General features: G+C 46.4%; 54 protein-coding genes (2 of these 54 only partly in view). 14 read left to right on the forward strand and 40 right to left on the reverse strand.

The features are described from left to right. Together ppc and ABMY42_RS22550 are read left to right on the forward strand one after the other, a co-directional pair. Positions 1–2,606: the 3' portion of a phosphoenolpyruvate carboxylase gene (gene ppc, locus ABMY42_RS22545; protein ID WP_269989311.1), read on the forward strand. The gene continues 28 nt to the left of window position 1, outside the view; 2,606 of the gene's 2,634 nt are visible here — the last part of the coding sequence; the start codon falls outside the window, past its left edge; its stop codon occupies positions 2,604–2,606. 438 nt (positions 2,607–3,044) lie between these two features. After that, complete coding sequence (locus ABMY42_RS22550; RefSeq protein ID WP_005451477.1) at positions 3,045–3,584, forward strand: PadR family transcriptional regulator; 540 nt, start codon at positions 3,045–3,047, stop codon at positions 3,582–3,584. 70 nt (positions 3,585–3,654) lie between these two features. Here the strand turns inward: ABMY42_RS22550 and metF are convergent, their stop codons facing one another. From metF to ABMY42_RS22565, 3 genes are all read right to left on the reverse strand, one after another. After that, positions 3,655–4,557 carry a methylenetetrahydrofolate reductase gene (gene metF, locus ABMY42_RS22555; RefSeq protein ID WP_005432740.1) on the reverse strand — a complete coding sequence of 301 codons (903 nt, stop codon included), beginning with the start codon at positions 4,555–4,557 and terminating at the stop codon, positions 3,655–3,657. A gap of 272 nt (positions 4,558–4,829) precedes the next feature. After that, positions 4,830–7,238, reverse strand: coding sequence for a bifunctional aspartate kinase/homoserine dehydrogenase II (locus tag ABMY42_RS22560; protein WP_005451476.1), 2,409 nt, complete (start codon positions 7,236–7,238; stop codon positions 4,830–4,832). Positions 7,239–7,255: 17 nt separating this feature from the next. Next, a complete protein-coding gene (locus ABMY42_RS22565) occupies positions 7,256–8,416 on the reverse strand; it encodes an O-succinylhomoserine (thiol)-lyase (protein WP_005451475.1) in 1,161 nt (386 codons plus the stop codon). Between the two features lie 229 nt (positions 8,417–8,645). Between ABMY42_RS22565 and metJ the strand changes: the two genes are divergently transcribed. Then, positions 8,646–8,966 (forward strand): met regulon transcriptional regulator MetJ, encoded by a 321-nt coding sequence (gene metJ, locus ABMY42_RS22570; RefSeq protein WP_005432736.1) that lies wholly within the window; start codon positions 8,646–8,648, stop codon positions 8,964–8,966. Positions 8,967–9,076: 110 nt separating this feature from the next. On the opposite strand, the gene ABMY42_RS22575 is transcribed toward metJ, so the two are convergent. The 12 genes from ABMY42_RS22575 to fkpA all read right to left on the reverse strand — a co-directional run bounded on the left by ABMY42_RS22575 (position 9,077) and on the right by fkpA (position 19,019). After that, positions 9,077–10,354, reverse strand: coding sequence for a malic enzyme-like NAD(P)-binding protein (locus ABMY42_RS22575; RefSeq protein WP_009697553.1), 1,278 nt, complete (start codon positions 10,352–10,354; stop codon positions 9,077–9,079). A 209-nt stretch (positions 10,355–10,563) separates the two neighbouring features. Next, positions 10,564–11,040 carry a bacterioferritin gene (gene bfr / locus ABMY42_RS22580; protein ID WP_005381359.1) on the reverse strand — a complete coding sequence of 159 codons (477 nt, stop codon included), beginning with the start codon at positions 11,038–11,040 and terminating at the stop codon, positions 10,564–10,566. 74 nt (positions 11,041–11,114) lie between these two features. Next, positions 11,115–11,303 (reverse strand): bacterioferritin-associated ferredoxin, encoded by a 189-nt coding sequence (locus ABMY42_RS22585; RefSeq protein ID WP_005451472.1) that lies wholly within the window; start codon positions 11,301–11,303, stop codon positions 11,115–11,117. Positions 11,304–11,639: 336 nt separating this feature from the next. Beyond that, entirely contained in the window at positions 11,640–12,824 is a 1,185-nt protein-coding gene (gene tuf / locus ABMY42_RS22590) for an elongation factor Tu (protein ID WP_005438393.1), read from the reverse strand. Between the two features lie 155 nt (positions 12,825–12,979). Next, entirely contained in the window at positions 12,980–15,079 is a 2,100-nt protein-coding gene (gene fusA, locus ABMY42_RS22595; protein ID WP_005451470.1) for an elongation factor G, read from the reverse strand. A gap of 138 nt (positions 15,080–15,217) precedes the next feature. Then, positions 15,218–15,688 (reverse strand): 30S ribosomal protein S7, encoded by a 471-nt coding sequence (gene rpsG, locus ABMY42_RS22600; RefSeq protein ID WP_005438390.1) that lies wholly within the window; start codon positions 15,686–15,688, stop codon positions 15,218–15,220. 100 nt (positions 15,689–15,788) lie between these two features. Further along, entirely contained in the window at positions 15,789–16,163 is a 375-nt protein-coding gene (gene rpsL / locus ABMY42_RS22605; protein WP_004399892.1) for a 30S ribosomal protein S12, read from the reverse strand. Between the two features lie 178 nt (positions 16,164–16,341). Then, on the reverse strand, positions 16,342–16,617 hold the full coding sequence (tusB, locus tag ABMY42_RS22610; protein WP_005438388.1) for a sulfurtransferase complex subunit TusB: 276 nt from the start codon (positions 16,615–16,617) through the stop codon (positions 16,342–16,344). A gap of 7 nt (positions 16,618–16,624) precedes the next feature. Next, positions 16,625–16,981 carry a sulfurtransferase complex subunit TusC gene (tusC, locus tag ABMY42_RS22615; protein WP_005451467.1) on the reverse strand — a complete coding sequence of 119 codons (357 nt, stop codon included), beginning with the start codon at positions 16,979–16,981 and terminating at the stop codon, positions 16,625–16,627. Further along, complete coding sequence (gene tusD, locus ABMY42_RS22620; RefSeq protein ID WP_005438379.1) at positions 16,978–17,373, reverse strand: sulfurtransferase complex subunit TusD; 396 nt, start codon at positions 17,371–17,373, stop codon at positions 16,978–16,980. Before tusD ends, tusC begins: the two co-directional genes overlap by 4 nt. A 2-nt stretch (positions 17,374–17,375) precedes the next feature. Continuing rightward, positions 17,376–18,092 (reverse strand): transcriptional regulator, encoded by a 717-nt coding sequence (locus tag ABMY42_RS22625; RefSeq protein WP_005438378.1) that lies wholly within the window; start codon positions 18,090–18,092, stop codon positions 17,376–17,378. Between the two features lie 144 nt (positions 18,093–18,236). Further along, positions 18,237–19,019 carry an FKBP-type peptidyl-prolyl cis-trans isomerase gene (fkpA, locus tag ABMY42_RS22630; protein ID WP_005451465.1) on the reverse strand — a complete coding sequence of 261 codons (783 nt, stop codon included), beginning with the start codon at positions 19,017–19,019 and terminating at the stop codon, positions 18,237–18,239. Positions 19,020–19,147: 128 nt separating this feature from the next. Here fkpA and ABMY42_RS22635 point away from each other — a divergent pair, with 128 nt between their 5' ends. Then, entirely contained in the window at positions 19,148–20,134 is a 987-nt protein-coding gene (locus ABMY42_RS22635; RefSeq protein ID WP_349266839.1) for a PQQ-binding-like beta-propeller repeat protein, read from the forward strand. Next, positions 20,131–20,358, forward strand: coding sequence for a SlyX family protein (locus ABMY42_RS22640; protein WP_005451463.1), 228 nt, complete (start codon positions 20,131–20,133; stop codon positions 20,356–20,358). Before ABMY42_RS22635 ends, ABMY42_RS22640 begins: the two co-directional genes overlap by 4 nt. A gap of 93 nt (positions 20,359–20,451) precedes the next feature. Here the strand turns inward: ABMY42_RS22640 and ABMY42_RS22645 are convergent, their stop codons facing one another. The 5 genes from ABMY42_RS22645 to kefG all read right to left on the reverse strand — a co-directional run bounded on the left by ABMY42_RS22645 (position 20,452) and on the right by kefG (position 24,791). Further along, positions 20,452–21,393, reverse strand: a complete 942-nt coding sequence (locus tag ABMY42_RS22645) for an isoaspartyl peptidase/L-asparaginase (protein WP_349266825.1) — start codon at positions 21,391–21,393, stop codon at positions 20,452–20,454. A 130-nt stretch (positions 21,394–21,523) separates the two neighbouring features. Next, positions 21,524–22,099, reverse strand: coding sequence for a peptidylprolyl isomerase (gene slyD / locus ABMY42_RS22650; RefSeq protein ID WP_005432768.1), 576 nt, complete (start codon positions 22,097–22,099; stop codon positions 21,524–21,526). Positions 22,100–22,187: 88 nt separating this feature from the next. Continuing rightward, on the reverse strand, positions 22,188–22,388 hold the full coding sequence (locus tag ABMY42_RS22655; protein ID WP_005432753.1) for a YheV family putative zinc ribbon protein: 201 nt from the start codon (positions 22,386–22,388) through the stop codon (positions 22,188–22,190). A gap of 35 nt (positions 22,389–22,423) precedes the next feature. Beyond that, positions 22,424–24,220 carry a glutathione-regulated potassium-efflux system protein KefB gene (gene kefB, locus ABMY42_RS22660; protein WP_005451461.1) on the reverse strand — a complete coding sequence of 599 codons (1,797 nt, stop codon included), beginning with the start codon at positions 24,218–24,220 and terminating at the stop codon, positions 22,424–22,426. Continuing rightward, positions 24,204–24,791 (reverse strand): glutathione-regulated potassium-efflux system ancillary protein KefG, encoded by a 588-nt coding sequence (gene kefG / locus ABMY42_RS22665; RefSeq protein ID WP_009697547.1) that lies wholly within the window; start codon positions 24,789–24,791, stop codon positions 24,204–24,206. Before kefG ends, kefB begins: the two co-directional genes overlap by 17 nt. A gap of 177 nt (positions 24,792–24,968) precedes the next feature. Here kefG and ABMY42_RS22670 point away from each other — a divergent pair, with 177 nt between their 5' ends. From ABMY42_RS22670 to crp, 6 genes are all read left to right on the forward strand, one after another. Next, on the forward strand, positions 24,969–26,888 hold the full coding sequence (locus ABMY42_RS22670) for an ABC transporter ATP-binding protein (protein ID WP_039985035.1): 1,920 nt from the start codon (positions 24,969–24,971) through the stop codon (positions 26,886–26,888). Beyond that, positions 26,885–27,364 carry a TIGR02444 family protein gene (locus ABMY42_RS22675; protein ID WP_017819679.1) on the forward strand — a complete coding sequence of 160 codons (480 nt, stop codon included), beginning with the start codon at positions 26,885–26,887 and terminating at the stop codon, positions 27,362–27,364. Before ABMY42_RS22670 ends, ABMY42_RS22675 begins: the two co-directional genes overlap by 4 nt. A gap of 100 nt (positions 27,365–27,464) precedes the next feature. Then, positions 27,465–28,472, forward strand: coding sequence for a hydrolase (locus ABMY42_RS22680; RefSeq protein ID WP_009700452.1), 1,008 nt, complete (start codon positions 27,465–27,467; stop codon positions 28,470–28,472). Between the two features lie 70 nt (positions 28,473–28,542). Next, entirely contained in the window at positions 28,543–28,755 is a 213-nt protein-coding gene (locus ABMY42_RS22685; protein WP_349266826.1) for a YheU family protein, read from the forward strand. A 124-nt stretch (positions 28,756–28,879) separates the two neighbouring features. Next, positions 28,880–29,749 carry a phosphoribulokinase gene (locus ABMY42_RS22690; RefSeq protein WP_005438358.1) on the forward strand — a complete coding sequence of 290 codons (870 nt, stop codon included), beginning with the start codon at positions 28,880–28,882 and terminating at the stop codon, positions 29,747–29,749. Between the two features lie 239 nt (positions 29,750–29,988). Further along, on the forward strand, positions 29,989–30,621 hold the full coding sequence (gene crp / locus ABMY42_RS22695; protein WP_005381432.1) for a cAMP-activated global transcriptional regulator CRP: 633 nt from the start codon (positions 29,989–29,991) through the stop codon (positions 30,619–30,621). A 188-nt stretch (positions 30,622–30,809) separates the two neighbouring features. Here the strand turns inward: crp and ABMY42_RS22700 are convergent, their stop codons facing one another. The 7 genes from ABMY42_RS22700 to ABMY42_RS22730 all read right to left on the reverse strand — a co-directional run bounded on the left by ABMY42_RS22700 (position 30,810) and on the right by ABMY42_RS22730 (position 41,098). Further along, positions 30,810–31,601 carry a DUF1338 domain-containing protein gene (locus tag ABMY42_RS22700; protein WP_005451448.1) on the reverse strand — a complete coding sequence of 264 codons (792 nt, stop codon included), beginning with the start codon at positions 31,599–31,601 and terminating at the stop codon, positions 30,810–30,812. Between the two features lie 264 nt (positions 31,602–31,865). Next, entirely contained in the window at positions 31,866–33,323 is a 1,458-nt protein-coding gene (gene astD, locus ABMY42_RS22705; RefSeq protein WP_005451447.1) for a succinylglutamate-semialdehyde dehydrogenase, read from the reverse strand. Positions 33,324–33,351: 28 nt separating this feature from the next. Further along, positions 33,352–34,371, reverse strand: a complete 1,020-nt coding sequence (astA, locus tag ABMY42_RS22710; RefSeq protein WP_050907782.1) for an arginine N-succinyltransferase — start codon at positions 34,369–34,371, stop codon at positions 33,352–33,354. Positions 34,372–34,479: 108 nt separating this feature from the next. Next, positions 34,480–35,691, reverse strand: a complete 1,212-nt coding sequence (locus ABMY42_RS22715; protein WP_005438347.1) for an aspartate aminotransferase family protein — start codon at positions 35,689–35,691, stop codon at positions 34,480–34,482. A gap of 361 nt (positions 35,692–36,052) precedes the next feature. Further along, on the reverse strand, positions 36,053–36,640 hold the full coding sequence (locus ABMY42_RS22720) for an aminodeoxychorismate/anthranilate synthase component II (RefSeq protein WP_349266840.1): 588 nt from the start codon (positions 36,638–36,640) through the stop codon (positions 36,053–36,055). Between the two features lie 189 nt (positions 36,641–36,829). Next, positions 36,830–40,000, reverse strand: a complete 3,171-nt coding sequence (locus ABMY42_RS22725) for an ExeM/NucH family extracellular endonuclease (protein ID WP_050902190.1) — start codon at positions 39,998–40,000, stop codon at positions 36,830–36,832. A gap of 21 nt (positions 40,001–40,021) precedes the next feature. Further along, on the reverse strand, positions 40,022–41,098 hold the full coding sequence (locus tag ABMY42_RS22730; RefSeq protein WP_038897869.1) for a porin: 1,077 nt from the start codon (positions 41,096–41,098) through the stop codon (positions 40,022–40,024). A gap of 624 nt (positions 41,099–41,722) precedes the next feature. On the opposite strand from ABMY42_RS22730, the gene ABMY42_RS22735 reads away from it, so the two are divergent. Continuing rightward, positions 41,723–42,118: a hypothetical protein gene (locus ABMY42_RS22735; protein ID WP_005451435.1), complete on the forward strand. Its 396-nt coding sequence runs from the start codon at positions 41,723–41,725 to the stop codon at positions 42,116–42,118. A 51-nt stretch (positions 42,119–42,169) separates the two neighbouring features. Here the strand turns inward: ABMY42_RS22735 and trpS are convergent, their stop codons facing one another. From trpS to nsrR, 5 genes are all read right to left on the reverse strand, one after another. Continuing rightward, entirely contained in the window at positions 42,170–43,207 is a 1,038-nt protein-coding gene (gene trpS, locus ABMY42_RS22740; RefSeq protein WP_005432761.1) for a tryptophan--tRNA ligase, read from the reverse strand. A gap of 116 nt (positions 43,208–43,323) precedes the next feature. Continuing rightward, positions 43,324–44,010 carry a phosphoglycolate phosphatase gene (locus ABMY42_RS22745; RefSeq protein ID WP_349266827.1) on the reverse strand — a complete coding sequence of 229 codons (687 nt, stop codon included), beginning with the start codon at positions 44,008–44,010 and terminating at the stop codon, positions 43,324–43,326. A 125-nt stretch (positions 44,011–44,135) separates the two neighbouring features. Beyond that, positions 44,136–44,879 (reverse strand): 23S rRNA (guanosine(2251)-2'-O)-methyltransferase RlmB, encoded by a 744-nt coding sequence (gene rlmB, locus ABMY42_RS22750; protein WP_005451431.1) that lies wholly within the window; start codon positions 44,877–44,879, stop codon positions 44,136–44,138. Positions 44,880–44,955: 76 nt separating this feature from the next. Continuing rightward, positions 44,956–47,448 (reverse strand): ribonuclease R, encoded by a 2,493-nt coding sequence (gene rnr, locus ABMY42_RS22755; protein ID WP_154203374.1) that lies wholly within the window; start codon positions 47,446–47,448, stop codon positions 44,956–44,958. Positions 47,449–47,565: 117 nt separating this feature from the next. Further along, the gene (nsrR, locus tag ABMY42_RS22760; protein WP_009703335.1) at positions 47,566–47,991 is read right to left on the reverse strand and encodes a nitric oxide-sensing transcriptional repressor NsrR; all 426 of its coding nucleotides are present in this window, start codon (positions 47,989–47,991) and stop codon (positions 47,566–47,568) included. A 111-nt stretch (positions 47,992–48,102) separates the two neighbouring features. Between nsrR and hmpA the strand changes: the two genes are divergently transcribed. Then, positions 48,103–49,287: an NO-inducible flavohemoprotein gene (gene hmpA, locus ABMY42_RS22765; protein WP_349266828.1), complete on the forward strand. Its 1,185-nt coding sequence runs from the start codon at positions 48,103–48,105 to the stop codon at positions 49,285–49,287. Positions 49,288–49,393: 106 nt separating this feature from the next. Here hmpA and ABMY42_RS22770 read toward each other — a convergent pair whose 3' ends face one another. Then, a complete protein-coding gene (locus tag ABMY42_RS22770) occupies positions 49,394–50,029 on the reverse strand; it encodes a tetratricopeptide repeat protein (protein ID WP_005451422.1) in 636 nt (211 codons plus the stop codon). A gap of 230 nt (positions 50,030–50,259) precedes the next feature. Continuing rightward, positions 50,260–51,576: an adenylosuccinate synthase gene (locus ABMY42_RS22775; RefSeq protein ID WP_005451418.1), complete on the reverse strand. Its 1,317-nt coding sequence runs from the start codon at positions 51,574–51,576 to the stop codon at positions 50,260–50,262. A 173-nt stretch (positions 51,577–51,749) separates the two neighbouring features. Here ABMY42_RS22775 and ABMY42_RS22780 point away from each other — a divergent pair, with 173 nt between their 5' ends. Beyond that, complete coding sequence (locus ABMY42_RS22780) at positions 51,750–51,935, forward strand: DUF2065 domain-containing protein (RefSeq protein ID WP_005451416.1); 186 nt, start codon at positions 51,750–51,752, stop codon at positions 51,933–51,935. Positions 51,936–52,042: 107 nt separating this feature from the next. Here the strand turns inward: ABMY42_RS22780 and hflC are convergent, their stop codons facing one another. From hflC to mutL, 6 genes are all read right to left on the reverse strand, one after another. Further along, positions 52,043–53,023, reverse strand: a complete 981-nt coding sequence (gene hflC, locus ABMY42_RS22785) for a protease modulator HflC (RefSeq protein WP_009697541.1) — start codon at positions 53,021–53,023, stop codon at positions 52,043–52,045. 2 nt (positions 53,024–53,025) lie between these two features. Next, positions 53,026–54,228 (reverse strand): FtsH protease activity modulator HflK, encoded by a 1,203-nt coding sequence (gene hflK, locus ABMY42_RS22790; RefSeq protein ID WP_005451415.1) that lies wholly within the window; start codon positions 54,226–54,228, stop codon positions 53,026–53,028. Positions 54,229–54,273: 45 nt separating this feature from the next. Then, complete coding sequence (gene hflX, locus ABMY42_RS22795; protein WP_005451407.1) at positions 54,274–55,563, reverse strand: ribosome rescue GTPase HflX; 1,290 nt, start codon at positions 55,561–55,563, stop codon at positions 54,274–54,276. A gap of 38 nt (positions 55,564–55,601) precedes the next feature. After that, positions 55,602–55,865: an RNA chaperone Hfq gene (gene hfq, locus ABMY42_RS22800; protein ID WP_005451405.1), complete on the reverse strand. Its 264-nt coding sequence runs from the start codon at positions 55,863–55,865 to the stop codon at positions 55,602–55,604. A 194-nt stretch (positions 55,866–56,059) separates the two neighbouring features. Then, complete coding sequence (miaA, locus tag ABMY42_RS22805) at positions 56,060–56,992, reverse strand: tRNA (adenosine(37)-N6)-dimethylallyltransferase MiaA (protein ID WP_005451402.1); 933 nt, start codon at positions 56,990–56,992, stop codon at positions 56,060–56,062. After that, a protein-coding gene (gene mutL / locus ABMY42_RS22810) for a DNA mismatch repair endonuclease MutL (protein WP_009699455.1) crosses the window boundary here: on the reverse strand, positions 56,989–57,671 show its final stretch. 1,381 nt of this gene lie beyond the right edge of the window; 683 of the gene's 2,064 nt are visible here — the last part of the coding sequence; the start codon falls outside the window, past its right edge — the gene reads right to left on this strand; the stop codon is at positions 56,989–56,991. The genes miaA and mutL overlap by 4 nt, the downstream gene beginning before the upstream one ends.

Consider the following 57,671-nt stretch of genomic DNA (forward strand, 5'->3'; position numbering starts at 1 on the left):
GCAATGTGCGCATGTTGGGCCACCTTCTGGGTAACACGATTCGTGATGCTCATGGCGAAGAAATCTTCGAGAAAGTGGAAACCATTCGTAAATTATCCAAATCGGCTCAAGCTGGAAATAACGCTGACAGAGAAAGCTTAATAGAAGAAATTAAAAGCTTACCAGATGAGCAATTGACGCCAGTGACCCGCGCGTTCAACCAATTTCTAAACCTGACCAATATTGCTGAGCAATACCACACCATTTCACGCCATTGTGAAGAGCATATCTGCGAACCTGACGCAATTAATTCGCTGTTCTCAAAACTAGTGCAAAATGATGTGAGTAAGCTAGACACGGCACAAGCGGTTCGCGATCTGAACATTGAGTTAGTTCTGACTGCGCACCCAACCGAAATCACTCGTCGCACTATGATCAACAAGCTTGTAAAGATCAACGAGTGTCTATCTAAGCTAGAGCTGAGCGACCTCTCTTTCAAAGAGCGTAAGAAAACTGAACGCCGTCTTGAGCAGCTTATCGTTCAAAGCTGGCACTCTGACGTTATTCGTCAACAGCGCCCGACACCGCTTGATGAAGCCAAATGGGGCTTTGCTGTAGTAGAAAACTCACTATGGGAAGCCGTACCTGACTTCTTACGTGAAATGAACGACCGTCTAAAATCATACCTTGGCGAAGGTCTACCGATTGATGCTCGCCCTGTGCACTTCTCATCTTGGATGGGTGGTGACCGCGACGGTAACCCATTTGTAACTCACAGCGTAACTCGTGAAGTACTGCTTCTGTCTCGCTGGAAAGCGGCAGACCTATACCTCAACGACATCAACGAACTGATCAGCGAACTGTCAATGACAGTGTGTAACGACAAAGTTCGAGAGCTTGCGGGTGAAGATCAACACGAACCATACCGTGCGATCCTTAAACAGCTACGTTCGCTACTGAACGAAACAAAAGACATTCTCGACGCAAAAGTTCACGGTCAGAAACTGGCAGTCAAAGCGCCGCTACAAAAAGTAGAGCAGCTTTGGGAACCACTTTACGCGTGTTACCAATCACTAAACGAATGTGGCATGGGCGTGATTGCTAACGGCTCACTGCTGGATACTCTACGCCGTGTTAAAGCATTCGGTATCCACCTAGTTCGTCTCGATATCCGTCAAGAAAGTACGCGTCATGCCGACGTTCTATCTGAACTGACTCGTTACCTAGGTATCGGTGACTACGAACAGTGGAGCGAGCAAGATAAGGTAGCTTTCCTAACTAACGAACTCGCATCTAAGCGCCCTCTTCTGCCTCGTGACTGGGAACCATCGGAACCAGTTAAAGAGGTTTTGGATACCTGTAAGATTGTTGCAGCACAACCTCGCGAAGCATTCGGTGCTTACGTTATCTCAATGGCGCGTACCGCTTCTGACGTACTTGCCGTACACCTACTACTTCAAGAAGCAGGTTGCCCTTACCGCATTGACGTGTGTCCTCTGTTCGAAACCCTAGACGATTTGAACAACGCGGAAGCGGTAATCAAACAGCTAATGGGTATCGACCTATACCGCGGCTTTATCCAAAACCACCAAATGGTGATGATCGGCTACTCTGACTCTGCAAAAGACGCAGGCGTAATGTCAGCAGGTTGGGCGCAATACCATGCGATGGACTCACTGGTTAAGGTTGCAGAAGAAGAAGGTGTAGAACTCACACTATTCCACGGTCGTGGCGGTACAATTGGTCGTGGTGGTGCGCCAGCACATGCTGCACTACTATCTCAGCCACCTAAGAGTCTGAAAGGCGGCCTGCGCGTAACAGAGCAAGGTGAGATGATCCGCTTTAAGTTGGGTCTACCTGATGTTGCAGTTAATAGCTTCAACCTGTACGCGAGTGCAATCCTTGAAGCAAACCTACTGCCGCCACCAGAGCCTAAGCAAGAGTGGCGTGACCTAATGGACGTCTTGTCAGAAGTAAGCTGCGAAGCATACCGTAGTGTCGTTCGTGGCGAGCCAGATTTCGTGCCTTACTTCCGCCAAGCAACACCGGAGCTTGAGCTAGGTAAACTGCCACTTGGTTCACGACCAGCGAAACGTAATCCAAACGGTGGCGTAGAAAGCTTGCGTGCGATTCCATGGATCTTCTCTTGGAGCCAAAACCGCTTGGTTCTGCCAGCATGGTTAGGCGCAGGTGAGGCTATTCAGTACTCTGTAGACAAAGGTCATCAGGCGCTACTGGAAGAGATGTGTCGTGAATGGCCGTTCTTCTCTACTCGTCTAGGCATGCTTGAGATGGTGTACACCAAGTGCAACATGGAAATCTCTCGCTACTATGATCAACGCCTAGTGGAGAATCAACTTCTACCATTAGGTGATCGACTACGTGAGCAACTCCAGCGTGATATCAAGTCGGTACTAAACGTAGAGAACAACGAGAACCTAATGCAAAGCGACCCTTGGGGTCTAGAATCTATTCGCCTACGTAACATCTACGTTGAGCCATTGAACATGCTTCAAGCCGAGTTGCTATACCGAACTCGTCAAACTGAAGAAGCTTCTGCCAATTTAGAAGAAGCATTGATGGTGACGATTGCAGGTATTGCGGCAGGCATGCGTAATACAGGTTAATCTGATTACATAAAGTTGACTAAAAGGCTGAGCGAAATCTCAGCCTTTATTATTATTTACTAATCACTTCCACTATTCGAACAATACCAGCCTAGATTATTAATCCAAATAGAAAACAAAAAGTCTCTACACAACAAGATATTTCACTACCAAAAAACACTATTGAGTATTTTATTAGTTTTTTTGGGTAATTTTGTCCTACTATTCCACTTCATGCTTATTATTTATATACTACTTGCCTGCTGGAAGCTCACAAGTCCAATCAAATAGGCTCCAGCTCGGTGGAAACACCATCACTCTAGGTGATAAACGGCTTTAAGGTGACAGGACCAACATTGTTGGTGCTATCTACACATAAAAAACTCAAGCGTCATTAAGAACGCAAATGAAAGTGTAGCTAGCTTGTTTACAAGTTTATTGACCATTTGGATTGAAGACATGTCATTACCACACGTAATTCTAACTGTACTTAGCACTCGCGACGCTACCGGTTACGACATCACTAAAGAATTCTCAGCTAGCATCGGTTACTTCTGGAAAGCAAGCCATCAACAAGTTTATCGTGAACTTAACAAGATGGCTGAGAAAGAGCTGGTTACTTGCGTACTAGAACCTCAAGAAGGCAAGCCAGATCGTAAGGTTTACTCAATCACTGACGCAGGTCGTAGCGCATTGGGCGAGTGGTTCGATCAACCAACTGCACACCCAACTGTACGTGACGAATTCTCTGCTAAGCTAATGGCTTGTGCCGTGCAGCCAGCAGCACCGTACCGTGACCAGCTTTCTGAACTTGTAGAAGAGTCTCGTAAGCTCGTTTCTCACTACAAAGAAATCGAAGCAGCGTACTACGCAACGCCATCAACACTAGACAAGCAAGCACGTCTTGAGCGTCTAACACTTCGTCGTAACCTAATGCTACGTGAAGCTTGGATTAACTGGGCAGAAGAAGTACTAACAGAACTTGAAGTGATCGGCTAATTCGTCACTTTAAATGAAACGAAAAAGGCTTGCCGATGGGCAAGCCTTTTGTTTATCTGGGGAAGGGGCATTAAGCCCCTACTGCAACTTGTGGACGCACACCTAGAGTGTGGCAAAGTGCATAAGTCATCTCTGCACGGTTCAATGTGTAGAAGTGAAAATCTTTCACACCTTCACGGCTTAATACACGAACCATATCAATTGCTTGGCTTGCACCAACCAGCTGACGCGTCACGGGATCATCATCCAAACCTTCAAACTGCTTGCTCATCCAACCTGGTACTTTCACATTATTCTGCGCCGCAAAGCGAGATGCTTGTTTGAAGTTCGATACTGGCAAGATACCCGGCACAATTTCGACATCAATACCAGCCGCTACACAACGGTCACGGAAGCGCAGGTAAGACTCCACATCAAAGAAGAACTGAGTAATCGCGCGGTTTGCACCTGCGTCAACTTTACGCTTTAGATTCAGCAGATCCGATTGAGCACTTTTCGCTTCAGGGTGAACTTCTGGGAATGCCGCTACTGAGATATCGAAATCGTGACGCGCTTTAAGCAGTTCTACCAAATCCGATGCGTACATATCTGGCGCACCACCACCCGGTGGAATATCACCACGTAGCGCTACGATGTTTTTGATACCGTTATTCCAGTAATCGTCAGCAATGTCGATCAATTCATCACGAGTTGCGTCGATACACGTTAGGTGAGGTGCAGCCACAAGACCTGTTGCCGCTTTGATTTCTTTAATGATCGAATGGGTTCTGTCACGCTCGCCTGAGTTTGCGCCGTATGTGACAGAAACGAATTTTGGTTGAAGAGTTTTAAGACGATGCACTGAGTTCCACAGTGTTTCTTCCATCTTCTCACTGCTTGGTGGAAAAAACTCAAATGAGACGTTGATGTTGTCTGATAGTTCAGCGATATTCTGGTTTAAGGCATCGATGTGCCCTGCATGCGTGTATCCCATCTTACTCTCCCTGTGGCAACTCCACCACGAAATCAAAATTCCTCAAATCGACGTTTAGACGTCTATATGTCTACAGAATGTATTGAATGCGATTTAATGTCAACCTTGTGATTATGAATTTTTCTCAAGTTCATAATGAGGATAGTTCAAGTTCCTTTATGACCAATCCCTAGCCGAACTTCCCAATTCAGTATGGCATTATCTAAATAATAAAAAACCCCGGAGATAGTCCGAGGTTTTGTTGTCGTTCGCAAAAATTGTTTCGGTGAAATTTAAAACAAACCAGCTAGGCGATTAAGGTCAGATTGAATCGCACCAGCCGTGACTTCACGACCAGCACCTGGACCTCGAATAACCAATGGATTGTCTTTGTACCACTTACTCTCAATAGCAAAGATATTGTCACACGGTAGTAAGTTTGCCAGTGCATGTTCACGTGATAATGCTTCAACACCCACCGTTGCTTTGCCATTACGCTCTAAACGCGCGACATAACGCAACACTTGGTCATTTTTCTGAGCCTTGGTTAGACGCTCTTGTAGAATCTCACTTAGAATATCACCTTGGTCAAAGAATGCGTCTAGGCTCAGTTCTCGCAACTCTTCTGGTACAAGTGATTCCACTTTCACACTCTCTGGTTCAATACTCAAACCAGATTCACGAGCCAAGATAACCAACTTACGCATCACGTCAGAGCCATCTAAATCAGAGCGAGGGTCAGGCTCTGTCAAACCTTGTTGCCATGCCAAATCGACCAGTTCAGCAAACGGCACTGAGCCATCAAACTGCTGGAATAACCAAGATAGCGTACCGGAGAAAATACCCGATAGTGCGACGACATCATCACCGCTTTCACGCAAGTCTCGAACAGTATGGTTGATCGGTAACCCTGCACCAACCGTAGCGTTATAAAGCCAATGACGACCAATTTTAGCAAAGGCGTCTTGTACTTGGTGGTAATATTGACTGTCCGCCGAGCCTGCCACTTTGTTCGCTGAAATCAAGTGAATACCTTGCTGCGCAATTTCCACATAACGTGTCGCCAACTCTTTACTCGCCGTGACATCAAGTACGACTGCTTCATCGAAGTTTTGTATCGCGCCGAGCTTCGTCAACCAGTTGCCATCATTCTCGATGCTTTCATCATCAAAGCGCTGAGCAACTGTTGCTGCATCAATCCCGTTTTCATCAAACCAATACGTTTGACTATCAACAACCGCTACTAAATCAAAGCTCATACCATGGCGTTTTTCGAGCTCTTCTTTTTGCTCAGCAAACAGCGATAACCAACTTGAGCCAATGTTACCTTTACCACACAACGCAACCGCTACACGCTTTTGCGCTTGAAACAACTGACTATGAATGCGTTGTACCAACTCTTCGACTTCTGCACGGCGTAGTACTGCTACCAAGCTCAAACCTGATTCCGTCTCTGAAATAAACTCAACAGGCGCATGCTTAAGTTGTTGATAGAAGCCAAAACAGTGATTTGCATTTTTCGTCACTCCGGCACCAACAGCCGCTAAAAGTGAGTAACCCTCTTTAAGCTTGATTTCTGCTTCAACGGCTAACTCTTGTAGATAAGTTAATGCACCGCCAGCAATCTCTGCGGTATACGCCAAACGCAAAGTTTGCTGATCTTGTTGTGCTTCAAATGCTAATGGTTCCAATTGAGCACGCTTTAAAGCTTGCAGAACTTCTTTCTGCGCTCGCTCAAAATCATGACCATGGATAAAAGACAGTTGAACCAACAACACTTCATCAAGAGACGTAATGATTTTAGCACCGCGACCTGAAGCCAATACGCGCTCAATACGCGTTGAGCCTGATTCAGGTTGATAGCTGCATTTGAGGCTCAAATCCATCGTGCTTTGAGCAACTGGCTGTAGCGTGCGACTGTGCAACACTGGCGCAGCCAAACGCGCAAGTTCACTCGCCTCATCTAAACGCAGCAACGGCAACAAGCAAGCATCCGACACTAAACGTGGGTCTGCACTGTAAACGCCAGCAACATCACTCCAGATGGTCACTGTGTTTACCTCAGCCAATGCACCAATCACCGTTGCTGAATAGTCTGAGCCGTTACGCCCCAACAGTACTGTTTCACCCACTTCATTTTGCGCCATAAAGCCTGTAATGATGACACGCTTGTGGCTATGTTGAGTTAACGCCTCTTTGATGAGTGCATAAGAGCGAGCTCGGTCGACTTCTGGCTGCGTTCCAGCTTCTGCGCGTAAAAAGGCACGAGAATCTTGCGCTACCGCTGGAAGATCCTGTTGTGATAACAGTGCAGCCAGTAAGCGTGACGACCATACTTCACCATGCCCAAGCACTGCTGCTTTTTGCGCTTCTGTAAGTGGCGCAGTTAACTCAGCTAAGGTACTGAATTCATCTTGAAGAGAAGCAAGCACTTGCGTTTGCGCTTCTCCTTCTAATAAAGCTTCAACTAACTCCGTCTGGAACAGTCGCAAGTTTTGTAGCGCTTCGTGTGCGATGCGACCGTCTTTATCTAGCCCTTCTAAAAACTCGATCAAGCGGTTAGTGGTTTTCCCTGCAGCCGATACCACCACCAAATCATTTTCTGCTGAATACTCTTTAAGAATACCCACCACACGTTGGTAACATTCTGGGTTCGCTAAGCTGCTACCACCAAATTTATGCAGCTGACGTTGTACAGTCATGACCTTACCTCTCCCAATTACTGTGTAGCTTTCACAAATGCTTGCTCAAGATCAGCAATCAGATCTTGGGCATCTTCTAAGCCAACAGATAAGCGCAGTAACTGTTGAGAAACACCAGCTTCAGCCAGAGCTTCTTCACCCATCGCACGATGCGTCATTGACGCAGGGTGACAAATCAAGCTTTCTACACCACCTAGCGACTCAGCAAGAGAGAAGAGTTCAAGTTCTTTAACAAACACTTTTAGCTGCTCAAATGAGCCAGCAAACTCAAAGCTCAGCATAGAACCAAAACCCGATTGTTGCTTCTTCGCGATGTCATGGCCTGGATGCTCTGGCAAACTTGGATGATAAATCTTCGCTACCAAAGATTGCGTTTGCAAATACGCCAACACTTGCTGAGAGCTTTCTTCATGAACTCGCATTCGCGCACCCAGCGTACGAATTCCTCGAAGCGTCATGTAACTGTCGAATGGCGTACCCGTTGCACCAATGCAGTTACCCCACCATGCTAACTCTTCAGCATGCTCTTCGCTCTTAGTGATCACCACACCACCAATCACGTCAGAGTGACCATTAATGTATTTCGTTGTTGAGTGGATAACAAAATCCGCACCAAGCTCCAAAGGCTTTTGGTACACAGGTGTCAAAAAGGTATTGTCCACTGCAACTAAAGCACCAACTTGTTTTGCCTTCTCACACACAGCCGCAATATCAACAACGCGTACGAGTGGGTTTGACGGAGTTTCTAACAAGATAAGCTTTGGCTTTTTCGCAATCGCCGCAGCCAACGCTTGCTGATCCGACTGGTCAACAAACTGCACTTTAAAGTCGCCTTTGTTGGCGCGAGTATTGAACAGACGATACGTACCGCCGTAGCAATCATGCGGTGCAACAATTAAGTCATCAGGTCCAAGAAACGCCGATACCCACAGGTTTAATGCCGATGTGCCGCAGTTAGTGACAACCGCTCCTTTACCTGACTCAAGTTCGTACAATGCTTTTTCTAACAAGCCTCGGTTTGGGTTACCAGAACGTGTGTAATCGTATTGTGGAACTTCACCAAACGCGGGGAAGCCGTAGTTAGTAGAAAGGTAGATTGGTGGTACAACAGCGTGATATTGACTGTCTGACTCGATACCAGTGCGTACAGCAATGGTCGCAGGCTTACGGGTGCTCATGGGTGTATCCTTTCACGGGTGGTGACATCTAAATGGGAATGCGCTATATCTAGCTTGTATTGCTCAATTGATTAACACTCTTCCCTAACTATTAACCTCACTTTACTTGTCTAAAAATAAGACGTCAACACTTCTAGACGTCCATATGTCTTTGCTTATGGCGGTAAATGCAGCTAAAATCAGCACCTATATTTATTTTTCTAACTTATTACATTAATGAAGGTGCGCAATGGCTGACTGGAATGGCGAATACATTAGCCCGTATGCTGAGCACGGTAAAAAAAGCGAACAAGTAAAAAAGATTACCGTCTCTATCCCGCTAAAAGTTTTAAAAGTGCTGACTGATGAGCGAACTCGCCGCCAGATCAACAACTTACGCCATGCGACTAACAGTGAGCTACTATGTGAAGCATTCCTACATGCTTACACAGGGCAACCACTGCCAACTGATGAAGACCTTCGTAAAGACCGCCCAGATGATATTCCTACAGAAGCGAAAGCGCTGATGACGGCAATGGGCATCGAATTCGAAGCGTTTGACGAAGAATAATTGCTTACAAATTCGTCAACACGATGAGGCTGTACCGGGGACAGTTTCAGACCAAACTAAAAAGGGACGCCATCGCGTCCCTTTTCTTTGCTGTCAGAAATGACTTTGGCTTACTCCGCCATGTAGTTTTCTGGCATCTCAATACGCGCTACACCTGAATTAACCGCAGCTTGAGCAACCGCTTTTGCTACGCGTGGTAGTAGACGTGGATCCATTGGTTTTGGAATGATGTAATCAGAGCCAAACTCTAGCTTGTCTACGCCAGCTGCCTTCAATACAGCTTCTGGTACTGGCTCTTTTGCCAATTCACGAATCGCATCGACTGCCGCAAGCTTCATTTCATCATTAATTTCACTCGCACGAACATCCAATGCACCACGGAAGATGAATGGGAAACACAGAACGTTGTTTACTTGGTTCGGGTAGTCGCTACGACCAGTGCCCATGATCAAGTCATCACGCACTTCGTGAGCCAATTCTGGTTTGATTTCAGGATCTGGGTTTGAACATGCGAACACAACAGGCTTATCTGCCATCAGCTTCAATGCTTCTGCAGGTAGTAAATTTGGACCTGATACACCCAAGAACAGATCCGCACCTTCAATCACGTCTTCCAGCGTACGCTTATCTGTGTTGTTTGCGAATAACTGTTTGTATTCGTTTAGGTCGTCACGACGTGTATGGATCACCCCTTTACGATCCAGCATGTAGATCTTCTCACGCATTGCGCCACATTTGATCAACAGCTCCATACATGCCACTGCCGCAGCACCAGCACCAAGACAAACGATGGTTGATTCTTCTAGCTTCTTACCTTGCAGCTCAATTGCGTTCAGCATACCCGCAGCCGTTACGATTGCAGTGCCGTGTTGGTCATCGTGGAATACAGGTACATCACAGCGTTCGATAAGGCGCTTTTCAATCTCAAAACAATCAGGCGCTTTGATATCTTCTAGGTTAATACCACCGAAAGTATCTGCAATGTTTGCTACTGTGTCGACAAATTCGTCGATCGTGCGGTGTTTCACTTCGATATCAATTGAATCTAGACCAGCAAAGCGTTTGAACAACAGCGCTTTACCTTCCATTACTGGTTTAGAAGCTAGCGGACCAAGGTTACCAAGACCAAGAATAGCCGTGCCGTTAGAGATAACCGCAACCATGTTGCCTTTCGCCGTGTACTTGTACACGTTGTCGGCATTTTGTGCGATTTCGCGTACAGGCTCTGCAACACCAGGGCTGTATGCCAGAGCAAGATCGTTAGCAGTTTCAGCTGGCTTAGTCAGCTCTACTGCGATTTTGCCTGGGGTTGGGTACGCATGGTAGTCCAGTGCTTGTTGGCGGCGTTCTTCTTCTGGGGTGACTTCTTGGCGATTGTCTTCAGACATGGATCGTTTCTCTTTTGTTATTTTTTCGGTAAGGGGGAATAAATTCTAAAGGATAGAAGTCAATCTTCATAGGCAAGATTGCGAGCGATATCCTTAAAAAAGGTAATAATGTAAGAGATTAGACCAGATATCTATGATTGGCACCTGATAGACAGATCAGGTGCACTTTTAATCACTTTCTTTCAGCGAGAAAACAGCGAAATATAATCTCACTCTTCATCAACGTATTGCGCTTGTAGGTAGTTTTCGATACCAGACATTTCGATCAAGCCCAGTTGCGTTTCAAGCCAATCGACGTGCTCTTCTTCGTCTTCAAGAATATCTTGGAAGAGGTCGCGTGATACATAATCACGGATATCCTCCGCATAAGCGATCGCATCTTTTAGATCTGGGATTGCTGCCATTTCGAGCTTCAAATCGCACTCAAGCATTTCTTTGGTATCTTCCCCGATCATCAATTTACCGAGATCTTGCAAATTAGGTAAGCCTTCTAGAAACAGGATACGTTCGATTAGATGATCAGCGTGCTTCATTTCATCGATCGACTCGTGGTACTCCTTGTCGGCGAGGTGTTTTAAGCCCCAGTCCTTGTACATACGAGCATGCAGAAAATATTGATTGATAGCGACGAGCTCGTTGCCGAGCACTTTATTGAGATGTTGGATTATGATTGGATCGCCTTTCATGACAAAGCCCTCCTCTTTGGCTTCATTTAAATGTAGAAGCAAATGAGAAGGTGTCAAAAAGGCTTAGCTAATAATTAGCTAGCTTGTTTCAGTGTTAGGTATTCTGTTTCCGCTAAAATCTCTTTGGCTTGTTTAATGCACTTACCACATTGGCTGCCCAAAGCAGTACATCGTTTAATCCCTTTTATGTCTGTTACGCCTTCATCTATCGCCAACTTCCTAATTTTCTTGTCAGAGACACCATGGCAAAGACAAACGTACATATTCAAAACCTTTAAATTTCACTTTGGAATGAAATATAAACAAGAATCGTTCTTGTTACCAGTTGTATTAAGATGAATTACAGAACGTTTTGTTATAACGGTCTGGACCGCTTTGGCATTTTTCAGTGACTTAGCGGATAGCTAAAAAGAAGAGAAAATCGAGCAGAACTAAGATCATGTTTTTAAAAAACAAAAAGCATGACTAAGAGTGATGGGCTTATAACCATATTGAAAATAAGAATTGTAGATATAAAAAAGGGAAGCCTCAGCTTCCCTTTTTCTAGCGCTTTCTTCAAAAAGAAGAAGAGTGCAAGATTACGATTAATTCAGTAAGAATTAGTCGAAGATCTTAGCAACAACACCAGCACCTACAGTACGGCCACCTTCACGGATAGCGAAACGTAGACCTTCGTCCATAGCGATTGGAGCGATTAGCTCAACTTGCATTTGGATGTTGTCGCCTGGCATTACCATTTCTACGCCTTCTGGTAGAGAGATGTCACCAGTTACGTCAGTTGTACGGAAGTAGAACTGTGGACGGTAGCCTTTGAAGAATGGAGTGTGACGACCACCTTCATCTTTAGAAAGTACGTATACTTCTGACTCGAACTTAGTGTGTGGAGTGATTGAACCAGGCTTAGCTAGTACTTGACCACGTTCAACTTCATCACGCTTAGTACCACGTAGAAGTGCACCAACGTTCTCACCAGCACGACCTTCGTCAAGAAGCTTACGGAACATTTCAACACCAGTACATGTAGTAGTAGTAGTGTCTTTGATACCAACGATAGCAACTTCGTCACCTACGTTTAGGATACCACGTTCGATACGGCCAGTTACTACTGTACCACGACCTTGGATTGAGAATACGTCTTCGATAGGCATTAGGAATGGCATATCTACTGCACGCTCTGGCTCAGGGATGTATGAATCTAGCGCTTCTGCTAGTTCAACAATCTTAGCTTCCCATTGCTCTTCGCCGTTTAGTGCGCCTAGAGCAGAACCTTGGATAACTGGTAGGTCATCACCTGGGAAGTCGTACTCAGATAGAAGTTCACGAACTTCCATTTCTACTAGTTCTAGTAGCTCTTCATCGTCAACCATGTCACATTTGTTCATGAATACGATGATGTATGGGATACCAACCTGACGGCCTAGTAGGATGTGCTCACGAGTTTGTGGCATTGGACCATCTGTCGCAGCAACAACTAGGATACCACCGTCCATCTGTGCAGCACCAGTGATCATGTTTTTAACATAATCCGCGTGTCCTGGACAGTCTACGTGTGCGTAGTGACGAGTTGGAGTGTCGTACTCTACGTGAGAAGTAGCGATTGTGATACCGCGCTCACGCTCTTCTGGAGCGTTATCGATAGATGCGAAGTCACGAGCAGCACCGCCGTATACTTTAGCAAGTGTTGTACAGATAGCTGCAGTTAGAGTAGTTTTACCGTGGTCAACGTGGCCGATAGTACCAACGTTTACGTGCGGTTTTACACGTTCAAATTTTTCTTTAGACACAATCGTGTTCCTTCCTAGTTATGATTCGCCGTGATCATTATTGATCTCGACGCGCCAGAAATTGTTATTTTATGCGCCAACGCCTGTTAGCGCAATATTTGGACGCATTGATCTTTAAAAAAAGCTGGACTTTTTTTCAGCTCAAAGCGTTTTAATTAGTAACCACGGTCTGCAATGATTTTATCTGCGAAGTTTTTCGGTACTTCAGCGTACTCGTTAAACTCCATAGAGTAAGACGCACGGCCTTGAGTTGCAGAACGTAGGTCAGTTGCGTAACCAAACATCTCAGATAGTGGAACTTGAGCACGAATGATCTTAAGACCAGCCACACCTTCATCCATACCTTCGATCATACCGCGGCGGCGGTTTAGGTCACCAACAACGTCACCCATCCAATCTTCCGGCGTAGTTACTTCAACATTCATCATTGGTTCTAGAATCACAGGTTGTGCTTCTAGTGCACCTTTCTTGAATGCCATCGAGCCAGCGATCTTGAACGCCATCTCGCTTGAGTCAACATCGTGGTAAGAACCGTCAAATAGTGTTGCTTTAATATCTAGAACAGGGTAACCCGCTAGAACACCACTATTCATTTGTTCTTCGATACCTTTCGATACCGAGCTGATGTACTCCTTAGGAACTACACCACCCACAATCTCGTCTACGAATACGAAACCTTCACCAGGCTCTGAAGGTTCAAGTTTGATCCATACGTGACCGTATTGACCGCGACCGCCAGATTGACGAACGAACTTGCCTTCTACTTCCGCTTTACCACGAATGGTTTCACGGTAAGCAACCTGAGGTTTACCAACGTTACAGTCAACGCTGAATTCACGCTTCATACGGTCAACGATGATATCTAGGTGAAGCTCACCCATACCAGAGATCAGAGTCTGACCTGTTTCGTCATCCGTTTCCACGCGGAATGATGGGTCTTCCGCTGCCAGTTTACCTAGCGCGATACCCATTTTCTCTTGGTCTGCTTTAGAACGAGGTTCTACAGCGATCTGAATTACAGGTTCAGGGAATTCCATGCGTTCTAGAATCACTTTGTGGTTCTGGTCACATAGTGTGTCACCTGTTGTAACGTCTTTCAGACCGATAGCAGCTGCGATATCACCAGCGCGAACTTCTTTTACTTCTTCACGCTTGTTCGCATGCATCTGAACGATACGACCGAAACGCTCTTTCTTGTCTTTTACTGAGTTGTAAACAGCATCACCTGAGTTCACAACACCTGAGTAAACGCGCATGAAAGTTAGCGTGCCCACGAATGGGTCAGTCGCGATCTTGAATGCTAGTGCTGAGAACGGTTCGTTGTCGTCTGCGTGACGCTCAACTTCGTTCTCTCTTTCGTCGATACCTTTAATTGCAGGTACGTCGATTGGCGATGGCAAGAACTCGATCACTGCGTCTAGTACTGCTTGAACACCTTTGTTTTTGAACGCACTACCACAAGTAGCCAGTACGATTTCGTTGTTTAGTGTACGAGTACGTAGAGCTTGTTTGATCTCTGCTTCAGACAGTTCACCTTCTTCAAGGTACTTGTCCATTAGCTCTTCAGTTGCTTCTGCTGCCGCTTCAACTAGGTTGTTGCGCCATTCTTCTGCAAGCTCTTGCATGTCAGCTGGAATTTCGTCGTATGTGAACGACATACCTTGGTCGGCTTCATTCCAGTTGATCATCTTCATCTTGATAAGGTCGATAACACCACGGAAATCATCTTCTGCACCAACGTTTAGTTGGATTGGAACAGGATTCGCACCAAGACGGTTTTTAATTTGGTCCACAACGCGTAGGAAGTCAGCGCCTGCACGGTCCATCTTGTTAACAAATACCATACGTGGAACGTGGTACTTGTCAGCTTGACGCCATACAGTTTCAGACTGAGGTTCAACACCAGATGAACCACAGAACACAACAACTGCACCATCAAGTACGCGTAGAGAACGCTCTACTTCGATAGTAAAGTCAACGTGTCCAGGAGTGTCGATGATGTTAACGCGGTGCTCTTGGAATTGTGCTTCCATACCACGCCAGAAGGTAGTAGTCGCCGCAGACGTGATTGTGATACCACGTTCTTGCTCCTGCTCCATCCAGTCCATGGTTGCTGCGCCATCGTGAACTTCACCGATTTTATGAGACAGACCAGTGTAGAACAGAATACGTTCAGTAGTGGTTGTTTTACCTGCATCTACGTGAGCACAGATACCGATATTACGGTAGCGCTCAATAGGAGTTTTGCGAGCCACGATTGAATCCTCTTAACTTAGAGATAGGGACTATTGCTATAACTAAAAAATGCTATCCCCTAGATATAGCAATAGTTCCTAGCATAGGCATAGGAACTAAAGAAGTGCTGCAAGGAACCTTGCAGCACTGAAAAGGTATTACCAACGGTAATGAGCGAACGCTTTGTTTGCGTCAGCCATGCGGTGAACGTCTTCACGTTTCTTAACCGCAGTACCTTTGTTCTCAGACGCGTCTAGCATTTCAGCAGCTAGGCGTTGAGCCATAGATTTTTCACCACGCTTACGCGCAGCTTCAACCAACCAACGCATAGCAAGTGCGTTACGGCGAACCGGACGTACTTCTACAGGAACTTGGTAAGTTGAACCACCTACACGGCGAGATTTAACTTCTACCGCTGGGCGAACATTTTCAAGAGCTTCTTCAAAAATAGCTAAGTGGTCTTTACCAGACTTTTCAGCCATAGAATCTAGTGCAGTGTAAACGATTTTTTCTGCAGTAGATTTTTTACCGTCAACCATTAGGATGTTAACGAATTTTGCCAGCAGTTCAGATTTGAACTTTGGATCTGGAAGGATCTTACGCTGACCAATGACGCGACGACGTGGCATGGATTTTCTCCGTTGTCTTCTTCAGGTTTTATCCAAAACTTTTCAGTTTTTTCAAAAAATTAAAAATAATTTAGTGTTTGGCCTTACTTAACGGAATCCATTAAGACTTAGGACGCTTCACACCGTACTTAGAACGACCTTGTTTACGGTCGTTAACGCCAGCACAGTCAAGTGCACCGCGAACAGTGTGGTAACGTACACCCGGAAGGTCTTTTACACGACCGCCACGGATTAGTACAACACTGTGCTCTTGAAGGTTGTGACCTTCACCGCCGATGTACGATGTAACTTCGAAGCCGTTTGTCAGACGTACACGACAAACTTTACGAAGTGCTGAGTTAGGTTTTTTAGGTGTAGTAGTGTAAACACGAGTACATACACCACGTTTTTGTGGGCACGCTTCTAGTGCAGGCACGTTGCTTTTAACAACTTGCTTTGCACGTGGCTTACGTACCAACTGGTTAATAGTTGCCATTAACTAGCTCCTGATTTACTTGAAAGTAAGCTTTGTGAAAAATCTATCCCTAACAGCGGTTGGCAGTTAGGGACGCAAAATTCTATGCAGCAGTGAGAGGTGTGTCAAGAAATATACGGATCTTTTTTGTTCAATTAGGGCAATTAATCCGTAAAGCTCAATCGACAGGAAAGAAGGGTTAATCCCAAGTCAGAGATTTGGCTTGTTTTGCTGTTAGTTCAACAAAGCCAGCATAGCCAATCACCTCAATAGATGGGCTGATACGATTGCTCATGCCGCGGGCTTCAATATCGCTTTGTAGCGCAAACACTGATGGACCTTTTACCTTGCTGAACGCCTTATGCTGAGGGTTCGCAGCGTACACGGCATCTTCAATCAACAAGACATCATCTTGCTCACTGTACAGTGCCATTGCATCGTCTAATGCAGCTACGGATTTGATGATATGTAACATGGCTTCCTCAGAATGACAGCAGTTTGCCCGCTTGTTGCAGTTGAGCTTTTAGTTGCTCTGTATTTAGCGCCTCTGCATCAATGACTAAATCGGCTTGAGCCAAGCCACGCTCGGCAAGCGAATCGGCACAAACAAACACTTGCTCAATGTCGTACAAGTCGAACAACTTCAACATTGGAGCGTAGTCTTTGCTTAATATGCCTTTAGGCTCTTGTCCAAGCAGTAACTGATACACACCATCCCCAACAAATAGAACGGTGATGTCTTCACAGTACGCAGACGCTGCTAACAGCGCATCCACACCTTCACGCCCTGCATTGTTACCATGAGGCGCGCTACGAAATAGGTAAGTTAACTGACTCAAAACTGCACCACTCTATCTTGCGTTAACATGGCTTCAGCTAAGCTCCCCAAACCGGCTTGCTCGAACCCTGTCGCTAGGTTGTTCTGCTCAAGACCATGTTGATTCGCCTCATCTTCGCTGATGATGCCGCGACGCAAAGCGGCTGCAACGCAGGTTTCCAGACGAACATCGTGTTGCTGTGCGAGTGATTGCCATGCTTTGGTTAGGTCAAACTCGTCGTTGGCAGGCACGCTCAAAGCCGTACCATTAGTGACGCCATCTTGGTAAAAGAACACACTCACCAGAGTATGTCCTTGTTCAATTACCGCTTGTGCGAATTGATATGCGCTGCGCGCCGATTGACTGCCGTAAACCGGCCCGTTCACTACCAGCGTGTAAGTTAATCCACTCACGCTTATTCGTCCTCAGTCTTACGCTGACGAATGTATAGGTAAACGGTGTGTTTAGAGATATTCAGGCGATCTGCGACACGGTTGATAGCGTCTTTGATATCGAAAATACCTTTGTCGTACAGTTCCATCACTATCTGACGGTTTTTGGTGTTGTTCGAGACGGATTTGTCGGCGTTGATCTCTTCAATCGTACGCTCAACCGTTTGGTCTACGAGTTCTTCAACATCACTTGCGAAGTTAACGGATGACGCCGCTTCTTTCGCTTCTTGCGTTGGCATGAAAGATTGCAGCACTTGAGAGAAAGGCGCATCAAGGTTGACGTTGATACAAAGCAAACCAATCACACGGTTTTCGCCGTTACGAATAGCAACGGTGATCGACTTCATTAATACGCCGCCTTTAGCGCGGGTGAAGTACGAACGTGAGAAGTTACGCTCAGAACCTTCGATGTCTTTCAGCATCTTAAGTGCTAAGTCAGTGATAGGAGAACCTACCTGACGACCGGTGTTCTCACCGTTAGCGATTTTGATTGCAGAGGTATTGAGGTCTTCCAGTGAGTGAAGAACGATCTCACAGAACGGACCAATAAGACTGGCAATGCCGTCCACGACCGCTTCGTAAGATCTCAAGATGATTTTATCGTGCTCGGTAAATGGCATCACGTTGACAGATTCCATTTCGAGCAACATTTCCGCATTTATTGTTTCTGTAGTTGTCATAAGCCTTCGAGCGAAAAATCAACAAATTGGTGTAAGTTTATCAGAAAATTTGAAAGGCAACCTAGCAAACTCACCAACTAGTGACCTAGAACAAAAAAGGCCCGTAAAACGGACCTTTTTTCATCGAGTTATCGCTAAGGATAATTATTGAGCAGCGTTGTCGTTCTCAATTTTTAGTAGCTCAACTTCGAATACTAGCGTTGAGTTAGCAGGAATGCTCGGTGTGTCTTGGTCACCGTATGCTAGCTCTGGCGGGATAACGAATTTGAACTTAGAACCTACAGGCATTAGCTGAACACCTTCAGTCCAACCTGGGATTACGCGGTTTAGTGGGAACGTTGCTGGTTCGCCACGATCGTAAGAGCTGTCGAATTGAGTACCGTCGATCAGAGTACCTTTGTAGTGTACTTGAACTGTGTCGGTGTCTTTTGGCTTCTCGCCTTCAGCCGGTGTTTCAACTTTGTATAGAAGACCAGATTCTGTCTTCACTACGCCTTCTTGCTTCTCGAATTCCGCACGGAAGTCATCACCAGCTTTCTTCGCTTCAGCTGCTTTCTCAGCCGCTTGCTTTTGCATAGTTTCTGCAACACGCTTGTCTAGAGATTCTAGAGCGGCACGAGTTTCTTCTTCGTTTAGCGCTGCTTTATCTTTAAATACGTCTTCGATACCTTTAAGAACTAGGTCTTTGTTTAGGTTGATGCCAATTTCGCTTGGTTTTTCAATGCTAGTGCTTAGGTAGTTAGCAAATGAAACACCGATCGCGTAAGCCGCTTTGTCATCGTCTGTTTTAAAGTGAACTGCTTTGCCAGTCTCTGCTTGAACTTGTTCTGCTTGAGGTGCTGCTTCTGGTTTTGTTTCTTCTTTTTGACAACCTACCGCTAGCATTACTGTTGCAGCAAGTAGCGACACTTTTAAAACTGATTTCATTAAATTCTCCCAATAATGGCTTAGCCACTGGTTGTTGTGCACAAATCTTCTATGAGACTAGTGAAGACAATCGTTATACCAATATACTAGCTATATGTCTTAAGACACAAACCGGATTATTAGATGTGATGCAAAGAATTTCTCATTTATTCCTATATTTAATTGTCATCACCACGTTAAATGGATGCTTTTTTACCGATCGTGATGTTCAACGTTGGTCACTCGAACCACAAGGTTCCACCAGCTTTGCGCTCAGCCGAGATGGTCGATTTGCGCTGCTGTACTCCAAAGAGCACCAATTGGTTCTTTGGGATTTGGAGCAAAACAAACAACTCGCAAAGCTGGGTGAACTCGATCAAGCCGCCAACGTGGTCTCCCATATTCGCATTTCAGACAATGGTCGTTATGCAGTCACAGCAAGCCAAATGAACTTCGCTGTGTGGGATCTCGGATGGACTCAAGCTGAAGGGCTGTGGTCTATCGATGACGCGCTGATTCGAGACGTTGATATCACCAGTAACGGTGAACAGGTATTACTTGGACTGTCCAACGGTAAAGCGATTTACGTCAACTTAGTCACTGGTCGTCGGCTAGAGTTCCTTGCGCACCAAGAAAAAGTCAATTCTGTCGCTATCTCGCCCAACGGTCGCTTCGCTCTCACAGGTGGCAACGACTACAAAGCGTATCTGTGGGATACCGAAACAGGGCTGGTATTGCGTACCTTTGAGCACGACCAACGCGTAGTCAGAGTCGCTTTACAGAGAGATGGCAAACTGGCCATGACCTCAGACGGTGGCAACCAAGCCATCATCTGGAATTTAGATACGGGTGAAGAAGTCACGCAACTGAGCAGTTGGTCTCGTCAGTTAATCTTTTCGACGGCGCGCTTCTCCGATGATGGCAGCTTGTTAGTAACTGGCACACCTTCAGGTCGTGTGATGGTGTGGGATACCCAGACCGGCAAACGCGTCGATGGATTTGAAGTTGAGCCGAAAAAAGATACTCGCCCTCCCCGCGCGGTCGTGTATGATGCTGCCTTTGATTCCAAGCAACGTGTAATTACTGCTACTTCTGCGGGCATTGCCCAAGCTTGGCAGCTAGAGAACGGATCATGACAGATAAAATCATTCAGCAATTGGAAGCTCGCATCAATGACTTAGAATGTCAGCTTGCGTTCCAAGAACAGACTATTGAAGATCTGAACGGCGCCTTGTCGCAGCAACAACTGCAAATTACCAAGATGCTCGATCAGATGAAATATGTGGTAGGTAAAGTGAAAAATATGGACTCGTCGAATTTAGCCGATCCGTCAGAAGAAACCCCACCACCGCATTATTAAAATGCAGGCTCAAATAGCATAAGCCCAGAACGTGTTCTGGGCTTTGTTGTATTCGCAACTTAAAAATGTTGCTTAGGAATGAGCGGGACGAAATTATTCGTCTGCGTAGATTTTAACGGTCAGCTCGCCTTGTGTATTGATGCCAGCTCGGTACATGCCAGAACTGTTCATCGCAAAGTGCAGCTCACCTTTAGCATCAATTGCAATCAAACCACCTTCGCCGCCCATTGCTTTTAAATCACCCTGAATAATGTGTTCGCACGCCGTATGAACGTCTTCTTGCAAATAACGCATGCGTGCTGCAACGTCTTCCGCAACACGTTTACGAATAAAGAACTCACCGACGCCCGTAGTGGAAACCGCAACAACGCCATTCTCTGCCACCGTGCCGCATCCAATCAGAGCGGAGTCTCCCACTCGACCGTATTTCTTGTTGGTCACACCACCAGTGCTGGTTGCTGCCGCTAAGTTACCGTGTTGATCCAATGCCACAGCGCCGACGGTACCGTGTTTACGATCATCTGGGTAACGAGACTCGGAAAGAGCAAACAAGCCTTTCTCACGCATAGACAGCAACTGCTCATAGCGGCGATCGGTAAAGAAGTAATCCTGCTCGGTGTACTCATGACCTTGTTCAAAAGCAAACTTCTCTGCGCCCTCGCCCACCAACAATACATGGTTGCTGTTTCGCATCACGTCACGAGCGAGTTCAATGGGGTTTCTGATATGACGCACCCCAGCGACTGCCCCTGCGGCTTGATGTCGACCATCCATCACAGAGGCATCCATTTCGACCATCTCGTTATGGGTCAGTACCGAGCCTTTACCCGCATTAAAATTAGGAGAGTCTTCCAGCACTTTCACTGCCGCCACGACCGCATCTATGGCTTCACCACCTGTTGCTAGGATTTGATGCCCCGCTTTTACCGCAGCTTCTAAATCCGCCAAGATGGATTGTTGCAGTTCGTCACTCATCTGTTCACGCAAGATAGTGCCTGCACCGCCATGAATGGCAATCGAGAAAGGTTTCGTCATCGCTTTGTCCAACTGTTATTCCTTGTATGATTGGCACTACACCCCAGATAGACAAAAAGCGCAAGTTGAAACCTCAACTTGCGCTTTTTAAAGCTTTGCTAGATAGCGTTATCTAGTGAAGAGCGTGCGATTAGTGAGAACCGCAACCGCCGCCGCCACAACATTCGTGGTCGTCAGCTTTTTCTTCGCCACCGCAGCAGCCGCCTTCGTGATCGTGGTCGTGACCGCCACAACAGCCACCACCTTGGTGGATGTGACCGTGTTCGATCTCTTCAGCTGTCGCTTCACGAGTAGCCATAACTTCTACTTCGAAAGTTAGTGTTTGACCAGCTAGCATGTGGTTGCCGTCTACAACAACTTCGTCGCCGTCTACTTCAGTTACTTCTACAGGGATTGGACCTTGGTCAGTATCTGCTAGAAAACGCATGCCAACTTCGATTTGGTCAACGCCTTGGAATACGTCTGCAGGAACACGTTGCACTAGTGCATCGTTGTGGTCGCCGTACGCATCTTCAGGAGCTACTGTTACTGAGAACTTGTCGCCAGCCACTTTACCTTCTAGTTCTTTCTCAAGACCAGTGATTAGGTTGTTGTGACCGTGAAGGTAATCAAGAGGTGCTTCAGAAGTTGATTGATCAACAACAACACCGTCTTCCAACATTACTTTGTATGCAAGGCTTGCAACAACGTTCTTTTCAATTTTCATACTAACTCCAGGGAGATTAATTGACCTAACCAGAATGGGGTTAAGTACCGAGATGATAGTATTATGGGGATCAATTAACGAAGTTCAATTACTCAGGCTTAAAAATCCCGATCATTTCTTGTTCTGAGTGTTTATTTTTTTCTACAGATTGCGGTTTACGCTGCTCGGTATAATCGCAGTCGACACACTCAACCAGCTCAATGTTGTTATCAATCCACCAGCGCAGAGTATCTTGCTGACTGCATTGCGGGCAGCTTGCACCCGCGATAAAACGTTTCTTGGCTTTCACTTTTGTTCCTTTTCCCGCCTAATGCTGCGCGGGTACTACTTCCAATGATTTGGCGACTGTTGGTCGCTTTCCATTTCACGACCGAAGATTTCTTCTAGTTCTTTACGTGCTTCTTTCGAGCGTTGAGCGAGCTCTTTATCCTCATTATGCTGAGGCAATAAGTCTTTGAGCATAGCATTATCTAGCTTGCGAAAATGTGCTTCTGCCCGCTTTGCTTGATACGGGTGCATGCCTAATTCTACGAGCGCTTGGCGACCTAGATCTAATGCGCCTAAAAAGGTTTCTCGCGAGTAATTTTGCACGCCGTGGTTCATTAACTGGTAGGCTTCTACGCGGCTGCGAGCACGGGCAAGGATCTTCAACTTCGGAAAGTGCGCACGGCAAATGTCGACAATCGCCATCACCTCATCTGGTGAGTCGGTACAGATCACTAAGGCTTCTGCTTTATCCGCTCCCGCGGCGCGTAACAAATCAATCTGAGTCGCATCACCATAAAACACCTTATAACCGTATTTACGCAGCAAGTGGATTTGGCTCGCGTCACTTTCTAGTACTGTTACTTTGATCTTGTTGGCGTACATCAGGCGTCCAACAATCTGACCAAAACGACCAAAGCCTGCGATGATCACTCGTGGTCGACGATCCACCACATTGGTTGTGACGCTCTCTTCTTCTTGGTTAAGCGTGTGCGCAAACCATTTTTTCTGTCCCATGAGCAGCAGCGGCGTGGTCACCATCGACAAGCTCACCACCACCAACAAAAAGGCAACTTGCTCCTTGGTTAAGATACCTTCTTGGCTTGCCGCGGTGAAAATCACAAACGCAAACTCACCACCTTGACTCAAAATCGCTGCCATACGACTGCGCGACTTCGCACGAACTCGAGCAGTGCGAGCCAAAACATACAGAACCAAACCTTTGACCACCACGAGAGCAATCACGGCACCAATAATTGCGAACGGTTGCAAGGCTAACAAACCAAGATTCACTGCCATACCCACAGCAATAAAGAACAAGCCAAGTAGCAGACCTTTAAACGGTTCAATCGCAATTTCTAGTTCATGACGGTATTCACTTTCTGCCAGCAGCACACCCGCTAAGAAAGTACCGAGCGCCATCGAAAGCCCCAGCTTTTGCATCGCAACAGAAATACCAAGTACGACTAGGAGGGCGGCAACGGTGAAGAGTTCTCGCACACCACTCATCACCACAAAACGGAATAGAGGACGTAAGAGGAAATGACCACCAACTAATAACGCAGCCACACTGCCTAATACCCAAATAGCATCTAACCAATCACCGCCGCTTTGACCACCGGCGAGTAATGGCAGCATGGCGAGCATCGGGATGACGGCAATATCTTGGAACAGCAACACAGCAAAACCAGATTGTCCGGTTTCCGTGCCGGCTTGCCCCTGTTCTTCGATCACTTTTAGTGCAATCGCGGTGGACGAGAGTGCCAAGCCCATACCGATCACTAAGCTCACTTGCATGCTCAATCCAAACAGGCTGACGATGCTGCCTATCACCGCCGTGGTGACAATAACTTGAGCGCCACCCAGACCGAGGATTGGTCCGCGCATCTGCCATAACTTTTTAGGGTTGAGTTCCAAACCAATTAAGAACAGCAGCAACACCACCCCGAGTTCGGCGAAGTGGAGAATCGCGTCCACATCACTGATTAACCCCAGCCCCCAAGGACCAATTAGAACGCCTGCAATCAGGTAGCCAAGCACAGAGCCCAGACCAAGTCGCTGGGCAATCGGCACTGCAATAACGGCAGCAGAAAGGAATACCACACTACTTTGAAGAAACTCACTGGTTATCGCCATGGTAACCTCCTTGCTCATCCCACTCTCTCAGGGGGTTGTTCAGCCATTGACGATATTGTTCAGCATGCTGATAACGTTCGATGTCCGATACATTGCGCGACCAGTACAGCACTAAAGGCTCAATCCAATGCATCTGACATAAAGCGGCAGTCAGTTCAAACGGTTGTAGAATTTGCTCAAGTGGGTATTTGTTGTAACCCATCGGGCTGAACGCATCCTCTTTACCGCCAGTAGTGATCACACTGCGCCAGTACTTACCCGCTAATGCACTACCATCACCGAACGCAAAGCCTTTGCCCAACACGCGATCCATCCACTCTTTCAACAGTGCAGGACAGGAATACATATAGAGAGGATGATGAAAAACGATCACATCATGCGTCATCAGCAGATCGTGTTCGTAGTTCACATCAATAAAGAAATCAGGGTACGCGCCATAAAGATCGTGCACGGTGACATGACCCAGTGATTCGATTTTTTTAATCATCACTTGGTTGGCAATGGAGTTTTGCGGTTCTGGGTGAGCATAAATAACCAGAACCCTCGGAGGAATGGGCGTAGCAACAGCCAAATGGTCGTCCTTGTGTTGATTTCTCAGGGAAAATTATCGTTATCAGTTTGTTATACTTTTTTGTATAGCATAATGCAATTAAAGCGCAGAGATCGACTTTTCCCGCCAATACCCCTACTATTCACCGCGAGATCAACGACCAAGAAACGCGCACTGCGCAAAGTGAATTAAAACTCTATGATTACCTTCTCTGATATTCAGTTACTGCGTGGCGGTAAACCTCTTTTAGACCAAGCTTCTGCAACCATTCACCCAGGCGACAAAGTGGGTCTGGTTGGTAAAAATGGCTGTGGTAAATCAACTCTGTTTGCCCTACTAAAAGATGAACTGTCGATTGATGCAGGCTCATTTAGCCAACCTCAACATTGGGAGTTGGCATGGGTAGCACAGGAAACCCCTGCACTAGACCGCAGCGCAATTGAATACGTTATTGATGGTGATCGTGAGTTCCGTGATCTTGAAGCTCAACTGGCGATCGCCGAAGAGAAAGACAACGGCACCTTAGTTGCGGAGATCCACGGCAAAATTGAAACCATTGGCGGTTACAGCATTCGCGCACGTGCTGCCGAACTGCTTGATGGTCTGGGCTTTAGCCAAGAGCAAATGAGTTGGAACCTGACTCAGTTCTCGGGTGGTTGGCGTATGCGCCTTAACTTGGCTCAAGCGCTATTGTGTCGTTCTGATCTACTGTTACTCGACGAACCAACCAACCACTTGGATTTGGACGCGGTAATGTGGCTAGAGCGCTGGCTACAAAACTACCCTGGTACGCTGATTCTGATCTCGCACGACCGTGACTTCTTGGACCCGATCGTTGGTCGCATCATTCACATCGAGAACCAGCAGTTGAACGAATACACGGGTAACTACTCGTCATTCGAAAACCAACGCGCACAAAAGATGGTGCTGCAACAGGCGATGTTCGAGAAGCAACAGAAACAGATGTCGCACATGCAAAGCTACATTGACCGCTTCCGTTACAAAGCATCCAAAGCGCGCCAAGCACAAAGCCGTATTAAAGCGCTGGAGCGTATGGAGAAGGTACTGCCAGCGCAGTTCGATAACCCATTTAGTTTCCAGTTCCGCGATCCTGCAGCCCTACCAAACCCAATCATGATGATGGATGAAGTATCGGCAGGCTACGGTGACAACCTGATCTTAGAGAAGATCCGCCTTAACTTAGTGCCGGGCAGCCGTATTGGTCTACTTGGTCGTAACGGCGCGGGTAAATCAACCTTGATCAAATTGCTGTCTGGTGAGCTCAAAGCGCAAGGCGGCGATCTCACTTATTCACAAGGCGTGAAGATCGGTTACTTTGCTCAGCACCAACTAGAAACACTGCACCCAGAAGAAACACCGCTGCAGCACATGATGCAAATCGCACCAGATCAAACCGAGCAGCAGCTACGTGATTATCTAGGTAGCTTTGGTTTCCAAGGTGATAAAGCGCTTGAGAAAGTCGCACCGTTTTCTGGTGGTGAAAAAGCACGTTTGGTATTGGCATTAATTGTGTGGCAGAAACCGAACCTATTGCTACTCGATGAACCGACCAACCACTTGGACTTGGACATGCGCCAAGCACTGACCATGGCACTGCAAACATTCGAAGGTGCGATGGTGATTGTTTCGCACGATCGCTACCTATTGCGTGCAACCACAGATGATTTGTACCTTGTGCACGATCGCCAAGTCGCACCATTCGACGGTGACTTGAACGATTACTACAAGTGGTTGACCGAGCAACAAAAAGCCGAGCGTAAAGAAGCACAAGCGGCTCAGCCAGTTAAAGATAACGCCAACAGTGCAGCGGCGAAAAAAGAGCAAAAGCGACGCGAAGCAGAATTTCGTAAGCAGACCGCACCAATTCGCAAAACGCTGACACAGTTAGAAAACAAAATGGATAAGTTAGGTGAAGCTCTAGCAAAAGCAGAAGAGCAATTAGCGGATAACTCGCTGTATGAAGCCGAAAACAAGGCTAAACTTAACGAAGTGTTGGCGCTTCAAGCTTCTAGCAAAGCAGATCTTGAAGAAGTAGAAATGGAATGGATGTCTGCCCAAGAAACACTCGAGCAGATGGAACTAGAGTTTAATCAATGACAAACGAGCACGCAGAATACACTCTTACCCTAGAACACCTTTGGCAGTTCAGTCTGCAATTTTATGGTGTGCGAGAAGTGAAGGAAGCGTGCTTATCATTGCAAAACAACTACCACGGCAACGTGAACCTATTACTGCTGCTCAGATGGCTCGATGAGCAGCAGGTGATTTTCCAAGAGCAAGACTGGCATTTAGTTCAAGGCTGTCTTGGTCGAAGTGAAACCCTGCTCCACTCTTACCGTGAACTTCGTCGCCACCTCAAATCACAAGTTAATGACGCGCTTTATCGCGAAGCATTGCAGTTCGAATTGCAGCTCGAAAAACAGCAACAGTCCGACCTCGTCGATTGCGTCAACTCACTCAAATTAGTCAAGAATGATGGCGAACCACTGACGCTGAGATACTGTCGCCAGTTAGGTGGAGAGCATCTGCAACAGGCATTCTCCATTCCAGTTCCAAACATTCAATATCCATAAATCAGTCATAAACCAGTAAAATATCTATACTAAAGCTATAAAGGATTATATTAATAAGTTCTTCAGCGAACATTGAAGGACCATATAAGAGCAGTTAGGTATGACACAATTTTTCGCAGCCGCCGGGATTAAGAACCCGCATCTTCAGACGCTATTGCCACGCTTTATCCGCAAGAAAGCGTTGTTTACGCCTATTTGGCAAACACTCGATACACCGGATGGTGACTTCTTAGATTTGGCGTGGTCACAACAGCCAGATTCTGAAGCCGCTCACAACAAACCAATCTTCGTCCTCTTTCATGGCTTAGAAGGCTGCTTCTATAGTCCGTATGCGAACGGTTTGATGAACGCCTTCTCTAAATCGGGTTGGCTGTCAGTGATGATGCACTTTCGTGGTTGCAGCGGTAAGCCAAACAAGAAAGCCCGCGCCTATCATTCTGGCGAAGTAACGGATGCTCGTTTCTTTCTTCAGCAACTCAATCAGCAATTCCCTAACAACCCTAAAGTTGCGGTCGGCATTTCCCTTGGCGGTAACATGCTGGCGAACTACTTGGCTGAGTATAAAGACGACCCAATATTAAGTGCCGCAACCATTGTCTCTGCACCACTGGACTTAGCAGCATGTGCCAATCGTATTGAGCAGGGCTTCTCGAAAGTTTACCGACGTTACTTGCTCTCTTCACTCAAACGCAATGCACTGCAAAAGCACGACTTAATCCAAGGTGAACTCGCCTTGTCGTATAACTCGATCAAACGCGTGACTCGCTTGTATGAATTTGATGACTTGATCACCGCGCCTCTGCATGGTTTTAAAGACGCACAAGATTATTACGATCAATGTTCAGGCTTAAGCAAGTTGCAACAGATCACCTTGCCAACCTTGATCATCCACGCCAAAGACGATCCGTTTATGACCGAAGAGGTGATCCCAAAATTCGTATTGCCAGACAACATTGATTATCGGCTTTATGAACATGGTGGACACGTTGGCTTCCTGACGGGCACGGCATTAAAACCTAAATTCTGGTTAGAAGAAGCATTACCGGCTTATTACGAAAGTATCGCCGCTGAGTACCTTTCTGCTGTATCCGTGCCGCGAACACAGTAAACTACCTAGGCGCGCCAGACATCAATAACCTAAGAGGCGCGCTTAAACATCATAAAAGTTTGAGGTATTTATGATCATTCCATGGCAAGACGTTGCGCCAGAGACACTAGAAAACCTGATCCGCGAATTCGTGCTACGTGAAGGCACCGACTACGGCTCAGTCGAAGTTTCACTGCAGAGTAAAATCGATCAGGTCAAAACCCAATTAGAGAAAGGCGAAGCGGTCATCGTATTTTCTGAGCTTCATGAAACGGTTGATATCCAACTAAAAGCAAAGTTTTAGACCCTTCACATTTTACCGTATCCCACTCGATGACAAGGGCTTGTTACGTGCTATAGTGGGTTATCGACCGTGCAGCATACGTGTGCTGCACTTTACAGGTAAGTAATTTTCGACAAGGTTTGTCATGTCAGCGAAACACCCAATCATTGCGGTTACTGGTTCGTCCGGTGCCGGCACTACCACCACTTCTGAAGCCTTCCGCAAGATGTTCAATATGATGAACGTCAAACCAGCGTGGGTTGAAGGTGACAGCTTCCACCGCTTTACACGTCCAGAGATGGATGTCGAAATCCGCAAAGCGCGTGAGCAAGGCAAACACATCAGCTACTTTGGTCCACAAGCCAATGACTTTCCGGGGCTAGAAGAGTTCTTCCGTAAGTTCGGTGAAGATGGCACTGGCAGCGTGCGCCGCTATCTGCACACTTTTGATGAAGCCGTTCCATACAACCAAATGCCGGGCACCTTTACGCCTTGGCAAGATCTGCCAGAAAACAGCGATGTGCTGTTCTACGAAGGTTTACACGGTGGCGTGGTAGATGGTGATGTCAATGTGGCGCGTCACGTCGACTTTCTAATTGGCATGGTGCCGATTGTGAACTTGGAATGGATCCAAAAGTTTGTTCGTGACACGCGCGATCGTGGTCATTCAAGAGAAGCGGTGATGGATTCGATCGTGCGCTCGATGGACGATTACCTAAACTACATTACCCCGCAATTTTCTCGCACACATATCAACTTCCAACGCGTACCAACCGTCGATACTTCTAACCCACTTAACGCTAAAGGCATCCCTAGCTTGGATGAAAGCTTCGTGGTGATCCGCCTGCGCGGTATCAAGAATGTCGACTTCCCGTATTTGTTGGCGATGATTGATGGCTCCTTCATGTCTCGCCATAACACCATTGTGGTTCCTGGCGGTAAGATGAGCTTTGCAATGGAGCTCATAGTGAGACCGATTCTGCAGCAACTCATCGAAACCGGGAAAATTGGCTAAAAACCTCGTTAATTGAGTGTTTACTTTTCATACCGTGATCATGTGCACAGTTTTGCTTACAAAATCTCAATCATGGCACGATTAAAATCAAGAAATCGTTTCCGAAAAAGGATACTATTTCTAACCGAAACACAAGAGAGCTTGCAGCATATAAAAAGTGCTCTTATTCTAGTAAGCCAATTCAGGCTTAGCTAAAATATGGATAGCGCAAGCGTACCCTGCAGAGGAAGTGAGATATTATGGTTCTAGGTAAACCTCAAACCGACCCAACATTAGAGTGGTTTCTTTCACACTGTCATATTCATAAGTACCCATCAAAGAGCACGCTAATTCACGCGGGCGAAAAAGCAGAGACTTTGTACTACATCGTTAAAGGTTCTGTTGCGGTTCTTATCAAAGACGAAGAAGGTAAGGAAATGATCCTTTCTTACCTAAACCAAGGCGACTTCATTGGTGAGCTTGGTCTATTCGAAGAAGACCAAGAGCGTACAGCTTGGGTTCGCGCTAAATCTCCTTGTGAAGTGGCAGAGATTTCTTTCAAGAAATTCCGTCAACTTATCCAAGTTAACCCAGACATCCTAATGCGTCTTTCAGCGCAAATGGCTCGTCGTCTACAAGTTACTAGCCAAAAAGTGGGTGACCTAGCGTTCCTAGACGTAACTGGTCGTATCGCTCAGACTCTTCTGAACCTTGCTAAACAACCAGATGCGATGACGCACCCAGACGGCATGCAAATCAAGATCACTCGTCAAGAAATCGGTCAAATCGTTGGCTGTTCTCGTGAGACAGTAGGTCGTATCTTGAAGATGCTAGAAGAGCAGAACCTAATTTCTGCGCACGGTAAGACTATCGTTGTTTACGGGACTCGTTAATCTCGATTAACGTTTAAAAAATTTAAAAGCCACCAAATGCAAGTTTGGTGGCTTTTTCTTTTTTGGGAGTTAGACATTGAGAGTCGAGAGCGCTGCACTTCACAACTGGCTTCATCCTTTGAGATGAAGCCCTCTCAGATTCCAAGTAAAAACCCTCTCGAAGCGAAGCGGTTCTCGTCTTGTATCTATTAACCGTTGGTACTCTCGAAGATCTTATCTGCCGATGCAGCTACAAACCCTGGGTACAACTCACCGTTATCCATTGGGTAGCGCTTAGCAAACTCGTAGAAGCCTCCAGGAATCACCTCAACGCCTTCAGTAAAGGTCACTGGCACTTTGTCTGCCATGGTCGATGATTGCTCTAGTAACACCTCTGGCGTGCCTTTTACTTCACCGCCATTCTCGTTGATGATAAAGCCTACGGTGCGTAGGTGGTCGTTCACTTGCTTCACTTCTTCATGCTGATTGAGTTGATTCACACTCACCGTGAAGTGGTTCGCTCCGTAACCGTGCGCAGCAAGCCAAGAAGCGTACTCACTCTCTTTCGCTAAGATTTGGAAGTCAGCATAGCTAAGGTCCCACAAACGTCCGCCGTACAAGAAGTCACTGCTGGTCAATTTAGAAGCATCAACCTGCTCTACCAGTTTATGAACGATGGCTTGTAGCTCTGGTGAGCACTCATCCACTTTCAATTCACTGATGAAGACTTTTGGCTGTTTCGGATCTGGGTGCTCAAAATGTTTTGCCACCAGCTTTTTGCTTTCAAATACGTAGTCACCACAGGCTTTGTAACCCACCGCTAGGAATGGCTTCGCTAACGTTTCAATGCCTAGGGGAGCGACATTAAACGTACGTAGCGCAATATGGTCATTAATCAGAGGCTCATCTTCTTGAAGAAGCTGATGAACTTTAGCAGCAGAAGGGCAAAGACGTTGAATGTAGTCTTGCCATAGCGATTCAAATAACACATCGGGCGTCATAACGACTCCTTGTTATGAAATGTAGAGTTAGGGGTAAGAGGAAGTTGACCGCTCGTTCACAGCCCGTGGGCTGTCCAGAATCACGAACGAGCGGTCATCAACCTGTGACGGTATGTGTGGCATAAGTGCCAGTCAGTCAACACGCTCTGGAGAGTCTTAAGCTCGCCTTTGGCGTTTGCCAGCGCGCTTACCAGAATCCTAACTTGGTAAATAGCTCCGGCAGAGAGAAGCGGCGATACTTTGTCACCACTTCGTGTTTCTCTATTACAGGCTTACACCCGGGCTCAATGTGGCAGGTAAGACCGTCTCTTGTCCTTCCATTGATGCCATTGGGTACGCACAGTAGTCTGCTGCGTAGTAAGCACTAGGGCGTAGGTTACCCGACGCACCCGGGCCACCAAATGGCGCATCACCACTTGCGCCCGTCAGCTGACGGTTGCGGTTCACGATGCCAGCACGAATGTGGTCCACGAAGTATTCCCATTCTTGGTCATCGGTTGAAACCAGACCTGCAGATAGACCAAAGCGCGTATCGTTCGCCAGCTCTACTGCTTTCTCTAGCCCTTCATAGCGCACCACTTGCAGAAGTGGGCCGAAGTACTCTTCATCTGGCAACTCGGCAATGTTCGTCACATCGATGATGCCCGGAGAAACAAACGCCGCTTCGCCTGCTTTTGCTTCAATCAAGCTTTCGCCACCCAGTGATTGCAAGTTCGCTTGTGCATCGAGAATGAACTTGGCCGCCGCTACCGAAATTTGCGGTCCCATGAAAGGCGCAGGCTCTGCAAATGGTTGGCCTACACGAATATTGCGTGTCGCTTCCACCAGCTTAGTAATGACTGCATCACCCTTGTCGCCAAATGGAATGTATAGTCGACGAGCACAGGTACAGCGTTGCCCTGCACTGATGAAGGCAGATTGGATGATGGTGTAAACCGTTGCGTCTAAGTCACCGTAGTTATCCGAGATAACCATCGGGTTGTTGCCACCCATTTCAAGCGCCAGCATTTTGCCCGGCTGACCAGCAAACTGACGATGTAGAACATGACCTGTGTTTGCACTACCAGTAAACAGCACGCCATCGATACCTTTCGCATCCGCCAGCGCAATACCGGTTTCTTTCGCGCCTTGGACTAGGTTAATCACACCTTTTGGTAGACCGACCTCTTCCCACAGCTTCATAGCGAGTTCACCCGTCCATGGCGTTTGCTCAGACGGTTTGAAGACCACGGTGTTACCAGCCAATAGTGCTGGCACGATGTGACCATTTGGCAGGTGACCCGGGAAGTTATAAGGACCAAACACCGCCATCACACCCAATGGGCGATGACGCAATACAATTTGGTTTCCTGCGGCTTCACGTGTCGCTTCACCCGTACGCTCGTGGTAAGCACGAATAGAAATCGCAATTTTACCTGCCATCGCTGCCGCTTCGGTACGTGTTTCCCAGATTGGTTTGCCGGTTTCTTTGGCAATCACTTCAGCGATTTTTTCGCTGTTCTCTTTTACTTTCTCAGCAAAAGCCAACACGATCGCCTCACGCTCTGCAAATGGGCGCTTCTTCCAATCAACAAACGCTTCACGCGCCGCAGATACCGCTTGGTTAACCTGCTCTGCTGTTGCGCCGTTGCCTTGCCAGATCACTTCTTGGTTGTAAGGCGACAGAGACGTAAATGCTTCACCCTGACCTTGTACCCATTCACCTGCAATCCAATGTGTCATTGTTTCTATCCTTAAATTCTGTCGTCAGTTACTGCGGAAGAAGGCGAACAAAATCCCCTTCCTCAACCAAGAGTGCATCCGCCAATTCTGGTGCAAGCACTACGCTTTGCGTTTCTGCGTCATACGCTGCTTTTGCTGCGGCTGCACGGAAGTTCTCGAATGACGAATTACACATCAAGAAGTCTTGTGTGCTGGTGTGCTCCGAGATTTTGACTTGCGCGCGGAATGAGTGGCGTACCGATTCGATATTACGTAAGTCACACTCCACCGTTGGACCACCATCGAAAATGTCGACGTATCCACGGTTGGTAAAACCTTCACGCTCAAGCAGCTTCAATGCTGGACGTGTGTTGTCGTGCACTTTACCAATCACAGCTTGCGCTTCTGGGCTCAGTAGGTTGATGTAGATTGGCAACTTCGGCATCAAGTCGGCGATAAAGCCCTTCTTGCCGATACCGGTAAGGTAATCCGCAAGCGTAAAATCGATAGAGAAGAAATGCTCTTGCAGCCACTGCCAGAATGGCGAGTTACCGTACTCGTCTGATACGCCGCGCATTTCAGCAAAGATGGTTTCCGAGAAACGTTCTGGGTGCTCTGCCATCATTAAGAAACGGCACTTGGACATCAGACGCCCGTTCAAGCCACCACGGAATTTCTCACGTAGGAACAAGGTACAGATTTCACTGTTACCCGTGTAGTTATTACCAAACGTCAGCAGCTTCACCACGTTGTTTACGCCAAGCTTTGGTGACGAGTGCACCACTTTGCTGATGTGGTAAGAATAAAAAGGCACATCCCAGCCGATCGAAGCTTCAATACCTGTGGTACCTGCCACTTCACCAGTTTCAGATTCAAAACCCACCATTAGGTAGCCTTCATCACCGGCTTCCTTAACGTCAGGTTTGCCAAAACTGTATTCTGAGTGTTTGATTCGATTGGTTAACAGTTCTTCGTTAACCGGTAGAGATGTAAATCCATGACCTGACTCAACCGCACAGGTGTGCAGCGCGTCATAATCCGACATTGCGATAGGGCGAACTACTAGCATCAATACTCCCTCCAGATGCAAGAAGATCCTAACTATATTGTAGGAACAATACCCCCATCAGAGATCCTTGATGGGGGTGTCTAGGTTGACGATAAGCGGAGATCGCGCTTAAACCAGCGTTGCAATCGCTTTATCTAGCTTCGCCAAACCTTCTTCGATTTCTTGTTGTGTGATAACGAGTGATGGTGTGAAACGTACGACATTGGCACCCGCAACCAATACCATGAGACCTTGTTTACCTGCAGCAACCAGTACGTCACGCGCACGACCTTGCCACTCTTCATTCAGTGCAGCACCAAGCAGTAGACCTTTGCCGCGCACTTCAGAGAAGATGTTGTATTTCGCGTTAATCTTCTCCAGACCTTCACGGAACATGGCTTCACGCTCTAGTACGCCAGCCAATACTTCTGGTTTTGTCACTTCTTCAACAACCGCTTCTGCAACTGCACACGCTAGTGGGTTACCGCCGTAAGTTGAACCGTGTGTGCCCACTTTCATGTGCTCAGCCAGTTTTGCCGTCGTTAGCATGGCACCGATAGGGAAACCGCCACCCAGTGATTTCGCTGTGCTTAGAATGTCTGGCGTAATGCCTAGACCTTGGTATGCGTAAAAGTGACCCGTACGACCGTTACCAGTTTGCACTTCATCGAAGATCAACAGTGCGTTGTGCTTGTCACACAATTCACGAACTGCTTGAGCGAACTCAGGTGTTGGTGGAATGATGCCGCCCTCACCTTGCAGAGGCTCCATCATTACGGCACAAGTGCGATCCGACATGTGTGCTTGAAGTGCTTCGATATCGTTGTAAGGAAGGTGTGTCACATCGCCAGGTTTAGGACCAAAACCGTCTGAGTAAGCCGCTTGACCGCCTACTGTTACCGTGAAGAAAGTACGACCGTGGAAACCTTGTTTGAATGCGATGATTTCAGATTTCTCTGTACCATGAACGTCTGCTGCGTAACGACGTGCTAGCTTTAGTGCCGCTTCGTTTGCTTCTGCGCCAGAGTTAGCGAAGAACACGCGCTCAGCAAAGCTGACTTCTGTTAACTTCTTCGCCAATCGCAGTGCTGGCTCGTTAGTCATAACATTACTTAGATGCCAAAGCTTGTTACCTTGCTCAGTCAATGCGTTCACCATAACTGGGTGACAATGGCCAAGACAGCTCACCGCAATACCACCAGCAAAGTCGATGTATTCATTTCCGTTCTGATCCCAAATGCGTGAACCTTCACCTTTTACAGGGATCATTTCCATCGGGTTATAGCAAGGTACCATTACCTCATCGAATAAACCGCGCTCTACTTTGTTTTCCGTTGTCATTGCACATTCCTTCTTGATACCGCATGCCTAGCAGATAAGCGAATTTAACCGGCACTCTTTGCCAGCAAATAATGTTTTGCATTTAAGCTATTGCGGCATTGTATTTACATTTAATTAACCATTTCAATAGTGATTTATTCTTTTCGTTTCCGAGCACGACTACCCATACTCACTATCTATGATTATTTATGCACCAAGAAACGTAAATAGAGAAGCGATTTTTTATAAAAGTTATGTATAGCAAGGTTTAGAAAGAAAGGAGAAAAATGAATAGCCGCCACCAAATAGACAGAACGCATAGTTTTGCATTCCCATTCTCAGGCGAAAAACATGAAGAATTTGTTAAGAAAGGTGATCGCGATCAGATCGCTTTGCGCGCAAGAAAGTTCGCAAGCAGTTCGTGACCTTGTTCTGTCTTAATCGACTCAGGATGGAACTGTACCGCGTCAATTGGCAGGGTTTTATGCTGATAACCCATGATTTCGTCCATGGCTCCGTCAGGCAGTTCAGTCCAAGCGGTCAATTCAAACACATCAGGTAATGTGCCGTTTTTCACCACGAGAGAGTGGTAGCGGGCTACCGTAAGTGGGTTATTAAGGTTTTTAAACACACTGCGACCGTTGTGACGAATTGGTGATGTCTTGCCGTGCATCACTTGTCGAGCACGTACCACTTCCCCTCCAAACACCTGCGCAATCGCCTGATGACCAAGGCAAACGCCTAAGATTGGTAACTTACCAGCAAAGCATTCGATAGCTTGTAGAGAGATACCCGCTTCGTTAGGGGTACAGGGACCTGGAGAGATCACCAAATGAGTTGGGTTGAGCGCCTCAATGCCTTGGATGTCGATTTCATCGTTACGCACCACCTTTACGTCTGCACCAAGCTCGCAGAAGTATTGGTAAAGGTTGTAGGTAAAAGAGTCGTAGTTATCGATGATCAACAACATAAAAGGTCGGTTGCTCCAATCCGTTTTGGCAATGCTTAAGTGGTGAATCGCCACGTTCGTGACAATCAAGGGCGGTATTTTGCTATACCAAGCAAGAAAGGCAAGTTTTTGCTGAATAAAAAGGCCAGCATAGGCTGGCCTTTGGTCTTTACAGCTATTTAGGAACTGTTTGTCAGGAAATAAATTCGCTTAGCGACGACGGCGTAGGAAGCCTAGACCTAGCATCGCAAGTAGCGCGCCAAAGCCAAATGAACCACCAGAACCATCTTTTTCTGGGTGAACAGGTTTCACATTGCTTGAATCACGTTTAATAAACTCCACATCCGTCACTTTCTGGTTAACAACACCTGAAGTTTCGTTGTTCAGAGTCATCGTCAGCTCATACTTACCAACTGGTAGTTTTGCTGAATCAAACATCACCATTTGCGCACCATCTTTATCCAGTGTCACTTTTGGTAGTGCTGGAGCATCAGCCGGAACAGGAGAAATAGACAAGGTTGCTACATCACCCTTTTGAGCCGTCGCTGGTACTGCGTAACCGATATCTGCGCGACCGCTCTTCGTTGCGATTGTCACAAGTCGCTCACCAGCCTCACCGTACTTGTAGCCTAGTGTAACGAGAGCAGAATCGTGGTCAGACGAACGGTATGGGTCTTGTGAGTAGAATGGGTTTGGTTCATTCGTATCACCGCCCTTGTACTTGCTGTTGTAATCGTACAGTGACGACTCTGGCGCATTGATGTGCCAATCAACAGCATCAATTAAGCGCTTATCTAGTGAACCAGAGATCAATAGGTGATCCAACGAGCCCACTTCATCATTGTATGAGTAACTCCAAGCCGTTTCGCCTGCAGGCATCATTCGATCAACCGCGTTGATGTAGCCGTAAGTCTTAGTAATGACTTTGCCTTCTGGACCAAATTGAGGCAGTTTACCAATGAAGGTGTAACCCGCTGCAGTCAGAGTTTTACCTGTTGGGTTAGACGTTAGAACCAGCATTGGATCTTCGTGTGCGTAAGAGTTCATGTCACCAAGAACTACTTTGTCACCTTCGATCTTCGCCATCTCTTCACCTAGGTGATAAGCCGCAGCAACACGGAAGTTCTCACAAGAACCCTGGAAGTCACCATCGCTCTTCACATCATCTTTTGAAGGATCGAATTTTTCCCATGTTTCCCAACCTTTCCAATCTTCGTAACAAGTCGAACCTTTAGATTTCAAGTGGTTTACCGAAACCGTTAGACGCTTACCTGTGTTCAAGACTTGGAAAGTAGCCGCTACCGTATTACGTTGGTAGTTATCACCGCTCTCACGGATTTCACCTTTGCTGTCTGTGATTGGAGCACCGTTTTCATCGACGATCATTGGTGCATGTTGACTTGGCATCGGGATAACTTGACCAGAGATCACAGAGACTTTTGATGGGCGGTAAATAATACCTGTAGTAATCGCATCAGAGCCGACCGTATCTTGGTCATCCAGAATGGTGTCGCCGTTTTTATCAAAACCAACGAACACGTAACGGTTGTGGATAGAGTTTGACTTATTACGGTCACCGTAATCTTCGTCGTAGTACTTCGCATTGATTGCGGCAAGCAATTCATTGATTGCACCAAAGTCACCGAAACCGTTGTTCTCGATTTCCATCAAACCAACGATATCCGCATCTAGACCGTAAATTGCTTCTACAATCTTGGCTTGTTGACGATCAAAGTCCAGCTGTGATTCAGCACCACGGTTGTCACCAAAGCTGTTATCAGAACCGCCATATGGTGAGTTGAAGTAGTTCAGTACGTTTTGTGTTGCGATACGAATGTTGAATGAATCAGCCGCAGAGTACGCATCGTTTGTTTCCTTGATCGAAGGCGCTTTAGTTCGATCGGTATTGTGGATGAACGCTTTGCTATCAACCGTATTCGTTGGGATCAAACGGAACTCGTTGTACGAGTAATGCAGAACACCTTCTAAACCAACGACAGAGTCGTTGATGCGGATGTAGTTTTTCTTTGGATCAGCAAAGAAATCTGGGTAGTAAGGAATTTGACCATTTGGTGCTTTAGCATCGGTATCAACATAAACACGGAAGTCTTTGTTTTCTGCTTTTTGTGCCAGAGATTCTGCGCTGCCTGCTACATGATCTTGGTTTGGCTGTGGGTTTGGACGCTTGTATGCCAATACCATGTTGTTACGGAAGCTATCAAAATCAAAGCTGAACGAACGAGAAACACGCATGTTCTGCTCGCCATCTTCAGCTGCATCCATATCTTTCACCAATCGAACAGGCATGCCTTCTAGACGTTCCAGTGTCGAACGGAAGTTTTCATCATCGCTATCGATACGAACCATATCAACTGGTGTTGGTGGTACTTGAGAAGCGTTTTCAACTTCCCAAATGTCATTCGTTGGAATCAGTGTTGTTACACCATAGTTCTCTTTTACTTTGGCACGAACACAGATTTGTTGACCAACCATGTCTTGAGACAGCTCGCCTTTCGTCTGAACGAACACACCGTCTGATGTCTTAACATTACCATCAGCATTGTTGTCGTAAAGGAAGAAACCCTTCACTAGATTCGTAGTTACCGCACTCACAACACCTGTCACTAAGTACTCATCTGCCGACTCGTAACCAGACTCAATCAGAGGCGATGAATAACCTTCACCTTGCACTTCACCAATGGTTTTGTAAGAAAGACTGCCTGCAGCATCAGCACATGGCGTGTTTTCTGGTGGTGTAATTGGATCGTTATTTACTGCAGTAGGATCACCAAGACCACCGAAGTCGTCTTTTGCAAACTTGTCCCACTGAGATTCATCATATGTCGTCGCTTGTGTTGAACCTGCTTTACGGCGCATGGTTCGGTCATCCCAAAGCTTATCGCCCTTGTAACCGTAAGTACCAAAGATATCCTTAATGTCCGCTTCCGCTGAGCTTGTACCCAACCACACTGCGTCATCACCGTTGAAGTTCATTGCTGAGTGTTTTACTTCATCGTAAGTACCAGCAACAACTGTCACGTCCTTACCGCCCAAACGTTCAATGAACGCTCGCATTTCAGCACCCGCGTCACCATTAATAACAACGATGCTCTTACCAGGTTGTAAAGTTCTACCATCCTTACCTTTCAGTACGTTGTTACCATCTTTATCTTTAATCTGGTTTTTGTAAGACGAGTAGTACAGCGACAGTGTACCGTCAAAGGTATGTGCTGCAGAGCCTATGTTGGTAATTTCGACGGCTTTATTTGATGCCGAGCCTTCAACATACTCAGAAATAATGATGTCGTTAATATCCGCAAATGCTGCGCCACTTAGCACACTACTAATCGCACCCGCGAGTAGGGTCATTTTTTTATTCATGGGAAATCTCTCTATCGTGGGTTAGAAGTAAACGCGCGCATAAGCGTAAGCGTCTTGAGCAGCATCACCAGCGTTCATTTCAAGCGCAATAATGCTTGAGCTGGTTGGTTTGTAGTTCACGCCTAGCGTGCCCCATGTGCGGCTTGTACCCCAGCTGTATCGCTTACCATCCCAAACATCACTGCTTGGATCCCACGCTTCATATTCTTCGTAGTTGTAAGAGCCCACGAGCTCCCACTGCTTGGTGAAAATGTATTTCGCAGAAACCAAAGCACCTTGGTTTTCTTGGGTCTGGTAATCATTGAAGATGCTTTGCTTGTTCTCTTTATCGGTGTTATCGATAACCGTTTCTTTGCGAGCAATATCTTCTTCTTCGTAGAACGCGTTGAAGCCTAAGTGAATGGTGTCGTTAACTGCGTAACGCATACCAAAACCAATCAAACGTTGTTCACCGTACTTCGACTTACCATCAGAACCACCGCGACCTTCTAAACCAACAACAGCTGAGAAGCTATCGCCAAAGTAGCCAATGTAGCCGTTCACAATGTCACCCAGCTCAGAACCAGATGAAGACTTACCACCGTAAGTGTATGAAGCACCGACTTTTACATCATCAAAGTAACGACCTTCGTATTTGATTGTTACGTCTTGGTCACCAGCTTCACCAGTTTCTACAGTTGTATCAAAAGTGAAGTCACCCCACTTATCGTAATCATCAAATGCTGTATCCGTCAGGCCGGCTTCAATGTACTGGTTTTCCCACACATCGTAGCCAACAAATAATTTATCGATGGTTAGAACTAGATCGCCAGAACCGTGCTTCCAATTCTCACGTTCATAATCTAGCTCTAGACGGTAGTGCATTTTGTCTCGCTTACCTTTGACGCCTAACGTAGCGAAAGAGTCATCGATGTAGCTTTTTTCATCAGTGTAAAATTCACCGTATTCGTAGTTTGCGCCAACATGTCCGCCAACACCCACTTCGCCATACAGTTTTAGAAAGTCTCCGTTGTCATCTTCATATATGGTCGCAGCATTGACCGCTGTCGCCATAAATAGCGAAGAGATCGCTATAGCCACTGCATTTCTTTTCAGCATGCCTATTTCCTTGTTGTATTTAATTTCAAATGGAATTTCGTTCTATATGTCAAACTGGGCTCTGGCGTTTATTTAACCAATACTATTGAGTGTTTAATCGGTAAGTTTTGAGCGCGAAAAGTCTCCTGACCTATTCCTTGTGAGGAAGATCACAGTTCAACTTGATTCATTTATTAACTAGATAAATCTCTCTTTTTTATGCAAAAAGAAAAGTAAAAGGCATGCTAATTGAGAAATGTTTCACAAATATTTAGTTATTATTATGAGGTGTTTTATACATTCAACAGATTTTGTTGTTAACAGAATTAACAATAACTTTAAATATGTAAAATTAGATCAATTACTCAGTTTTATATTTCCCATAATGTTAAGCAAAATATTAATAATGGTTTTAACAAGGCTGTTTCGTATATTACTTAGGTCATTTTCCGAGCAATAAACATCAACACTTGCTAATTTAGTGGTTCATTTTCTTTATTTTATTGCGAATCATTCTCCTTTTAATGGCTGATTTTATAAATTAATCATTATTTTCGACACTAACACCTAGTCAATTTGATAATCAGGGGTTATAACAACGCAGCAGGATATCCATAAAAACTCATATTAAAAACAGGACTGAAAATGAGACGATTTCAACCAGTTGCGCTAACTCTCGCTTGCTCGGTATTTCTTGCTGGATGCCAAGCCATCCCAGACGAACTCAAGACAAGCCAACCATTAAAGCCGAACACAACCCAACACTTAATTGAGAACGCTAAAGCCGAGCTTAACCAGTATGAACACTTTGATGTAAGTGATGAGGGGATGATTACTTTCACCGCTCAGTTGCCGCGATTCTCGCGTTACGCTTGGGATCCAGTTTCGATTACCGAATCAAGCTATCAAATCGCATGCGAGGATCTGCGTTACTTCACGGAACGCGGTTTTGTTATAAAAGCATGGTTTGCAGGACCACGAGGACGTGCCGAGTACTACAATATGGCACGTTGCGAGGAAGAAGCCTCTTCCAGAAAATAAGCATAAAAAAAGCTCCACCAATGGTGGAGCTTTTTTGTATTCGAATTTTACCTATGGGCGAGCGACAAAACCTACAGCTTCGTACGCTTTCTTCAACGTTTCAGCCGCACGTGCCGATGCTTTCTCAGCGCCTTGCTTCATTACTTCGTTCATGTAAGCGCGGTCAGCACGAATGCGGTGGTATTCAGCCTGAATTGGCTCAAGCATAGTAACTAGAGCTTCACCAACGTCTTTCTTGAATGGACCGTACATTTCAACGCCTTGGTATTTCGCTTCAATCTCTTCAAAGCTCATGCCTGTTGCCGCAGAGTACAGCCCCATTAGGTTAGAGATACCTGCCTTGTTGTCCCAGTCGTGAGCGATACGCGGTGGCGTTTCTGTGTCGGTTTGCGCTTTGTTGATCTTCTTAATGATCGACTTAGGCTCTTCCAACAGCGTGATAACGTTCTTACGGTTGTCATCAGATTTAGACATCTTCTTGGTTGCGTCTTGAAGGCTCATTACACGCGCATTTACCGTCGGAATGTAAGGCTCTGGCACTTGGAAGATTGGCTGCTCTGGTGAGTAGATGTTGTTAAAGCGGTTAGCAATATCACGCGCTAGCTCTAGGTGTTGCTTCTGGTCGCTACCTACAGGCACTTGGTGTGCGCCGTACAGCAGGATGTCTGCCGCCATCAGTACTGGGTAGTCAAACAGACCAACGTTTACATCACCAAACTGGCTCGAACTGTCGTTTGAGTAACGTGCAGATTTGTCTTTAAACTGCGTCATACGACCCAGTTCACCCATTTGGGTGTAACAGTTAAGAAGCCAACCAAGTTGAGCATGCTCTGGTACGTGTGACTGAACAAATAGCGTGCTCTTCTTCGGGTCAACACCAACTGCCAGACAGATCGCCAGTGCGTCTAGAGTCGCTTCATGCAGCGCTTTAGGGTCCTGACGAACCGTAATCGCGTGAAGGTCTACCACACAGTACTGGCAATCATAATCGTCTTGCATCTGCTGCCATTGACGTAGAGCACCCAAGTAGTTACCGATACTTAGTTCACCTGAAGGTTGAACACCACTCAATACAATGGGTTTGCTCATTAGAATGATTCCTTTGACTTCTTAATCTAATTAAATGAAAAAAACCGTGCAGTAATAGGTGCACGGTTTACTCAGTGTACTCATTAACGAGTATTTTGGAAGCTCTTTTGTAGCCGTTATGCAGAAACCGCTACAACGTCCAATAATTCTGCCAAACTGTCAGCGACAAAATCTGGATTTGATGCAGAGATAGACTCACCGTGGTTGTAACCATAAGTCAGACCAAATGAGGCACAGCCTGCATTCTTCGCTGCAAGAATGTCGTTCTTCGAGTCACCAACCATCAGCATTTCACTTGGTTGGATTTGGTGTTTTTCCATCAGCCAGTTCAGTGCTACTGGGTTTGGTTTTTTCTCTGGAAATGCATCACCGCCAAGAACATCAACGAAGTATTTTGCGATGTCGTGCTTTTCTAAAACATCAGGCACAAACTTCGAAGGCTTGTTGGTTACCAATGCCATAACAAAGCCGGCTTTGTGTAACTCTTCCAGTGCCTCTTTTACCGTTGGGTAAAGGTGGCTTAATTTGTGACCGCTTTGCTCGTAGTAATCATCAAACAGTACACGCGCTTTTGCACGAAGCTCTTCGCTCAATTCAGGGTTGATAGTCAGGCTTTGGCTTAATGAACGTCCAATCAGCACATCTGCGCCGTTGCCAACATAGTCACGAACTTGTTCTTCTGAAACCGATGGAAAGCCAAGCGCTTGTACTGCTTGGTCAGCCGCTACCGCGAGATCTGGCACGCTATCAAGCAACGTACCATCAAGATCGAAGGCGATGAATTTAATGTCTTGTTGAGTCATAACTTCCCTGAAGATTTTTATTTATAAATCGGTGAAAACGACAAAGGATGGCACCCCATCCTTTGTTTTTGTCATCGTGTCTAACTTTATATTAACTATTTGTTTATTATAAATTTATTTAGCAATTACTTTGCAGCAATACGCTGACGAACCGCTTCAAACAAACAAATGCCAGATGCCACAGATACGTTCAAGCTTGAAACGCTACCTGCCATTGGGATCTTAATCAAATCATCACAGGTTTCGCGAGTCAGACGACGCATGCCGTCACCTTCTGCACCCATTACGATAGCAAGAGGACCCGTCAGTTTTGCTTGGTAAATATCGTGCGTTGCTTCGCCCGCCGTACCAACAAACCAGATGCCTTGCTCTTGCAGTGTACGCATAGTACGAGCCAAGTTGGTCACTCGGATCAATGGCACGACTTCTGCTGCACCACAAGCTACTTTGCTTACAGTTGCGTTCATCGGTGCAGAGCGATCTTTCGGTACGATGATCGCTGCTACGCCAGCTGCGTCGGCATTACGTAGACAAGCACCTAGGTTATGCGGATCCGTCACGCCATCTAATACCAATAGTAGCGGTGACTCGTGCTGCGCGAGGATGCCATCGATGTCGTTTTCGTTCAGCTGTTTCGCTGGCTTCACGCGAGCGATGATGCCTTGGTGGTTTGCGCCACGCGCTTTGTCATCCAAGGTTTTACGTGTCATTTGCTGAATCGAAACACCACATACCTGAAGGTCATTTAAAATTGGCATTAGGCGATCGTCTTGACGACCTTTTAGTACAAATGCTTCGATAAAACGCTCTGGTTCGCGCTCCAATACCGCCTTCACTGCGTGAATGCCGTAGATAAATTCGTTACTCATTGTTTAACCTGTTGTTCTGGTCGTATTGCCTGCGCCAATCTACCCCTTTAAATCCAGACTAGATTGGCGATTCAGCCTACTCAGCGTCGCTCTTAGTACGCTTAGTCTTTCTCGGCTTACTGTGTGGCTTTTTCTTGCGTGCTTTTTTCACTTTCGGCTTTTTAGCACCTTCAGTGTCACTGCGTTTTGCTCCATTTTTGCGAGGTTTTTCTGCTTCAGCAGATTCTGGTCGCTTGGTTGGTTCAATCGCCGGTATTGCACGAGTGCCGCCTTTCGTTGCCGCACGTTTTTTCTCTTTCGCTTTGCGTTTGGCATCCGCTGCGCGTTTCTTCGCAGTCTTACCTTTGCCGCGTAGCTTACGGCTTGTTTCGATTAATTCAAAGTCAATTTGCTTGTCATTTAAGTTAACCGCAAGCACTTTCACTTTTACCGCATCGCCTAGGCGATAGATGTTACCGAAGCTTTCGCCGATAAGTCTTTGACCAATAGGATCAAATTGGTAGTAGTCGTTCGCTAGCGTTGAAATATGCACCAAACCATCGATATGCAGTTCCGTCAGACGAACAAAGAAACCAAAGCTGGTTACATTGGCAATAACACCATCCAGCTCGTCGCCAACATGGTCTTGCATGTATTCACACTTCAACCAATCTGCCACTTCACGAGTTGCGTCGTCTGCACGGCGCTCTGTCATCGAACATTGCTCACCGTAGAAGTCCATGTCGTCAAACGAGTAATGGTAACCGCCAGTTGGTGTCCAACGATCTTGGTTGCGACCTTCTTCTTTAGCAATCAGGTACTTGATTGCGCGGTGCAGCAACAGGTCAGGGTAACGACGAATTGGCGACGTGAAGTGCGCGTAACGTTTCAGCGCTAGACCAAAGTGACCGGCATTGTCTGCGTTGTATACCGCTTGCTTCATTGAGCGCAGTAACATGGTTTGAATCAGTTCTTTGTCCTGACGTTCTGCAATTTGTTTTACCAAATCTGCATAATCGGTTGGTGATGGCTCTAAACCACCTTTCAGATCCAGACCTAGCTCACTGAGGAAATCACGGAACCCCTGCAGGCGCAGTTCACCCGGAGATTCGTGAACACGGTACAACGCTGGCTCTTTTGCTTTCTCAACGTAAGACGCTGAAGCGATGTTCGCTAGGATCATACATTCTTCGATGATCTTATGTGCGTCGTTACGAATTACCGGCTCGATGCTTTCAATCTTACGATCCGCATTGAAGATAAATTTAGCTTCAACGGTTTCGAATTCAATCGCACCACGGTTATCACGCGCTTCTTTAAGTACTTTGTACATCGCGTGCAGCTCTTCAAGGTGAGGAACGACAGCGTGATAACGCATGCGCAGCTCTTCATCCCCTTCTAGAATCGCACCCACTTTGTTGTAAGTCAGACGCGCATGCGAGTTCATCACAGCTTCGTAGTGTTTATAGCCTGATAGCTTACCGGTGTCAGAGATGGTCATCTCACATACCATACACAAGCGATCAACCTGAGGGTTAAGTGAACACAAACCGTTTGATAGCACTTCAGGTAGCATTGGCACAACTTGCGATGGGAAGTATACCGAGTTACCACGGTTGATGGCTTCTTTGTCCAGCGCAGAGTCTGTACGTACGTAGTAACTTACGTCAGCAATCGCGACCCATAGACGCCAACCGCCGCTCTTTTTCTTCTCACAGTAAACCGCATCATCAAAGTCACGAGCGTCTTCGCCATCAATGGTTACTAGTGGCAAGTCACGTAGATCGACGCGACCTTCTTTTGCTTCTTCTGGAACTTCTTCGCCCAGATTTTCGATCTGTTTATCGACGGCTGCTGGCCAATCGTGTGGAATTTGGTGGGTGCGGATTGCTATTTGCGTTTCCATGCCCGGCGCCATGTTCTCGCCAAGAACTTCCACCACTTTACCCATCATGCCACGTGAGCGAGAGCCGCGATCAGTAATCTCAATAACGACCACGTTACCCATACGAGCACCTGCTTTGTGCTCATTTGGGATCAGAATATCTTGGCTGATGCGAGAGTCATCTGGCACAACGTATGAGTAGCCGTATTCAAGGAAGAAACGCCCCACGATCTGCGTGTTACGCTCTTCTAAAACACGAACAAGACGACCTTCACGACGACCACGCTTGCTATTGTCAGTTGGTTGCACCAACACGTAGTCACCGTGGATGATGTGCTTCATCTGGTGATGCGGCAGTACAATGTCATTATCCTTGCCGACACTGCCTTCTGGACGAACCCAACCATGACCATCTTTGTGACCAATTACGTAACCTTTCACCATCTCAAGTTTTTCTGGCAACGCGTAACACTGACGGCGCGTAAATACGAGCTGCCCATCACGCTCCATTGCGCGCAGTCGACGGCGTAAACCTTCGTAATGCTCTTCACCTTCAAGTTTTAGCGCTTCAAACAAATCATTGCGATTCATCGGTACGCCCGCTTCTTCTAGAAACTCAAGAATGAACTCTCGGCTTGGGATTGGATTTTCGTAATTTTTGGATTCACGATCTGCGAAAGGATCGTTTGGAATATTGTCTGACATAGGCACGCCTATCTAGCAAGGAAGGTATAGAGCTAGTATATCCGAGTCTCTCGATAAGCTACAGAAATTGCTTTAAAAAAGAGTGTCAGTGAGAAGATTTATAGAACGTTAAGAAGGCTAAGGACGGGTAAGTAAGATCAGCAGTTCAGAATTATCACTTAATAGCTCTTCAATCGTGCAACCATCTAATTCAGCCAAAAACGCCATTTTCGCTTTCGCTAGCTTTTCTTTTAGACGACATGCCGGCGTGATATGGCAAAATTCCACAGAACAATTCACCAAATCTAATGGCTCTAAATCACGCACCACACCACCGACAGTGATGTCTTGCGGCGCTTTCATCAAACGAATACCACCATTTTTACCGCGCACCGTATGCACATAACCAAGCTGACCAAGACGGTTAATCACTTTCACCATATGGTTACGTGATACACCAAATAAATCAGTCACTTCGGTAATATTTGTCAGCTCATCTTTTGGCAATGAAGCCAAGTAAATCAAGGTTCTGAGCGCATAATCGGTAAAGCTAGTTAACTGCATGTTGCTATCCTCTGTAGTAGCAAAATTGTAATTCTTTTCTTGATCGAAAGATACATTTGAGATACAACTTTAAACATGCATTACAAATACAACTTTAAATAGGAAGCCATTATGCTCAGCAACCAAACCATTGATATCGTGAAAGCAACCGCACCACTTCTTGCTGAAACCGGTCCGAAGTTAACGGCACACTTTTACGATCGTATGTTCACCCATAACCCTGAGTTGAAAGACATTTTCAACATGAGTAATCAGCGTAATGGTGACCAACGTGAAGCTCTATTTAATGCAATCTGCGCTTACGCAACCAACATCGATAACCTACCAGCACTGCTTGGTGCAGTAGAAAAAATCGCCCATAAACACACCAGTTTTATGATCACCAAAGATCAGTACCAAATCGTTGGTACACATCTACTTGCGACGATCGACGAGTTGTTCTCTCCGGGTCAGGAAGTGATTGATGCATGGGCAGAAGCTTATGGCGTGCTGGCCAATGTATTTATTCAGCGTGAAGAGCAAATCTACCAAGAGAATGCAGCACAGCAAGGTGGCTGGCGTGGCCTGCGTGAATTTGAGTTGGTGGGCAAGCAGCTTGAGAGCGAAAACATCTGTAGCTTTGTTTTCAAACCAACCGATGGTGAAGTGGTTTCTGAGTACAAACCTGGTCAATACCTAGGTATCTACATCAACAGTGATAAGTTCGAAAACCAAGAGATTCGCCAATACAGCCTATCCTCTGCGGTTCAAGAGAACACTTACCGTATCTCGGTAAAACGTGAAGAAGGCGGTAAAGTATCGAACTTCCTTCACGATGAGTTGAGCATCGGCGATAAGGTGCAACTTGCGGCACCTGCGGGTGATTTCTTTATGGATGTGGACGCGGCTACACCGGTTGTTTTGGTATCAGCGGGCGTTGGTCTAACTCCGACTCTATCAATGCTTGAGAGCCTTTCTGAGCACCAAGCACCAGTCACATGGGTACATGCTACAGAAAACGGTCAACAACACGCATTCAAACAGCACGTAAACCAGCTCGTAAATGCTAAAGAGAACATGAACTCGTTGATTTGGTACAACCAACCAACAGCAGAAGACAAGATTGGTGAAGACTTCCACTTCACCGGTTTCGTCAACTTAACTGAAATTGAAGCAGCCCTTAAGCAAGACAACGTACAAGTCTACTTCTGTGGTCCTGTTGGCTTTATGCAGCACGTCGCGAAACAATTGCTTGAGCTTGGCGTAGCGCAAGAGCAGTTCCATTACGAGTGCTTCGGTCCACACAAAGTCGTTTAATCGCCTGCGATTACGCTTCGGGAAAAACAACAAAGCCCACATGATGTGGGCTTTGTTGTATGTATTGGCAGAGCTTTATGAAGTTACTGGTGTTTTAAGAGTACACCTACCAGAAGGTGTCGCGGCGCTTAGCGCGCGCAATAATGTTTTGTGGCATGCGTTGCTCAAGACCGTTTCTCAGCATCGCAATACGTTTGTGCTTTCTTTGATCGGCAGTCACCGAATTATAAAGCCAACGGTAGGCATCTTCGTAATCCAACGGGCTACCGTAATCACGCAGCAATAGCTCAGCAAGATGAATACGCGCATTTAAGTTGCCCATTGCCGCCGCTTCTCGCAGGTATGGGATTGCACGTTCTTTATCTTGTTGGACTAAAGTACCGCGAGAGTAATAGCGACCTAGCTGCTCTAGTGCAGCTGGCAAGCCTTGGTGGGCTGCGTTTTCCATGTAGTACAGACCGAGCTCTACGTCTTGCTCTACACATACGCCCCACGCCAACATATCGCCATAAAGGAATTCATAAGACGGCAAGTTAATGCGCGTCGCACGTGCCACGATATCTTCCACTAGCTGGCAGTTATCAGCGCGCACGCGTTCTAAGTGCTTATTCTGCTCAATAAGCTTAATAAGCTCTGCTTCGGTGTAGATGGGGACAGGCGCCCCTACATCGGCAACATCTGCCCAAGCCGATGTCGCACTCAGCATCAATAACAGTGAAGCAGCCACTGTTCGTAACTTCATAAATGTACTCTTTAAGGTATCTAAGAAACCAAAGATCAGCCAAGGATCTCCTCTGCTTGATAACCTTATCGGCAAAGGTCAGTTAAGCTTTAGGCAATTTTTGCCTCCTACTTAAGCTTAACGGCAAATATTTGCCACGGCGAGTCGCATTTTTCGGCAGTGAACCCAACTCACAGATACAAAAAAACCGGCTATAAAAGCCGGTTTTTATAATCTCTAACGAGTATCGATTAAGCTTCGAATGGGTGAACCTTAATGATAGTTTCGTTACGGTCAGGACCTGTAGAGATGATGTCTACTGGCACGCCAGTTAGCTCTTCGATACGCTTGATGTAATCTAGAGCAGCTTGTGGTAGCTCTTCGATTGATTTCGCACCGAATGTGTTCTCAGACCAACCTGGCATTGTTTCGTAGATAGGCGTTGCTTTTTCGAATGCTTCAGCAGCCATCGGAGAAACTTCTAGCGTAGAGCCATCTTCCATCTTGTAACCAGTACAGATTTTTAGCTCTTCTAGACCATCTAGTACGTCTAGTTTAGTTAGACAGAAACCAGATACAGAGTTGATTTGGATTGCACGACGCATAGCTACAGCATCGAACCAACCAGTACGGCGTAGACGACCTGTTGTCGCACCGAACTCGTGACCAACTTCACCTAGGTGTTTACCTACTGGATCTTGCTTGTCTAGACCGTCGTATAGCTCAGTCGGGAATGGACCTGCACCAACGCGAGTACAGTAAGCTTTCGCGATACCAAGGATGTAACCGATGTGACGAGGACCGAAACCAGAACCTGCAGCAACACCACCAGCAGTCGTGTTAGAAGAAGTTACGTACGGGTAAGTACCGTGGTCGATATCAAGTAGAGTACCTTGTGCACCTTCGAACATGATCTTGTCGCCGCGCTTACGTGCTGCGTCTAGTTCGTCAGTTACGTCGATAACCATTGAAGTTAGTAGTTCAGCGTAGCCTTTCGCTTGCTCAAGTACTTCTTCGTAGCTTACTGGCTCAGCTTTGTAGAAGTTAACTAGTTGGAAGTTATGGAATTCCATTACTTCTTTTAGTTTCTCTGCAAAAGTAGCCATATCGAATAGGTCACCAACGCGTAGACCGCGACGAGCAACTTTATCTTCGTATGCTGGACCGATACCACGACCCGTTGTACCGATAGCTTTTTTACCGCGAGCGATTTCGCGAGCTTGGTCCATTGCAACGTGGTAAGGAAGAATTAGAGGACATGCTTCAGAAATGAAAAGACGTTCGCGTACTGGAATGCCGCGCTCTTCAAGAGGTTTCATTTCTTTAATTAGAGCTTCAGGCGATAGTACAACACCGTTACCGATAACGCATTTTACGTTATCGCGAAGGATACCTGATGGAATTAAGTGAAGAACGGTTTTTTCACCGTCAATTACAAGTGTGTGACCTGCGTTGTGACCGCCTTGGTAGCGTACCACGTATTTTGCATCTTCAGTTAAAAGGTCTACGATTTTACCTTTACCTTCGTCACCCCATTGGGTGCCTAGAACGACTACGTTATTTCCCATCTTTCCAAGTCTGATTGCTAGTTAAAAATGGATTCTAGCACCGAATCACTCTTCTTGCAGTCATTTTTTGTTCACAGAGTTGATACTAGAATGCAAACTCGCCACCCCTGCTCATTTCGAAATCACTACATCGCTGATAATATTTACTTTTCAGAATTCAACTAGGAATCATGATGTCTGAGTCTATTTGGCTAGCGATAGGGCTAGTATTGATTGTTGAAGGTATTGGACCATTGGTCGCCCCAAATGGCTGGCGCAACATGGTGGCTCAGTTGAGTGAGCAGCCAGATAACCAATTACGTCGCATTGGTGGTTGCTTAGTGGTAGCAGGGGCTGTCATCGCTATCATGATGAGTTAATCACGCTTCTGACTCTATCTTGAATTTGTCTAGCAGATGCCGTTAGAAACAAAAGATACAAAAAAGGCTCCATAACGGAGCCTTTTCAATTTGCGGTAACGCTTAGGTTATTTCGCTTCTGCGCCTTTCGCGTTGTTCATGTATTGGAAGAATTCACTCTTCGGATCCAGAACAAGGATGTCACTCTTAGAGCTGAACGATTTCTCGTAAGCTTTTAGAGAACGTAGGAAGCTGAAGAACTCAGGATCTTTGTTGTACGCATTTGCGTAGATCTTCGCCGCTTCTGCATCCGCTTCACCTCGTGTTACACGAGCTGTTTTGTCTGCTTCAGCAAGAATCGTCGCTACTTCAAGCTCAGCTTGTGCGCGGATTACTTCTGCTTTCTCACGACCTTGAGAACGGTGTTTACGAGCTACCGACTCACGCTCTGCGCGCATACGACGGTAGATAGATTCACTGATCTCATCTGGTAGGTTGATCTTCTTCATACGGAAGTCGACGATACGAACACCCAAGTCTTTCATTGCGCTGTCACGCGTGTCTTTCAACACTTCAGACATGATTAGGTCACGTTCGCCATCGATTTCTAATGCTTCACGAGCCGCCTCAGTGCTCACTTCATCACTGCTTGCGTCTTCTGGAAGTACGTCGTTATTACGTGGACCAGATACGATTTGCTTGATTTCACGAGAACCGATTTCTGCACGTAGAACGTCTGTTACTTTACGCTCAAGAAGCGCTTCAGCAGTCAGCGTGTTACCACCGCCAGTTGCTAGGTAGTAACGACCGAAATCCTCAATACGCCACTTCACGTAGGTATCGATGATTACGTCTTTTTTCTCAGACGTTACAAAACGGTCAGCACGACCATCCATTGTTTGGATACGCGCATCTAGTGTTTTCACGCGGTCAAACAAAGGCATTTTGAAATGCAGACCCGGCTCGTAAATACGAGTAATGTCGTTGTTGTCTTTCAAGACACGACCAAATCGAACCACAATACCGCGGTCGCCTTCAGGAATCACAAACAGTGACATCAGCATCAATGCCAGTGCGATGACCAGTACAGGGATCATTAACTTACGCATTCTTAGTATCTCCCTTGACGTGTACCAGTTGAACGAGACTGCGTGTTCGAAGTGTCTTCTTGCGAACGCTCAGATTCCAATTGGATGTGATCGTACGTTGAAGTCGATTTCGATTTACGTTTAGTGTCTGTTTGACCATCTTGACCAGCCAGTTTATCGATTGGAAGGTAAAGAAGGTTGCCGCTAGATTCAGAGTCAATCAACACTTTCGATGTGCTTGAGTAAACCTCTTCCATCGCATCTAGGTACAGACGGTCACGAGTTACACCAGGTGCCGCTTGGTATTCAGGCAGTAGTTTTTCAAACTGAGCTACTTGACCAAGAGCTTCGTTGGTTACACGCTCGTTGTAACCTTGCGCTTCTTTCTTCAAACGCTCTGCACGACCTGTTGCTTTCGGCAAGATTTCGTTCTTGTAAGCTTCTGCTTCACGGATGAAACGCTCTTCATCCTCACGCGCAGCGATTGCATCATCAAACGCATCTTTAACTTGCTCTGGCGGACGCGCAGACTGGAAGTTCACATCAACAATCACGATACCCATATCATAGCTATCGATGATTTGATTTAGCGTTTCTTGTGTCGTTTGACGGATTTGCTGACGACCACTTGTTAGGATGCTATCCATCAGTGAATCACCAATTACCGCACGTAGCGCCGAATCTGTTGCTTGACGCAAGCTGTCGTCTGCATTGGTTACGCGGTATAGATATTTGTATGGGTCAGCAACACGGTATTGAACGTCCATTGCTACTGTTACTACGTTTTCATCTTTTGTCAGCATTAGACCAGATGCACGTAGCGAACGAATCGCTTGCACGTTAACCGCTTCGTATTCGTCGATAAAACGAGGACGCCAGTTCAGACCTGGGTCTACGATACGGTCGTATTTACCTAAACGCAGCACAACACCACGTTCTGCTTCACCGATGGTGTAAAAACCAGCGAAGAACCACACCGCAATCGCAATAACCGCAATTACGCCGAAGCCAATTGCGCCACCGCCACCGCCGATAGAAGAACCACCGCCGCCTTTTTTACCAAACTTGCCACCCAGCTTTTGACTCAGTTTGCTGAACACTTCATCTAAATCTGGCGGACCTTGATCTCGGCCACCAGGACGCTGGCCACCACGATTATTATTACCCCAAGGGTCATTATCGCGGCCATTGTTGCCGTTGTTATTTCCAGGCTCATTCCACGCCATTAGAAAGCTCCATCATTTGATATGACGTTATACTGTAGCAGTCCTTTAAGTGACTATAAAGTCGACTAAAACTGCCCCTTCTCTTTTTTCAAGTCTAGACCAATCTACCTGTTGCATTCGAATATCGATCAACAAGTTACCTTCCTGGTCATATTCCTCACGTTGAATACACTTCATTTGGAAGAATGTACTACGGAATCGTCCTTGATACTGTGGAGGAATTCGCAACTGATGCTCAACCATTTGCGACGCTAAACGCTCGGTCAGCGCGTCAAACAGAAGATCAATGCCTAATCCATCCATTGCAGAAACCCAGACCGCGCGAGGCACGCCTTCCTCATCTCGTTCTATACGTGGTTTCTGCTCTTCTAGATTGTCAATCTTGTTCATTACTACGAGCGTCGGCACTTCATGTGCATCGATCTCTTCTAAGACTTCATGAACAGCTTGAATATTCTCACGAAAACGCTCGTCACTGGCATCAACAACATGTAACAAAATGTCAGCTTCTTGCGTTTCCTGCAAGGTTGCTTTGAAGGCAGCAACCAAATCGTGAGGCAGGTGTCGGATAAAACCAACAGTATCTGCAAGTATTGCAGGTCCTACATCTGCTAACTCTATCTTACGTAAAGTTGGGTCAAGAGTAGCAAACAGTTGATCTGCCGCGTAAACGCCAGCTTCTGTAATACGGTTGAAGAGTGTCGACTTACCCGCGTTGGTGTAGCCCACGAGAGAAATGGTTGGTATTTCAGCTCGGTTTCGGGCACGGCGTCCTTGTTCACGCTGCTTGGCCACTTTTTCAAGTCGACGCAAGATAGCTTTGATTCTGTCACGCAATAAACGACGGTCGGTTTCTAACTGGGTTTCACCTGGACCACGTAGACCGATACCGCCTTTCTGCCTTTCAAGGTGCGTCCAACCGCGAATCAAACGAGTAGAAATATGGCGAAGTTGGGCTAGCTCAACTTGTAGCTTACCTTCGTGTGTTCGTGCTCGTTGAGCAAAGATATCGAGGATGAGACCGGTGCGGTCGAGAACTCGACATTTGCACAGTGCTTCGAGGTTACGTTCTTGGGCAGGAGAGAGGGAGTGATTAAAAATCACAATTTCAGCACCAGTTAATTGCACCGCAGTAGCAATTTCTTGTGCCTTACCCTCTCCGACATAGTATTTCGGGTGTGGGGATTGACGACTACCAGTCACAACTTGTAGCGTCTCTACCCCTGCGGAAGAAACCAGCATTTCGAATTCAGCTAGATCTTCCCATTCACCTTCTTGCGTGAAGTTGATATGAACAAGTACGGCTCGCTCACCGGATTCATAACGGTCAAACAAGCAATCAACTCCTTATTGTAAAAATACTAAATGAAGAATTAATCTTCAGATTTCTCTTGTGGACGATCACCTTGAGCACGATCACCGCTGTGGTGGCTCACTGGACGAGCCGGCACAACTGTAGAGATTGCGTGCTTGTACACCATTTGGTTAACAGTGTTCTTCAATAGGATCACGAATTGATCGAAAGATTCGATCTGACCTTGCAGTTTGATACCGTTCACAAGGTAGATAGATACCGGGATACGCTCACGACGTAGCGCATTTAGGAATGGGTCTTGTAGAGATTGCCCCTTAGCCATTTTATTTTCCTTATTTAATTTGTAGTTGTAATTATTTAGCTAGTGGTGCAATGCAAAAGGTACTGCTTTTTGCATCTGAGCTAAACGAATCAAAAATGCACCCTAAGTAATTAGCAGCATAGTATAAAAACCGCCAATAACAGATCCTTTGAGAGTGCGTTCACGCAAAAACGATCACATTATACACAGCTATCTCAATCAGATGCTATTGCTTCTGACATGGTTTCAAGTGCCTGTTCAATGTTATCGCTATCCAACCAAGTTAAATCATTCCAGCTGCGTAACCAGGTGATTTGACGCTTGGCCAATTGACGAGTTGCACAAATGCCACGAAAAACGGCTTCGTCGCGTGTGCAGTCCCCATCTAAGTACTCCCACATCTGTCTGTAGCCAACGCAACGGATAGAAGGAAGATCAGGGTGAAGATCCTTGCGCGCATACAACGCTTTCATTTCCTCTTCAAAACCCGCTTCCATCATCTTATCGAAACGCAGTTCAATTCGACGGTGAAGTTCTGCCCTGTCCTTGGGAGCTATTGCAAACTGTTTGACTCGGTAAGGCAAGCTGTCGCCTTTAGTTTGAGTCAACTCAGTAAGAGTTTTACCTGAAATACGGAAGACTTCCAACGCTCTCGATAAACGTTGAGGATCGTTTGGATGAATTCTCGCAGCTGATACAGGATCAATCTCTTTCAGCTCATCGTGCAACACCGACCAACCTTTAGTCAATGCCTCTTGCTCAATTTGCTGACGAATTTCAGGATTTGCAGCAGGAAGAGGTGATAAGCCTTCAAGTAACGCTTTGTAATACAGCATTGTACCGCCAACTAAGAGCGGAATTTTTCCTTCTGCAACAATGTCATCCATTGCTTGTAGTGCATCACGACGGAAGTCCGCCGCAGAGTACGATTCGCTCGGGTCAAGAATATCGATGAGACGATGCGGCGCTAGACTCAGCTCGCGCTCATCAGGTTTCGCCGTACCAATGTTCATGTCTTTGTAGATCAACGCCGAATCCACGCTGATGATCTCAACCGGATATTTCTGGCGAAGACGAATCGCTAGCTCTGTTTTACCTGATGCAGTTGGCCCCATTAAAAATAGCGCCAAAGGTAGTTTGTCTGTCATGGTCTTAATTTGGCAATCGTGGCAGAGAAATCAACAGCAGACACAAATTTCGTGTCTTCTAATGGCAATTGACCATGTCTTAGCTGTTCAAGTTCCGCAATAATTTGGATGGCTTCGGAAAGAGTATAGTGGCTCTTAACTGTGGTGACCTGCAAAGCAAGCCAATCTATCAGCTCAGATAATAACTGAGCCGTTGCCACTTCCCTCGTCACGCGAGTTTGCGCGTAAGATAACAGATCTGGTATCAAATTTTGTAAGTTTTGTTGACGCAATGGTGAAGGTACGCCCATGACCATCAAGGCTTTATCATTTCGAGCTTTTAGCTGAATGCCTAACTGAGCAAAATCTTGTTGGTAATCCTGCGCAAGTTGAACCAACTCCGGCTCCAATTTCACCGATAATGGTACCAGTAGTGGTTGCGCTTTTAATGCACCATCACTTGGTGTGAGTTGCCCTTTGGTTCGATAGAACTCAGCTCTTGGTAGTGCAACCAAAGCCACACCACTGTCGCTGCTCATTAATACGTACTGCTCATCGACCACAGCTAAAGCTTTGCTCAGCGCCATCACTGGGGTTAAAGCTGTCTCTGCTTGATTAGTGATCGCAGCCGCACTGGTTTCGCTTCGAGGTTCAAAATCAGGTGTCTGTAGCAATTCATGATACGCACGCACCTCTTGTT

The organism is Vibrio sp. SSH13-20, from assembly GCF_040104475.1.
GTDB lineage: Bacteria > Pseudomonadota > Gammaproteobacteria > Enterobacterales > Vibrionaceae > Vibrio > Vibrio harveyi.

Coding starts and splice junctions, on each gene's coding strand:
- ABMY42_RS22725 (WP_050902190.1), bottom strand. CDS start 40,000: ATGAATAAAAAAATGACCCTACTCGCGGGTGCGATTAGTAGTGTGCTA.
- ABMY42_RS22565 (WP_005451475.1), bottom strand. CDS start 8,416: ATGAGCACCCGTAAGCCTGCGACCATTGCTGTACGCACTGGTATCGAG.
- miaA (WP_005451402.1), bottom strand. CDS start 56,992: ATGACAGACAAACTACCTTTGGCGCTATTTTTAATGGGGCCAACTGCA.
- metF (WP_005432740.1), bottom strand. CDS start 4,557: ATGGGATACACGCATGCAGGGCACATCGATGCCTTAAACCAGAATATC.
- astD (WP_005451447.1), bottom strand. CDS start 33,323: ATGACACATTGGATTGCAGGTGAATGGGTACAAGGTCAGGGTGAAGCA.
- rlmB (WP_005451431.1), bottom strand. CDS start 44,879: ATGAGTAACGAATTTATCTACGGCATTCACGCAGTGAAGGCGGTATTG.
- ABMY42_RS22745 (WP_349266827.1), bottom strand. CDS start 44,010: ATGACTCAACAAGACATTAAATTCATCGCCTTCGATCTTGATGGTACG.
- ABMY42_RS22675 (WP_017819679.1), top strand. CDS start 26,885: ATGACAAACGAGCACGCAGAATACACTCTTACCCTAGAACACCTTTGG.
- ABMY42_RS22770 (WP_005451422.1), bottom strand. CDS start 50,029: ATGAAGTTACGAACAGTGGCTGCTTCACTGTTATTGATGCTGAGTGCG.
- crp (WP_005381432.1), top strand. CDS start 29,989: ATGGTTCTAGGTAAACCTCAAACCGACCCAACATTAGAGTGGTTTCTT.
- hflC (WP_009697541.1), bottom strand. CDS start 53,023: ATGCGTAAGTTAATGATCCCTGTACTGGTCATCGCACTGGCATTGATG.
- slyD (WP_005432768.1), bottom strand. CDS start 22,099: ATGAAAATTGAAAAGAACGTTGTTGCAAGCCTTGCATACAAAGTAATG.
- astA (WP_050907782.1), bottom strand. CDS start 34,371: ATGCTAGTAGTTCGCCCTATCGCAATGTCGGATTATGACGCGCTGCAC.
- hflK (WP_005451415.1), bottom strand. CDS start 54,228: ATGGCGTGGAATGAGCCTGGAAATAACAACGGCAACAATGGCCGCGAT.
- metJ (WP_005432736.1), top strand. CDS start 8,646: ATGGCTGACTGGAATGGCGAATACATTAGCCCGTATGCTGAGCACGGT.
- ABMY42_RS22700 (WP_005451448.1), bottom strand. CDS start 31,601: ATGACGCCCGATGTGTTATTTGAATCGCTATGGCAAGACTACATTCAA.
- ABMY42_RS22690 (WP_005438358.1), top strand. CDS start 28,880: ATGTCAGCGAAACACCCAATCATTGCGGTTACTGGTTCGTCCGGTGCC.
- ABMY42_RS22645 (WP_349266825.1), bottom strand. CDS start 21,393: ATGACGAAACCTTTCTCGATTGCCATTCATGGCGGTGCAGGCACTATC.
- ABMY42_RS22680 (WP_009700452.1), top strand. CDS start 27,465: ATGACACAATTTTTCGCAGCCGCCGGGATTAAGAACCCGCATCTTCAG.
- ABMY42_RS22635 (WP_349266839.1), top strand. CDS start 19,148: ATGCAAAGAATTTCTCATTTATTCCTATATTTAATTGTCATCACCACG.
- rpsL (WP_004399892.1), bottom strand. CDS start 16,163: ATGGCAACTATTAACCAGTTGGTACGTAAGCCACGTGCAAAGCAAGTT.
- rpsG (WP_005438390.1), bottom strand. CDS start 15,688: ATGCCACGTCGTCGCGTCATTGGTCAGCGTAAGATCCTTCCAGATCCA.
- rnr (WP_154203374.1), bottom strand. CDS start 47,448: ATGTCAGACAATATTCCAAACGATCCTTTCGCAGATCGTGAATCCAAA.
- hfq (WP_005451405.1), bottom strand. CDS start 55,865: ATGGCTAAGGGGCAATCTCTACAAGACCCATTCCTAAATGCGCTACGT.
- ABMY42_RS22670 (WP_039985035.1), top strand. CDS start 24,969: ATGATTACCTTCTCTGATATTCAGTTACTGCGTGGCGGTAAACCTCTT.
- ABMY42_RS22575 (WP_009697553.1), bottom strand. CDS start 10,354: ATGTCTGAAGACAATCGCCAAGAAGTCACCCCAGAAGAAGAACGCCGC.
- tusB (WP_005438388.1), bottom strand. CDS start 16,617: ATGTTACATATCATCAAATCCGTAGCTGCATTAGACGATGCAATGGCA.
- ABMY42_RS22625 (WP_005438378.1), bottom strand. CDS start 18,092: ATGACAACTACAGAAACAATAAATGCGGAAATGTTGCTCGAAATGGAA.
- bfr (WP_005381359.1), bottom strand. CDS start 11,040: ATGAAAGGCGATCCAATCATAATCCAACATCTCAATAAAGTGCTCGGC.
- nsrR (WP_009703335.1), bottom strand. CDS start 47,991: ATGCAGTTAACTAGCTTTACCGATTATGCGCTCAGAACCTTGATTTAC.
- ABMY42_RS22560 (WP_005451476.1), bottom strand. CDS start 7,238: ATGACTGTACAACGTCAGCTGCATAAATTTGGTGGTAGCAGCTTAGCG.
- ABMY42_RS22730 (WP_038897869.1), bottom strand. CDS start 41,098: ATGCTGAAAAGAAATGCAGTGGCTATAGCGATCTCTTCGCTATTTATG.
- ABMY42_RS22780 (WP_005451416.1), top strand. CDS start 51,750: ATGTCTGAGTCTATTTGGCTAGCGATAGGGCTAGTATTGATTGTTGAA.
- ABMY42_RS22550 (WP_005451477.1), top strand. CDS start 3,045: ATGTCATTACCACACGTAATTCTAACTGTACTTAGCACTCGCGACGCT.
- ABMY42_RS22735 (WP_005451435.1), top strand. CDS start 41,723: ATGAGACGATTTCAACCAGTTGCGCTAACTCTCGCTTGCTCGGTATTT.
- trpS (WP_005432761.1), bottom strand. CDS start 43,207: ATGAGCAAACCCATTGTATTGAGTGGTGTTCAACCTTCAGGTGAACTA.
- ABMY42_RS22585 (WP_005451472.1), bottom strand. CDS start 11,303: ATGTACGTTTGTCTTTGCCATGGTGTCTCTGACAAGAAAATTAGGAAG.
- hmpA (WP_349266828.1), top strand. CDS start 48,103: ATGCTCAGCAACCAAACCATTGATATCGTGAAAGCAACCGCACCACTT.
- ABMY42_RS22640 (WP_005451463.1), top strand. CDS start 20,131: ATGACAGATAAAATCATTCAGCAATTGGAAGCTCGCATCAATGACTTA.
- fkpA (WP_005451465.1), bottom strand. CDS start 19,019: ATGAAATCAGTTTTAAAAGTGTCGCTACTTGCTGCAACAGTAATGCTA.
- ABMY42_RS22685 (WP_349266826.1), top strand. CDS start 28,543: ATGATCATTCCATGGCAAGACGTTGCGCCAGAGACACTAGAAAACCTG.
- kefB (WP_005451461.1), bottom strand. CDS start 24,220: ATGGCGATAACCAGTGAGTTTCTTCAAAGTAGTGTGGTATTCCTTTCT.
- ABMY42_RS22715 (WP_005438347.1), bottom strand. CDS start 35,691: ATGACAACGGAAAACAAAGTAGAGCGCGGTTTATTCGATGAGGTAATG.
- ABMY42_RS22720 (WP_349266840.1), bottom strand. CDS start 36,640: ATGTTGTTGATCATCGATAACTACGACTCTTTTACCTACAACCTTTAC.
- ABMY42_RS22775 (WP_005451418.1), bottom strand. CDS start 51,576: ATGGGAAATAACGTAGTCGTTCTAGGCACCCAATGGGGTGACGAAGGT.